The organism is Streptomyces broussonetiae (genome assembly GCF_009796285.1).
GTDB lineage: Bacteria > Actinomycetota > Actinomycetes > Streptomycetales > Streptomycetaceae > Streptomyces > Streptomyces broussonetiae.
This window is the reverse complement of record NZ_CP047020.1, coordinates 8,717,073-8,774,743: the sequence shown is the minus strand read 5'-3', so window position 1 is coordinate 8,774,743 and position 57,671 is coordinate 8,717,073. Positions and strand designations below refer to the sequence as shown.

Genomic DNA, 57,671 nt, shown 5'->3' with positions numbered 1-57,671 from the left:
AGGCGGTGGACCCCTTCGAACTGCAGGGGCACGCCGAGCGGTTCGCGGACGAGCTGATCGACGCGCTGTGCGCGGCGGGCGAGGCCGACCTGGTCGCCCAGTACGCGATGCTGCTGCCGGTCCGGGTCCTCGCCCGGCTCTACGGGTTCCCGGACGAGGACGGTCCGGGGCTGGTCACCGCCCTGAACGACATGATCGACGGCCGCGAGCGGGCCCTTGCCGGGCAGGCTCATCTGGCCGCCTCCATGGCGCAGTTGATCGCCGACCGGGCCAAGGAGCCGGCGCAGGACGTGGTCTCCCGGATGCTGGCCGACGACAGCGGCTTCAGCGCCGAGGAGATCACCCAGGACCTGATGGTGATGATGGCGGCCGGGCACCAGCCGACCGCCGACTGGATCGGCAACTCGCTGCGGTTGATGCTGACCGACGACCGGTTCGCCGCCTCGCTGTTCGGCGGGCGGCACAGCGTCGCCGAGGCGATGAACGAGGTGCTGTGGGAGGACACCCCCACGCAGAACGTGGCGGGCCGCTGGGCCGCCCGCGACACACACCTCGGCGGGCGCCGGATCCGGGCCGGTGATCTGCTGCTGCTCGGGCTCCAGGGCGCCAACTCCGACCCCCAGGTGCGTACCGACACCTCCGCGCTGACCGGCGGGAACAACGCGCACTTCTCCTTCGGCCACGGCGAACACCGCTGTCCGTTCCCCGCGCAGGAGGTCGCCGAGGTGATCGCACGCACCGGTATCGAGGTCGTGCTGGACCGGCTGCCGGACATCGATCTGGCGGTGCCCGCCGACCGTCTCGACCGCCGGCCCTCGCCCTGGCTCAGAGGACTGACCCGGCTTCCGGTCCGGTTCACGCCCGTACCGGCCCTGTGATCGCACCGCAGCGGCGCAGTACTCCGACCCCTGCCCTGGGAGGCACGTCACGATGACGACCGGTACCCAAGCCTCACGGATCGCCCTGGATCCCTTCGTCACCGATCTGGACGCCGAGAGCGCGGCGCTGCGCGCGGCCGGTCCGCTCGCCGCCGTCGAACTGCCGGGCGGCGTGGCGGTGTGGGCCGTCACCCACCACGCCGAGGCCAAGGCACTGCTCACCGACCCGCGTCTGGTGAAGGACATCCATGTGTGGGGCGCCTGGCAGCGCGGCGAGATCCCGCCGGACTGGCCGCTGATCGGGCTCGCCAACCCGGGCCGTTCCATGCTCACCGTGGACGGTGCCGACCACCGCCGGCTGCGTTCGCTGGTGGCGCAGGCGCTCACCCCGCGCCGGGTGGAGCGGATGCGCGAGCGCATCGAGAAGCTCACGCAGGATCTGCTGGACGCCCTGCCCGGGGGCGGGGAGGTCGTCGACCTCAAGGCGGCCTTCGCCTACCCGCTGCCCATGTACGTCGTCGCCGACCTCATGGGCATCGAGGAGGCGCGGCTGCCCCGGCTGAAGGTGCTGTTCGAGAAGTTCTTCTCGACGCAGACCCCGCCCGAGGAGGTCATCGCCACGCTGACCGAGCTGGCGCAGATCATGGCCGAGACGGTGGCGGCCAAGCGGGCCGAGCCGGGCGACGACCTGACCAGTGCCCTGGTCCTCGCCTCCGAGGACGGCGACCACCTCACCGACGCGGAGATCGTCTCCACCCTCCAGCTGATGGTCGCGGCGGGCCACGAGACCACGATCTCGCTGATCGTGAACGCCGTCGTCAACCTGTCCGCCCATCCGGAGCAGCGCGCCCTGGTGCTGTCCGGCGCTGCCGACTGGTCCGTGGTGATCGAGGAGACGCTGCGGTACTCCACGCCGACCTCGCATGTGCTGATCCGCTTCGCGACCGAGGACGTGCCGGTCGGCGACAAGGTGATCCGGGCCGGGGACGCACTGATCGTGTCGTACGGCGCGATCGGGCGGGACGAGCGGGCGCACGGTCCAGGCGCCGGGGAGTTCGACATCACCCGGGAGTCGAGGAACCGGCACATCTCCTTCGGTCACGGCCCGCACGTCTGCCCGGGTGCCGCCCTGTCCCGGCTGGAGGCGGGCGTGGCGCTGCCCGCGTTGTACGCCCGCTTCCCCGGCCTGGACCTGGCGGTGCCGGCGGCCGAGCTGCGCAACAAGCCGGTGGTCACCCAGAACGACCTGTTCGAGCTGCCGGTGCGGCTGGATTCCTAGCCGGGCACGGAGCGTTGCTTGACTTCGAGAGCGCTCCAACTCGTAGCGTCGCAGACGTACGGCACGCGGGTGCCCACGCCCCCTGTGCCGTACGCCATGACGATCGAGTGTGCAGGAAGGGCATGGGACATCACATGCAGAAGCGCAGTCTGCGGGACCTCCAGGTATCGGCCATCGGCCTCGGGTGCATGGGGATGTCCGCCTTCTACGGAACCGCCGACCAGGGCGAGGGCGTCGCGACCATCCGGCACGCCCTCGATCTGGGGGTCAACTTCCTCGACACCGCGCAGCTCTACGGCCCGCTCACCAATGAGTCGCTGGTCGGCGAGGCGATCCGGGGGCACCGTGACGAGTATGTGATCGCGACGAAGTTCAACTACCGGATGGACAACGCCGTACCGGGCGACATGTCCACGCTCGGCCCGCAGGACGGCTCCGCCGCGCACGTCCGTGAGTCGGTCCACGGCTCGCTCGAGCGGCTGGGCACCGACCACATCGACCTGTACTACCAGCACCGGGTCGACCCGAACGTGCCGATCGAGGAGACTGTCGGCGCGCTGGCCGAGCTGGTCGAGCAGGGCAAGGTGCGGCACATCGGGCTGAGCGAGGCGAGCGCGGAGACCATCCGGCGCGCGCACGCCGTGCACCCGATCACCGCCGTACAGAGCGAGTACTCGCTGTGGTCGCGGGACGTGGAGGCCGAGGTGCTGCCGGCCTGCCAGGAGCTGGGCATCGGCTTCGTGCCGTACTCGCCGCTCGGCCGTGGCTTCCTGGCCGGCCGCTTCACCTCGCCGGACGAGCTGGACGAGAACGACTTCCGCCGCAACAACCCGCGCTTCAGGGAGAGCAACCTGGACGCGAACCAGCGGCTGGCGGCGAAGGTCAGGGAGATCGCTGCCGAGAAGGACGTGACCCCGGCGCAGCTGGCCCTGGCCTGGGTGCTGGCGCAGGGCGAGCACCTGGTGCCGATCCCGGGCACCAAGCGGCGCACCTACCTGGAGCAGAACGCGGGTGCCGTCGATGTCGAGCTGACCAAGGACGACCTCGCTCGCATCGACGCCGAGCTGCCCAAGGCCTCGGGTGAGCGGTACGACGAGGCGGGGATGAGGGCCGTCAACCGCTGACCGCCGGTCCGGGGAACTGCTCTCCCTCGGCCGCGGTTCCGTTGCGGCCGGGCCCGCAGTTCCCCGCGCACCCTCAGGGTGCCGTGGTGCGGGCCGCCCGGGCCAGGTCCAGGTCCGTCGTCTCCGGTGCCAGGAAATGCGAGACCAGGCCGCCCAGGGCCAGCACCGCGGCGCCCACCAGCAGGACGAAGCGGGCGCCGTAGTGGTCCAGGCCCATCGGGAGCAGGAAGGTGCCGATGGCCGCGCCGACCCGGCTCATCGCACTGGCGAAGCCGACGCCGGTGGCGCGCAGGGAGGTCGGGAACACCTCCAGCGGGTAGACGGCCGTCAGTGCGCTGGAGGCGGCGTTGAGGAAGATGAAGAAGAGGAAGCCGCCGACGATGACCGGCGTGGACTTGGGCCACACCGCGACCACGGCGAGCGCGGCGGCGGTGATCCAGAACGGCGGGATCAGCAGCCGGCGCCGGCCGATGCGGTCCACGACCAGGCAGCCGGCGGTGACACCGGCGACGGCGGTGAAGGAGTAGACGAGCAGTGCGGCCACCGCGTTGTCGCCCATGTTGAGGGCGTCGAAGACCTGGGTCCAGAACGTGCCGATGGCGAAGTACGGCAGCACCAGCGCGGCCCAGAACACGCTCGCGAAGACCGTGCTGCGCAGGTGCCGACGGCTGAACAGGGCGCGCAGGCCCTGCCGTTGGGGGTCGGCGGTCTCCTCCAGTTCGGCGGTGACATCGATCTCCATGCCGTAGCGCGCGATGAGCTGTTCGGCCTCCTCGCGGCGGCCCTTGGTGAGCAGCCAGCGCGCGGACTCGGGGATACCGCCGCGCAGCGCCACGCACACCACGGCGATGACCGCGCTGCTGGCCAGCGTGTACCGCCAGCCACCGTGGACGTCCTGGAAGGCGGCGCCGACGACGGTGGCGAGGGCGTAGCCGACGTACCAGCTGATCTCCAGGCTGGCCAGCAGCCGGCCGCGGCCCTTGCTGGGGGCGTACTCGGACAGCAGCGGGGCGCCGATGGCGTACTCGCCGCCGATGGCGATGCCCATGATCAGCCGGATGACGAAGAGCTGGAGGCCGTCGGTGACGAAGAACTGGAGCACCGAGCCGACCAGGAAGATCAGCATGTCGATCAGGAACACCGGGCGTCGGCCGTAGCGGTCGGCGAGCCGGCCGAAGAGCGGGCCGCCGACGAAGATGCCGATGAGCGGGGAGGCGCCGACCAGGCCCTGCATCACGGTGGACAGGTGCAGATCGGTGGTCAGGGCGCCCATCGCCATGCCGATCCCGCCGATGATGTAGCCGTCGATGCCCTCGCCGATCTGCGTGGCGAGCTTGAGCTTGGTGTGCAGGCGGCGGCGTTCGCGCAGCAGTTCCGGTGACACCGGCGTGCCGGGAATGTCGAACTGGTGTTCAGTCATGGGCGTCGTTGCCATGGGCGGTCCTTGTCTGGGGACGTGCGGATCCTGGACCGAGTCCGGGAAGGGGACGGAGGTCCGGGAAGGGGACGGAGGGGGGTGGCGTCGAAGGGCCGGGGGACGGGATCAGACGGTGGGCCAGTCCAGCGCGATGTACTGCGTCTCCAGGAACGCCTCGATGCCCTCGCGACCGCCCTCCCGGCCCAGTCCGGACTGCTTGACCCCGCCGAAGGGCGCGGCCGGGTCGGACAGCAGGCCCCGGTTGACGCCGACCATGCCTGCCTCCAGGCGCTCGGCCAGGCGCAGGGCGCGGGCGACGTCGCGCGAGTAGACGTAGGCGGCGAGGCCGTGGACGGTGGCGTTGGCGCGGGCCACGACCTCGTCCTCGTCGGTGAAGGTGGTGAGCGGGGCGACCGGCCCGAAGACCTCCTCGTGCAGGATGCGCGCGTGTCCGGGGACGTCGGTGAGGACGGTGGCGGGGTGGTAGAAGCCGGGGCCGCTCGGGACGGTGCCCTGGGCGGCGATCCGCGCGCCGCGGTCGACAGCGTCCTGGACGAGGGAGCGGATCTTGCCGACGGCGGCACGGTTGATCATCGGGCCGAGCGTCACGCCCTCCCGCGCTCCCGGTCCGGTGCGTACGGCGGTCATGGCGGCACCGAACTTCGCGGTGAACTCGGCGGCGACGGACTCATGGACGTAGAACCGGTTGGCGGCGATGCAGACCTCGCCGCCGCCGCGCATCTTGGCGTCCATCGCCCCGCTGACGGCCGCGTCGACGTCGGCGTCCGCGCACACGACGAAGGGTGCGTTGCCGCCCAGCTCCATGGTCACGTTGACCACGTGCGCGGCGGCCTGCTCCAGCAGCACCTTCCCGGTGGCGGTGGAGCCGGTGAAGGAGAACTTGCGGACCCGTTCGTCGCCGAGCCAGGCGGAGACGACCTCGGGGGCGCGGTCCGTGGGCAGCACGTTCAGCAGACCGTCGGGCAGGCCGGCCTCGGCGAGCAGGGCGGCGACCGCGAGAGCGGTGAGCGGGGTCTCGGGCGCGGGCTTGAGCAGCACGGGGCAGCCTGCGGCGAGGGCCGGGGCGATCTTGCGGGTGGCCATGGCGGCCGGGAAGTTCCACGGGGTGACGAACGCGGTGACGCCGACCGGGTGCCGGCGGACGACGTGCCGGAAGCCGCCGGCGGGGGCGTCGGCGAAGGAGGAGCCGATGCGGACGGCTTCCTCGGCGAACCAGCGGAAGAACTCGGCCGCGTAGCCGACCTCGGCGAGGGCGTCCCGGCGGGCCTTGCCGTTCTCCAGGACGATCAGGTCGGCGAGCGTGTCGCGGTGCTCGAGCATCAGCCGGAAGGTGTCGTGCAGGATCTCCGAGCGGCGCCGGGCCGGCGTCGCCCGCCAGCCGGCCGCGGCCTCCTCGGCGGCGGCGAGCGCCGCACGGGCGTCCTCGGCTCCGGCGTCGGACACCCAGCGCACCGGCTCACCGGTGGCCGGGTCGTAGAGCGGATAGGTCCGGCCGTCGGCGGCCGGGAGCCAGCGGCCGCCGAGGAACACATCACCGTCGGCGAGCGGGGCCTTGGCGAGGGTGTCGATGCCGGCAAGGTTCATGAGCTGCTCTTTTCCTCCGTCCCGGACGGGATTCCGTCCGATGCGCGGTGAATTTACGAGCGCGTCATACGGCCGACAAGGCCACTCAGCCGGATCGCAATCGGGGTTGCTGTGAGGGCAACTCGCCGATCATGCGGGTGTGTTCCGGATCGACGGCGCGGAGCGCGGCGCCCAGCCGAGCAGCGTGGACACCCGGGCCGCGGCCCGCGCCGTGGTCCGCCCGGCCTCGTCGAGCCGGTCGCCGAGGCGGGACTTGGGCGCGGAGATGTTCAGCGCGGCGACGACCCGGCCGCGGAAGTCCCGCACCGGCGCGGACACTCCGACCAGGTCCGTCTCGAACTCCTCGCTGACACGGGCGTATCCGCGCCGCCTGGCGTCCTGGATCAGCGACCACAGCTCGGGCACCGGCATCCGGCTCGCCGTGCCGAAGCGGACGTACAGCTCGTCGGGGGTGGCGTCGGCCAGCAGCACCCGGCCGGCGGACAGCTGCCAGGCGGGCACTCCCCGGCCCTCCCAGCCGTGCACCCGGAAGGAGTGCCCGGAGACCGACAGCAGGGTGAGCACCTCGCGGTCGTGCAGGACGCACAGGTGGCTGGTCTCCTCCAGGTCCGCCGACAGGGCGTGCATGACCGGTTCGGCGACGCGCACCAGGCGGCTCTCCGAGGTGCGGGCGACCAGCGAGAACAGCCGCCAGCCCAGGCGGTACTCCAGGGTGTCCGGGTCGCGTTCGACGATCCCCTCGGCGGCCAGGGCCTTGAGGGCACGCGAGATCTGGGTCTTCTCGCGGCCGACGAGCTGCGCCAGGCGCACCACGCCGAGGCCTCCGGCGCGCTGCGCCTCGTCGGAGGCGAGGGCCTCCAGCAGGTCGATGTCCCGGCGCAGGCCGTGCCCGCGCGCGGCGGAGGAGCTGTCCGTCACGGCGCCATCCTAAGCGCGCCGAACCCAAAGAGAACCCCAGGTCAGGCACTGAGTTGTCAGGACAGCAACAGGCATTTCGATTCCTGGGACCGTCTTGCCGACAGCAGGTGACCGACCTAGATTCGCCGCATCGGGCCGGAGGAACTTGCCCTGAATGCGAGGTTCGTTCCTCACCGGCCCCACTCGCGTCCTGGTTCGCCCGTCGAACCCCGCCACCGAAGGTCCTGGAGTTCCGATGCCTTCCCCGGATTCTTTCGCCGCGACCGCGCTGATCGGCGAGTCGTTCGTCGGCGACGGCGTGAACGCCGCGCACACCAACGTCGTGATCGGCCGCAAGGGCGGCCCGGTCGAGACGGCCTGGGTGACCGCGCTGGCCACGCCGAGCGCCGGCCATGTGCCGTTCCTCACCGTCGTCCGGCCGTCGGTGCCGGTCAAGCCGGCGACCCTGTTCGTCACCAAGGCGGCCGCCGCCGGCGAGCTGCACGAGCGGGCCACCTGGGGCAGTGCCCAGGCAGGCCTGGCGCAAGGTGTGCTGGACGCGGTCACCGAAGGCCTGATCCCGGCCGAGGAGGCCGAGGAGCTGCTGGTCATCGCGGCCGTCTGGGTCAACCCCGGCGTCGACGACCTGGACGCCTCCTTCCGCAACCAGCGTGCGGCGGCCCACGGCGCCGTGCGGGCCGCGGTGACGGGCGCACCCTCGGTGGCCGACGTACTGGACGCGGCCGAGCAGGGCCCGGCCAACCCGTTCTACACGCCGACCGCGGAGGTGCTCGCCCGGTGAAGATCACCGACATCACGCTCGACCGGCTGCGCCTGGAGCTGGACCCGCCGTTCCGTGCGGCCTGGGACCCGGTGCCGCGCCGCCACTTCGACGCCACGATCGTGCGCGTGCACACCGACGAGGGGGTCACCGGCATCGGCTCCGGTGACCTCATGGACGGCTTCGAGACCTACAAGCACCTGTTCGTCGGCGAGGACCCGCTCGACATCACCCGGCATGTGCGGGCCATCGAGACGGCCAGCTTCCACGGCGCCCCCTACTGGCCGCTGGAGGCGGCCCTGTGGGACATCATCGGCAAGGTGCACGGCCGCCCGGTGTCCGAGCTGTTCGGCAACGCGGCGAAGAGGCTGCCCGCGTACGCCTCCTCGGGTGAACTCAAGTCACCCGAGGAGCGGGTCGCGACCGCCCTGAAGGTGCGCGAGGCCGGGTTCCGGGCGATGAAGATCCGCATCGACCGGGACCGGGTCGACGAGGGCGTGGCCGCGGTCCGTGCGGTGCGCGAGGAACTGGGCGACGACTTCGACATCATGGTCGATCTGAACCAGTCCTGGCGGATGGCGGGCGACACCGCGAACGCCTCCGACCTCGCCAGCACCCGCAGGACCATCGCCCGGCTCGCCGAGTTGGACGTGTTCTGGGTCGAGGAGCCGCTGCCCTACGCGGACCTGGACGGGTTCAAGCGGCTGCGCGCCGAGAACCCCGGCGTGCGCATCGCGGCCGGCGAGATGCACCATTCGGTGCCCGAGCTGCTGCGTTATCTGGAGGAGGACGCTCTCGACGTCTACCAGATGGACGTCGTCCTCGCGATCGGCATGCACCGCGCCCGTACGCTCGCCGAGCTGGCCCAGCTCAAGCACCGGCAGTTCACCCCGCACAGCTGGACGAACGGCATCGGCGTGCTCGCCAACCTCCATGTGTCGGCGGGTGTCGGCGGCGGCCCGTACTTCGAGTTCCCCTACGACCCGCCCGGCTGGACCCCCGAGCGGCGCGACTTCATGCTCGCCGAGCCCGTCGGGGTGGACGCCGACGGCTGCCTGGAGGTGCCGGACCGGCCGGGGCTGGGTGTGCAGCTGGACGAGGAAGCGATCGACCGCTGGAGGGTGAAGTGACGTACATGATCGAGGAGTTGCTGGGGCGCTCGTACGACGAGTGGCGGGCCGCGGCCGACAAGCTCGTCCCCGAGACCCGCCCCTACATCGACGGCGCCTTCGCGGACGCCGCCTGCGCCGACCGTTTCCCGAGCGTCTCGCCACGCGACGGGAAGGTACTGGCGCAGGTGCAGGCCGGCTCCGCCGAGGACGTCGACCGGGCCGTGCGCTCGGCCCGGGCCGCCTTCGAGGACGGCCGCTGGCGCGATCTCGCGCCCAAGGAGCGCAAGCGGATCCTGCTGCGCTGGGCGGAGCTGATCGAGGTGAACGCCGAGGAACTGGCGCTGCTCGACACGCTGGAGATGGGCAAGCCGATCACCGAGTCGCTGCGCGTGGACGTGGCCAAGGCCGCGGAGACGATCCGCTGGTACGCGGAGACGATCGACAAGACCTACGACGAGGTCGCCCCCACTCCCGGGGACGCGCTCGCGCTGATCACCCGGGAGCCCCTCGGCGTCGTCGGCGCCGTCGTCCCGTGGAACTACGCGCTGCTGATCGCCAGTTGGAAGCTGGGGCCGGCGCTCGCCACCGGCAACAGCGTGGTGCTCAAGCCCGCCGAGCAGACCTCGCTCGCCACGCTGCGGCTGGCCGCGCTCGCCACCGAGGCGGGGCTGCCGGACGGGGTGTTCAACGTCGTCCCCGGCCGGGGCGAGGTGGCCGGGCAGGCGCTCGGCCGGCACCCCGATGTCGACAAGATCGCCTTCACCGGCTCGGCGGAGGTGGCCCGGCTCTTCCAGGTGTACGCGGGCGAGTCCAACGGCAAGCAGATCGCCGTCGAGGCGGGCGGCAAGTCGCCGCAACTCGTGCTGGCGGACGCCGACATCGAGGCCGCCGCGTCCGCCGTGGCCTGGGGCATCTTCTACAACGCGGGCCAGACGTGCAACGCGGGCTCCCGGGTCGTCGTGCACTCCTCCGTCAAGGACGAACTCCTCGCCGCCGTACGCCGGATCACCGTCGACACCTTCCGGGTCGGCGACCCGCTCGACCCGGCCACGGTGCTGGGCCCGATCGTGGACGAGGCCCAGCTCGCCAAGATCCTCGGCTACATCGAGCGCGGCACCGCGGACGGCGCCACCGTGCTGCTCGGCGGCAACCGGGTGCTCACCGAGACCGGCGGCAGCTATGTGGAGCCGACGGTGCTGGACGGGGTGGCCAACTCCTCCGTGGTCGCGCAGGAGGAGATCTTCGGGCCCGTGCTCGCCGTCGTGTCGTACGACGACGACTCCGACGACAACGCCGAGGGCGTACGGCTCGCGAACCACAGCGACTTCGGGCTCGTCGCCTCGGTGTGGACCCGGGACGTGACCGTGGCCCACCGCACGGCACGGCGGCTGCGGGCCGGCACCGTGTGGATCAACACCTTCGACGCCAGCGACGTCATCACCCCGTTCGGCGGCTTCAAGGCGACCGGCGCGGGCCGCGACAAGTCCCTGCACGCGCTCGACGCGTACACGGCGCTCAAGACGACGTGGATCAACCTCGCCTGACCCGGCGAACACACCCTCTCCTGTCTCTTCTTCTCTTCTTCTTTTCTTCTCTTCTCAGCGAGGACAACTGATGAGGATCGGTTTCATCGGCCTGGGCAACATGGGACGCCACATGGCCCGCCACCTGATCCACGCGGGACATCTGGTCACCGTGCACGACAGCCGGCCCGAGGCCGCCGCCGAACATCTCGCGCTCGGCGCGCGCTGGGCGGACTCCCCCGCAGACTGCGCCCGGGAGGCCGAGTTCCTGATCACCATGCTGCCCAACCCGCGCGTCGTGGAGGACGTGCTGCTGCGCGGCGGGGCGGCCGACGCGCTGCCCGAGGGCGCGCTGTGGATCGACATGTCGACCTCCACTCCCGCCACCGCCGAGCGGATCGCGGCCGAGGTGCTCGACGCACGGCGGGTACGCCGGCTGGACGCGCCGGTCAGCGGGATGGCGCGGGGCGCCGAGGCGGGCACGCTGCAGATCTTCGCGGGCGGCGCCGACGACGACTTCCGGATCGCGCTGCCGGTCTTCGAGGCACTGGGCGACCCCGACCGCGTCCTGCACGTCGGCCCGCTGGGCGCCGGCTATACCGTCAAGCTCATGATCAACCTGCTGTGGTTCAGCCACCTGGTCGCCACCAGCGAGGTACTGGCGATGGGCGTCAAGGCGGGCGTGGATCTGGGTGTGCTGCGCAACTCCCTGCTGGCCTCGCCCGCCGCGTCGAACTTCCTGGAGCACGACATCATGTGCGTGCTCGCCGACGGCGACTACGACGACTCCTTCGCCATGGTGCTGGCCTGCAAGGACCTCGGTCTCGCCGTCGACCTCGGCCGCGACCTGGGCGTCTCCACGGAGCTGTCGGCACTCGTCGAGCAGATCTACCGCCGCGCCAAGGCCCAGCACGGCGACCTCGCGGGCGAGATGAGCCCGGTACGGCTCTACGAGGCGCTGGCCGGGCGGGAGTTCAGGCTGCCGTCCCCGGCCGCCGCGCTCGACGCCACCACCCTCACGGTCTGACGCCACCGAGTCTTCCCAGGAGCCGCACCCATGACCGACAGCCTCACCCCCTTGAGCCTCGACACCGTCTGCCGGGTCGAGTTCGGCCCCGGCCGGATCGAGCTGCTGCCCGAACTGATCGCGGCAGGCGGTCACCACCGGGCGTTCGTCGTCACCGACCGGGGGCTGCGCGCGGCCGGTGTCGCCGAGCGCGTCCTGAAGATCCTTGCCGCGGCGGGCGTGGAGCACACCGTGTACGACGAGGTGGCTCCCAATCCGTCCACCGGGAACGTCGACGCGGGCGCCGCCCGGGCCCGTGCCTTCGGCCCGGCGGTGGTCGTCGCGCTCGGCGGCGGCTCCGTGCTGGACGCCGCGAAGGGCATCTCCCTGCTGGTGGGCAATCCCGACGCGGTCGCCGCCGATGCCGACCACCTCTGGGAGGCGGCCGACGGGCTGCCGCTGATCGCCGTGCCCACCACCGCCGGAACCGGCGCGGAGACCAACGGCTTCGGGGTCATCGAGGACGCGGTGGCCTGCCGCAAGGTGTACATCGGCCACCCCTCCGTCAAACCCCGCATCGCCGTCCTCGACCCGGAGCTGACGCTCGGCCTGCCGCCGGCGGCGACGGCCGCGACCGGCATCGACGCACTGGTCCACGGCATCGAGTCGCTGGCCTCACGCGGCGCCAACGCGTTCTCCGTGGCGTTCGCCGCCCAGGCCGTGGCCATGATCGGGCACGCTCTGCCGCTCGCCCACCGCGACGGCACGGACCTCGACGCGCGCGCCGAGCTGATGATGGGCGCGCATCTCGCGGGCCAGGCGCTGACCCTGTCCGGGCTCGGGCTGGTGCACGGCATCGGCCATGCGCTCACCGCCCGCACCGGCACCCCGCACGGCGTCGCCCTGGCCGCCGTCCTGGAGGAGGTCATGGAGTTCAGCGCACCGCAGGCGCAGCAGGCGTACGAGCAGGTGGCCCGGGCGCTGCGGGTGGCCCCGCCGGCCGACGGCGACTGGGCCGGGGCGGCCGTGACGGCGGTACGGGAGCTGTCCGGGGCGCTGGACCTCAAGCGCCCGCTGCGCGCCCTGGGCGCGGACCGCTCCCTGCTCCCGGCCATCGCGGCGGGCGCGGTCGCCGACGCGGTGACGAAGAACGCGCCCCGGCTGCCGCGGGAGCCGGAGGTGCTGGACATCCTCACGGCGGTGTACTGACCGGTGTACCGACCGTATCGGACGTGCGGCGCGTCCGGTGCGGGAGCACGCTGTAGGAATGAGGCTCCGGCTCGGCGCCGGGAGCGCGCGGCAGCCGTGGCTGTCCTCACACGCGCTGCTGCTGCTCCCGGTCCTGCTCATCGTGGTGATCACGGTCGTGGACATGAACTCACCCACGAACGTGCACCTGGGCCCGGCGCTGGTGATCGCGCCCGCGCTCACGCCCTCCTTCGCCGGGCCCCGGACCACGGCGGCCATCGGGACGCTGGCGGTTGCCGCCCAGATCCTGATCGGCGTCACGCACGGCGGGATCGGCACCATGAACCACATCGTGCAGATCATCACGCTCGCGGTGCTGTCGGTGATGGTGGTGATCTACAGCGTCGTGCGGGAGCGCCGGCAGGCCCAGCTGGCCCAGGTGCGCACGGTCGCCGAGGCCGCCCAGCACGTGCTGATGTGGCCGCTGCCCGAGCAGATCGGCGCGCTGCGGATCGCCTCGCTGTACCTGGCCGCCGAGGACGAGGCACAGATCGGCGGTGACCTGTACGCGGTGACCCAGTACGAGGGCGGGGTCCGGGTGATGATCGGTGATGTGCGCGGCAAGGGGCTCGCCGCCATCGGCGAGGCCGCCCTGCTGCTCGGCTCGTTCCGGGAGAGCGCGCACCGGCACATCCCCCTCGCCGAGCTGGCGGGCCTGCTGGACCAGAGCATCACCCGCTATGCGGCCGATCTGGAACCGCCCGAGGAAGCGGGCGAGCGGTTCGCCACCGCGCTGCTGGTGGAGATACCGGACCGGGATCCGATCACCCGCATGACCAGCTGCGGTCACCCGCCCCCGCTGCTGCTGAGTCCCGGCCATGCCGTCACGGTCCCGAGCCTGCATCCGTCACCGCCGCTCGGTGTGCACGGTGACACCGAGCACACGCTGGACGTCTTCTCCTTCGAAGCCGGTGACACCCTGCTGCTCTACACGGACGGTGTCATGGAGGCCAGGGACACCCGCGGCCGGTTCTATCCGCTGACCGAGCGGGTCATGCCGTGGACCGAGGAGAGCCCCGAGGCGCTGATGCACCATCTGCGGCGCGATCTGCTCACCCATGTGGGCGGCCGGCTGGGCGACGACGCCGCCCTCATCGCGATCAACCGCACGCCCGTCGAACGGCGCCGGCACCACGGCCGGGCCGTCGGCACCGACGCCTTGGGGCACGGGTGACGACCACGCGCGGCGAACGGGCTGTCCCGGGCGACCCCACGGGGGCGTGCGCCCCGCTCCGAGTGGGGCGGGGCGGGGCGCACGCCCCGGCTCAGCCCACCGACTTGAGGTCGGTGATCTTCAGGGTCCTGAGGTCGGACTGGACGTCGATCCGGCTGACCTGCGGGTGCTTGCCGTCGCTCCAGGTGAGGGTGACGCGGCTGGTGGCGTGGCCCGCCCCGGAACCGGTGTAGGCCACCTGCCACTTCACGGGCACGTTCTGCGCGAACAGGATGCCGTCGGCGTGCTCCTTCTTCTCGAAGGCGGCGACCTTCTTCTGGGCGGCGGCGGAGAGGTAGAAGCGGCGCAGGGCGTCGGCCGCGGGTCCGGCGGACTTGTCGTCGGTGGCCCGGACGGTGTCGATGTAGGCGCCGTAGAAGTCGGCCACGTGCTGGGTGGCGTTGCGCGGGTCGCCCTGGGCGGTGGTCCCGGCGGCGGCACGGGTGGTGTGGGTCGCGGTGGTCCCGGCGAGGGCGGGGGTCACGGCGGCGAGGGTGAGTCCGCCGGTGAGGGCGACGGCGGCGAGCAGGGTCTTGCGGCTGTGAACGGACATACGTCTCATTCCCCCGGTTACGGTACGACCAGGCCGATCCCGGCCGTCGGCGGACGTTAAGACCGGATTTCCCTCGGACCGGTTCCGTCTCGCGAGCCCTTTTTTTGCCCGGCAGTTCCCGGCGTGCGAGGCAGCCGGCGGGTTGGGCCGCAATCCGGTCGACCTGTCGCCCCGTTTCGGTCACTGCTCCTCGACGGACCTCCCGCGGTCCGGCCTCTCGACGAGGCGGGCAAGGTTGTCGAGGGCCATCCGGGTGCCCAGTTCGTTGTCCTCGCGGGGGACGGTGTCGGGGATGCCCTCGTGCAGGATCTCCACGTCCGTGCCGCCGCCGGCCGGGGTGAGGGTCGTCGTCATGGTCATGGTGGCGCGCAGGGCGTCGTCGGCGCTCTCGAACGCGAACACCTCCACCACCAGGGCGTCGGGCACGAGCCGGGCGAAATGGCCGTGGTAGGTGTCGGTGCGCCCGCCCGACTTGCCGGGGGCGGACGCGTCGTCGTAGGTGAGGGAGACCCGGAAGGCACCGCCCTCGCGGGCGTCGAAGGCGTGGACGCGGGCGCTCATGCCGGCCGGGACCCGCCAGGCCGCGATCGCGTCCGGGTCGGTCAGGGCCCGGTACACGAGCGCCGCAGGCGCCTGCACCCGCCGGGAGACTCGGGTGGCATACATGGGCCCACGCTACCGGCCGGACAGGAGCAGCACCCACCGCATGCGGTCCGCGGGCTCAACAACCCCCGCGGGCACGGTGGTTCGCCGCCCTCGGTGGAGTCGCGGCTCCCGGTCGGGCGCACCCCCCGAGCCGGCACGCAGGGCCGACATGACAGCCACCGGATTCAGCCCGGAGCGGCTCGACACGGGCAGGCCGCTTCCCGCCCGGAGGTACGACTGGTTCCTGGACGCGGGCACGGGGATCCCCACGGAGCCGAATCCGCACCAGGTCGCCCGGGCGGCCGCCCCCAACTCCCGGGTGATGCAGGAGCAGGACCCGTACGGCATCGCCCGCACGCTGCTGGACGCCCTGCCGTCCGGCAGCGATCCGGTCGTCTCCCACGTCAGCGCCGAGTTCGACCACGAGGTCCGCGAGCCGGATCGCGGCCGTCCACCGCTGCGGCGGCACGTCCGTGCGGGCGCACTCGCACGCCGGGGTGTCGCGGTTCTTCGACGGCCTGGAGCCGTGCGGGCCGAGTGCCGTACCGGTCACCTGCCGGTCCCCGGAGCCGGACATGCGGGTCCGCGAGGATCAGCCGGTGCACATCGGTGTCGCCCGCAAGCCCTGGCCGCCTGCCGCGCCAACCCCATACCTCGGACATATGCTGCGAGATGCCGCACCGAAGGGAGTGCCCGTGGCGGACGCCCCACCCTCCTCCGAGCCGGCCCTGCGACCGCTCGGCTTGGAGCATCTCGCCGCCGTCCTCGACCTCGGCCACCGGGTCTACGACACCGACGCCATGCCCTACACCGGCTGGTCGCTGTCGGCCGTCGCGGGGGACCTGGACGCGCCGGACTCCGCCTGCCTGGTGATGCTGGACGGCGACCGGGTGGCCGGGTTCGTGCTCGGGTCGCTCTCCTTCGAACAGCGGGCCGACTGGGGCTATCCGGAGTGGATCGCCGTGGACCCGGACTTCCAGGGGCGCGGGGTCGCCTCACGGCTGGTGAAGGAGTGCTGTGCGCGGCTCGCGGCGGCGGGTGCGGTGTGCGTGGTGACGGACGTGGAGCGGCGCAACACCGCCTCGGCCGAGCTGATGCGCCGCAACGGCTTCACCGAGCAGGCCACGGTCACTCTGTTCGTACGGCCGCTCACCGAGCAGGCCCCGGCCGGCGGCGGGGCGGCTCACGATGCCGCCGCATCCCGGCGGCACTTCACCCGGGCGGCGGAACGGGTGCGTTGAGGTCCGGGCGCCGGCCACCGCGGACAGGGCGCGAACCGGCCGCGGAGCAGGCGGAGCCGACCGATCCGGTCACGTGACGCGAGGACGTGAACGTCATTGCGCAGGAGCGGGCTGCGGTCGACGGCGGTGAGGTCGAGCACGGTGCTCCGGCCGCCGAAGTGCAGACGGCAGGCGAACCGGGGCACCTGACAGAAGAAGGCGACAGCCAGCCCGGCCAGGGCGGGGTCGGGCGGTGGCGGCCAACACCTTGGCGGTCAGGCACGCCCACAGGGCCGGGCGGCCTCCGGACAATGCCCACCGGGGGTGACCAGCCCCGGTCCGGTGACGGCCACCTGGGCGCGCGGCGTGGGGCGTGCACAAAGCGGCCGGTGACGGCAAGGAGGCAGCCGGTGGGCGGCGTCAGGCGCGGGCGTGTGCCAGCAACGCCGCGGCCGCTGTGCGCAGTTGCCGGGCCGCCGTGGTGCAGGCGGCGGCCTGTCGGTACAGGGTGGGGCGGGTCCAGTCGGGTGCCGCCGGGCAGGTGCCGAGGGTGGCGGCCGTGGCGGTCAGGCGGCGGGCGTAGCCGTCCATGAGGTCGGCGTCGGCACGCAACGCCTCGGCGTGGACGAGGAGTTGACCGGCCGTGGCCGTGGTTGCTCGGAGGGACTCGGTCACCATGGCGGCTCCCACTCGGCTTGGGCTGGGACGGACGGGACGTCAGCGGGGCAGGACGGCGCCGGCACTGCGATGGAGCATGAACTGGGGGCAGGTGAGCGCGAACAGGGGCCGGGTCGCGTCGAGGCCGAGCCGGCGCAGCTGACCGGCGAGGGGCTCGGCCGCCGCGGTGTCCAGTCGCAGCCGGACCCCGGTGCCGGGGTGCAGCCGCAGCCTGCCGTGGGCGCGGACCAGGGTGCGTACGGTGCTCTCGCCCCGGCGGCCGTAGAGGATCCAGTCGGCCTCCGGACACCGCCCGCCCGGGCCCAGCCGGCCCTCGACGGTGATGCCCAGGTTCCGCGAGCGCACTCCGATCTCCCGGCCCATCAGATCAGCCTCGGCACTCATCCGCATCACCGGCTGGCCCCAGATCTCCCGGGCGACCACCCGGGCCTCCTCGCTGGTGACGGCGAGGCAGAGGACGTAACGGCCGGTACGGCGCAGGTCCACCCGGCGCAGCAGGTCCGCGACGACGTCGTACGGGCGGGGCCGCCACAGGTCGTCCACCAGGACGGACAGGCCGATCTCGGTGTACGGGCCGATCGTGGTGCAGCGGTGTTCGTACAGCGACAGCACCGCGAGCGCGCGCCGCCCCAGCCGGCTCGGGGTCAGCCAGGTGGCGTCGGGCAGCAGAGCGCGTGCCGCGTCGACGGAGACGGGATAGCACAGGTGGGCGGCGGAGGAGTCGTAGTAGCGCACCGGCACGTCGACGGGCCCGGCCGTGGTGGGGATCGTGGTGGTGGGCAGGGCGAGGAAGGGGTAGCCCTCGGGTGGATGGGCGCGGTCCTTCAGCCGGTAGGCCCGGGTGCGCACGATGGGGCCCCGGTAGGGCCTGAGCGCCTCGTCGAGGCCCTCGCGGGCCTCGGGGATCACCGTACGCAGGTGCTCGATGTAGGCGCGGAGCATGTGGCAGAGCGGGAACTCGGGGGTGGGCTCCACGTAGTCGACCTCGTACCGGTTCGGGTGCGGGGTGGATGCCGAGCCCGCTGCGCGGCCGTCGAGGACGGGGACGATGTCGTGCCGGTTGGTGATCGTGGCGACCCAGGTGCGCGGGTCGGCGGTCTTCTGGCTGCCGGTCGGGGAGCCGACGGCGACGACGTGCGTGACCTTGTACGTACGGCAGAACTCCTGGTCCTGGGCGAGGTTCAACAGCGCGATCCCGCCCTCGCCGTGCCCGATGAGCGCGAGGTGGGCGCCGCGAGGGATGCCGTAGTCCTGCAGGGCGAGCTTGATGGAGCGGGTGTAGAGCGAGTCGGTCGTGAACAGGTTGCGCCAGGCTCCGACGAAGTCCTGCGGGGAGTCACTGCGGGGGCGGCCCGGTGCCATGCCCGGCGCCTGGACGACGTAACGGACCACGCCGTCGGGTCCGCGCACGTTCTGCACGAGGATCCGTCCGTCGGTGGAGAGCACCTCGATGTTGCGCAGGTACCCGAGCAGGGAGCCTTCCGTCGCTATGATCTGCCGCTCCTGGCCGCACAGGTCGACGGCCTCGGCGACGCCCTCGCCCTTGCCCGGGCCGGCGGGGCGGACGGTGCCGTGCGGCGGGTCGGCGGACGGGCCGCGGCCGGCGGTGAGCGCCCAGCCGGTCCCGCCCTTGTCCGGATCCTCGTCCAACAGGGTGCGTATGGCGAGGAGTTCGGACATCAGTGGCGCGAGCCCGGACAGGGCTCGCTGGGCACTCCGGTCCCGGAACAGCGCGCGCAGGGCCCGTACGGCCTGCGGGTCGCGGTCGGCGGTGACGGCCTCCAGCAGCCGCCGCATGCCCGGATCGCGCCCGAACTCGGGGTGGTCGGCCAGTACGGCAGCGATCCTCAGCCGCAGCGAGGTGACCGCTACCAGCGCGGCGAGGCTTTCACGGCCCAGCACCTCACCGGCCGCGCCGAGCACCCGCCGCACGCCCTTGGGGGCCGTGCGGGCCGAGCCACCGAGTCCCTGCTTGTTCGTCAGGGCCCGCAGCAGCGCCCACTGAGCGGCGAGTCCGGTGCGGGGACGGTGGCGTACGGAGGCGATCAGGGCCGGCGCGAACAACGCGGTGCTGGTGCGCGCGGACACGGCACGGATGCCCTCTGCGATGTCGACCACGTCCCGCGCGCAGCCGCGCAGCACGTCCCTGGCCTCCTGACCGTCCGGCACGGGCCGTCCGGGTGCGTGGCCGTCCGCTCGCATCCGAGACTCCCTCGCTTCGACGTCTTACGGCAGCCGGCGTACGACGGGGGACGGGTTGCGTCCGTGCCGGCAGCACGCGGCCCTGCCTCTCATGGTCGGCCAGGGGCACCGGGCTCGCACCTTCATCGGCCCGGATACGGGGTGCCCGCTGGGGCGCTGCCGCCCGCCTGAGCCGGGGCCCGGGCGCGGCCGGCCCGCGCGCAATCGCCGTGCCCGCCCCCTCCGACCCGCCCCGCCCCGCCTCGGGGGAGGCGCGCCGTGACGACGTCACCCGAACGGCCGGTGGCCACGGTGGGGCTTGTCGCCGAGGGGTCACCGAGAGAGGGACACGGCCGCCGGCTGTGGTGACCTCGAGGACCGGGAACCGGCCCGGGCGGTGGCCCGCGCCGTGCCGGCGACCGAGCCGCGCCCGGGCAGCACCACCACGAGGCCACCGCCCGGGCGGCATCGCCGCGAGGCCGCCGCCTGCCGGTGGGGCTGCCCGGCGGCGGCGGACCGGTGACACGGGCGTCGTACCGCCGGGCCCTCACGCGCCGGGCATCAGGCCCGCCGCGACCGTGGCGCCCAGCTCCCAGCACGCCTCGGTGTCGGCCTTGCCGGGCTCGCCGGTGACGGTCACCGGCTCGGCGGCCCGGCGCCAGCCCAGGCCGGTGGTGACGGCCTCGATGGCGCGGACGGCGCCGGTGACGTCGTTGCCCCCGTGGACGTAGTAGCCGAACGGCCGGCCCCGGGTCGCATCGAGGCAGGGGTAGTAGATCTGGTCGAAGAAGTGCTTCAGCGCACCGGACATGTAGCCGAGGTTCGCCGGGGTGCCGAGCAGATAGCCGTCGGCTTCCAGGACGTCGGAGGCGGTGGCCGCGAGGGCGGCCCGCCGGACGACGCGGACACCCTCGATCTCCGGTGTCGTCGCGCCCGAGACGACGGCCTCGAACAGCGTCTGGCAGTTGGGCGAGGGGGTGTGATGGACGATCAGCAAGGTAGGCACACCCCGCACCCTGCCGTGTGGTCTCGGCCCCTCGCAAACGGCGGGCACATCGCGGGCGGCACGGCGGGCGGAGCATATGCGCTCGTCGCCGTCGGTGCTCTCGGCTACAGTTGCGCCCCTCTCCGGGAGGGGAGACAACAGTGCAGGTCAGGCTGGGAGCCATGGGCGGCGGAGTGGTCGTCGCGGTGGCGCTGGCGGCGGTGCTCGGCGGGTGCGCGGAGTCGGCGGACGGTGGCGGGAATAAGGCGGCGGGCGCGTCGGCGTCCGCGAAGGGCACGGCGGACGGAGGGTCCGGGGCGGGCAAGGGGGCCGCGGCGAGCGGCGGCACGATCGGCGCGGCCGGTTCGCTCTGCGCCCTGCCCGTGCGTTTCGCCGTCGCCGAGCGCTGGAAGGCCAAGGGGATCGCCGCCGAGGCGGAGTTGTCGAGGGCGTCGAAGGGATCCGACAGCGATCCGACCGCTGCGCTCGCCGACAGCCTGCTGCGCCAGGGGCCGGTCACCGCCGCCTGCGAGATCGACGCCAAACCGGCCGGCAACATCGGCTTCCTGCGCGTGTGGACCGGCAAGGACGCGAACACCGACGCGGGCACGGTGCTCCGGCAGTTCGTCGCCGCCGAGGACGGCACGAGCAAGGCGAAGTACCGCTCCGTCAAGACCGGCGGCGGCCTTGCCGGCGTGGAGGTGGAGTACCTCTACACCAGCAAGCTCCTGGGGGAGACCAAGACGGAGACCGCCCTCGCGGTCGGCACGCCCGACGGGCCGGTCGTCCTGCACCTCGGCGGCATGGACACCGAGGAGCACGAGGCGATGCGGCCCGCCTACGAACTGGCCAAGCAGACCATGGAGTTGACCTGAGGAAGGGCACACGCGTCCCCTGGCCGGTGCGTGGTCAGTGGCGCGAGCGCGCGGCCCGCAGGAACATGATCAGGCCGGCCACGGCGAGCAGCGTGCCCACGGCCGAGGGCCACAGGTGGGCGACGCCGGTCTGCGCCACATCCCCTTGCACCGCAAGGGGTTGGGGCGGTGCAGCGGTGGGCGGGAGGTGCCCGGCGAGGGGGGTCGAGGTCGGGGCGGACGGGGACGGGGACGGGGCGGGGGAGGTCGTCGCCCCGGTTTCCGTTGTCCCGCCGTGGGTAGCCGTCGGCGCGGGTGCCGTGCCGGTGCCGTCGCGGCCGGGGGTGCAGACACGGCCGGAGTTGATGCAGTCGACCATCTCGCGCATCAGATCCTCGTCGAAGAGGTTGATGAAGTCGCCGTGGTCGGTGACGGGTTTGTGCAGCTCGTCGGGGAAGGAGTCGATCGCGAAGAGCGGGACGGTACGGCCGCCGTCCTCGAGACTGGGTGCCCGGACGCCGTAGACGACGCGCTGCACCAGCTGCGGGATGGCACGAAAGCCCGCCGGGCAGGAGCCGTCGGGGGCCGTGAAGACCACATGGGTACGGTGGTCGGCGCTGTCGGTGTTGCGGCCGTCCCAGCAGCTCGGGAACCGGAAGGTGCGCACGACGTCGCTGCCCGGCGGGCACAGCGGGTACTTGTCCGTCAGCTGCCGGTCCTCGTAACCGGTGCAGCTCCAGGACGCGTTGGCGTTGCCGGGGCCGTTGACGAGGGCCTTGGCGTCGCCCGTGACGATGCGCAGCATCCAGGGCATGGCCGTGACCCTGCCGCGCGGGTTTCCCACGAAGGTCAGCGTGACCTGCTCGGGTGTGACGATCCGGCCGGCGTTGCCCTCCGTGCCGCCACCGGGGGATCGCGCGTCGCGTTCTTGTGTGCCGTTCTGCAGGCGCAGCACGGGCCAGTAGTACGAGGACTTGTCGCCCCGGTCCACGCAGCTCGTGTCCGCCCGCGCCAGGTCGTCGTCACTGGCGAAGGCGTTGTTGCCCTGGTTGCCGACGTAGTCGTGCATGTGGTGGGCGCCGTCGGAGACGCCGGGCGCGACGATGACGTTGTCGGAGTTGAACAGGCCGCCTGCGTTGACACCGCAGTCGGAGGTGAAGGTGCCGCGCGAGGCTCCGGCCTGCTGCGGCGGGCCGGGCAGGTTCGGCTCGACGGAGGTGATGTCCGCGTAGTCGGAGACCACGGGCCCGTTGCCGCCCTGACCGGCGCCGTTCCTGCCGCGCACGGTGCCGCCCTGCAGGTCCGTGGCGTTCGGGGTGGCGGCGGCCCGACCCGTGCCGTGGCGCCCGGCGGCCGAGGCGTAGACGTTGGCCACGACGAGGGCTGTGCCACCCAGCATCAGGACGACGGCCGCGAGGGCCGCGCGTCGTGTACCGGTCGGGCGTCGTGTACCGGTCGGGCGCCGTGCGCCGGTCGCGCGTCTGCGGCTGGTGCGTGCCAAGGTCGTCCTCTGTGTCGTGCGGGACCGGATCCGGGTCCAGGCCCGGGCATGCAGACCCCCAACCTCATACGGAGGGCGGCTGCATCGTGTTCAACAGGATCGCTGAATCAGCGCCATCTCACAGGAAAAAGCGGCTCCCGTCACTTCCCTCTCGAAGGTCACCGCGAACATCACAATTACGTATCGGACATTCCACGCTCCAACCTTCACACGAGGTACACACCTTGGCTAGGTTGACGCGAGGCCGCCCGGCTCAGCCGGACGAATCGGCCCAACTGCCCTACGGGGCAAGGAAGGAGCGTGTCTTCCATGGTGCCGGAGAGCCGCGACGAGGTTCGGCAGCGGATCGATTCCCTCTACGACCGGGCCGAGAACGAGACCGGGAACTACAACGCGACCCGGGCCATGGCGGCGGTGACGCGCTCACGGGGCGTTCCTCTGGCCAAGCGGTCGGGGCGGCAGCCGGATCCCGCGCTCGACGAGGTGACGCGGCAGTGGTTCGAGGCGGCCCGTGCCAGGCTCGGCCCGATCGTCCCCGCCGTACTGCCCGCCGACCGGCGCCCCGGCCGCCTGCCGGCCCCGGCGCGCTCCCGGGACCGGATCGCGGGCGGCGGGCCGGACACCTGGGGCACAGACCTGGCCGCCCGGCGACCTCCGGCGCTGGAACAAGCCCCCGGCCGCCGCGCGGTGGCCGAGCTGACGGCCGGCGACACCGCCTCGGACTCCTCGAGCGGACCCCGGACCGACCCGAACAGCGCCCGCACGGAACTGCCGGGGCCGCGCCGTCCCGAACTGCCCGGCGCGGCACCGCATGTGACCGACCTGGGCAACGGCCCCGGCCGGCCCGGCACCCCGAGCACAACGCACCCGAGAACGCCTGACGCACCCGCACCGGGCCTCGGCACACACCTGGCGGCGATGTCGACAGCGCCTGATGCATGGGGCACCACTACCTTGATGGCGCCCGGCGCGGCGGGAGCGGTGACCTGGATGACGCCTGGCGAGCAGGGCGCAGCGAGTGTGACGAGCGCCGGTGTACTGGACGCCACGGCCCTGACGAGCACCGGTGCGCCCGCCGCTACGGCCCAGACGTCCTCTCGCGCGCAGGCGGGCACGCCCCTGACCGCGCCCGCCGCGCAGGACGCGGCGGCCCTGATGACGCCCGGTGTGCAGGGCGCGGCAGCCCTCATGCCCCCTGCGGCACACGGGGCGGCAGCCCTGACCGCGCCCGGCACACAAGATGCGACGGCCTTGATGGCACCCGCCACGCAGTGGACGGCACCGGCGGTGGCGCCCGGTCCATCGGGGGCGACAGCCCTCATGACCCCTGGCACGCAGGAAACACTGTTCGGTTCCGGGCCCTTCGAGACGGCCGCTCTGCCGGTCGCCGCGCAACCCGCCGCCCAGGGCACGCCGCTCCGGGAACCCGGGAGCCTGCCCGGCGCCGCCGTACCCGGCCGTTCCACGCCCGCCACCTCGAAGGCGAACAACCAGCGCCGACTGGCCGCCGCGAGTGAGATCCTCTCCCGGCACATCGCCCGACTCGGCGCACCCGCAACGGCCGTACAGCCCTCGTACGTCACGTCCCCCGCGCCCGCACAGCCCGACACGGCCCAGCCCGGCCGGGCAACCGGGTCATGGCAGCAACCGCAGTGGGCGGTGGCAGACGGGGCGGCACCGCCAGAGACCATGTGGCCGGACGCCGCCGCCTCGGCCATCACCACGGGCGCCTTCCTTTCACCGGCGCTCACCGCACCCCTCACCGACACCGGTGCGTTCCCAACGCCGGCCATCCCCGCCTCACCCGCCGGCGCCGACCCGATGTCCTACCCGGCAACCCCCGCACCCGGCACCGGCTCCCACCCGCTCCCGTCCCCTGCCGTCCCCACCGCCCTCACCGACACCGGCTCGTTCCCGTACCCCGGCGGCACCTCGCCACTCATCGACACGGGCTCCTTCCCGCCGCTGAGCGCCGCTCCCGCCGTCGGCACAGGATCCCTCCCGCTCTCCGGCGTCCCCGCGCCCCTCGCCACCGCCACCGGCACCGGCACCGGCACCGGCACCGGCAGCCCCTTCGCCTCGCCCGCGGCCCCTGCCACCGACATGGGTGCCTACGCCACGCAAACTGCGCCGTCTCCCACCCCCTCCCCCGTCCCCGAGTCGTCCCGGTCCGCGCGCGCCGCCGAGGCCATCGCGTTCGCCCGGGCGCAGATCGGAAAGCCGTGCGTGTGGGGGGCGATGGGGCCGGGCTCGTACGACTGCTCCAGCCTGACGCAGGCCGCCTGGAAGGCCGCAGGGGTCACGGTCCCGCGTGCCGCGCACGAGCAGGCGCTGGCCGGTACCCCGGTCACGCTCGCCGGTATCGAGCCCGGCGACCTCGTGCTCTTCTTCGACGACGACCGGCACGTGGGACTGCACGTCGGCGGCGGAATGATGGTGCATGCTCCGGGCCCGGGGTCGACGATCCGTGAGGAGTCGATCTACGGCGCCGGGGAGTCGGCGATCCACCGCATCGTCCGGCCCGCCTGAGCCCTCTTCGCAGTCGGGCCGTCCCGCCGCGCAGCCGACCTGCCCCTCCGTACGCGAGGGGTCTCAGACTCGGCCGTGGCGCCGGTGTGCCCGTCGGCTCTCGTAGTGGTCGAGCAGGGTCTCCTCCAACGGCCGGTAGGACAGGCCCAGTTCACGGACGCTGCGGCCGTTGTCGACGCGGAAGCGGATGCCGAGATGCTTGCTGATGTAGTCCTGGGTGAGGCCGAAGGCAGGGCCGAGGACGCGGACCGGCCAGTGCGGGAGCCGGGTGCGCGGCAGTCGCAGGTCGTGGGGGTGGCGGGCGCGGATGATGCGGGACATCTCGTGGAACGACGTCATGGTCTCGGCGGCCACGATGTAGCGGCCCTCGGCGCACGGGTTCTGCGCCGCCGCGATGTGTGCGTCGGCCACGTCCCGCACGTCGGCGGTGGTGAAGCTGAAGTCCGGTGCGCCGTAGCAGAAATAGCCCTGGAACAGCTCGTCGAGCAGAAAGAGGCTGCCGGAGTCGGTGGCGGGGGTGAAGGAAGGGCCCAGGATCAGTCCGGGGTTGACGGACACCATGCGCCAGCGGTCCTGTGCGGCCTCCGCTTCCCAGGCGGCGCGTTCCGCCAGCGTCTTGGCGTAGTGGTAGGGGTTGTTGCGGACCGTGCTGGTGGTGTTGAAGTGGCGTTCCGACAGCACCTGCCCGTCCATCGCGAGCACGTCGGCGTAGTCGCCGAAGATCGCGCCGACGCTCGAGGTGAAGACCAGGGTGCGGACGTCGGCGGTCCGCCCGACGGCCGACAGGACGTTACGGGTGCCGAGCAGTGCCGGGTCCACGACGTCCCGTCGGCCGTCCCGGATCCGCTCCGGCATGAGAAAGGGCGAGGCCACGTGGAAGACGGTCTCGCAGCCTCGGAACGTCGCGTCGAACGACCCCTTCTTCAACAAGTCGGCTTCGAAGAGGGTGAGTTGCCCCGGAAAGGCTTCCTCCAGCTCCCACAGGGGGCGGACTTTGCGGGCGTCGGCTGCGCGGCGTACCGTCGCGTGCACCTGATGGCCGCGCTCCAGCAGTCGCCGTACCAGATGGCTGCCGACGAAGCCGCTGCCGCCCGTCACCGCCACGGTCGTCCCCACGCTTCCTCACCCCTGCCCCTCGCGGCCGGTCGCCGTCAACGTCAACGTCGACGTCAACGCCGAGAGGATCCCCCGGGGCCGTTCCATAAGGAACCCCTGAACAAGCCATAAGATCACCTTATGGGGTCATAGACGAGACCCGCGTACTAACTTAGGACTGCCTTAGCTTAGGCTTCTTCCCATTCGAGCCGACTGTCCACGTTCGAAGGGAACTGATCATGCCGCGCCCCCTGCGGGTAGCCATCGTCGGAGCCGGTCCCGCCGGGATCTACGCCGCCGACGCTCTGCTCAAGTCCGAGGTGGCCGCCGACCCCGGCGTGTCCATCGACCTCTTCGAGCGGATGCCCGCCCCGTTCGGCCTGATCCGCTACGGCGTCGCCCCCGACCACCCGCGTATCAAGGGCATCGTCACCGCCCTGCACCAGGTGCTCGACAAGCCGCAGATCCGCCTGTTCGGCAACGTCGACTGCCCGACCGACATCAACCTGGACGACCTGCGCGACCTCTACGACGCGGTGATCTTCTCCACCGGCGCGACGGCCGACCGCGAGCTTCCGATACCCGGCATCGACCTGGCCGGCTCCTACGGCGCCGCCGACTTCGTCTCCTGGTACGACGGCCACCCGGACGTGCCGCGCACCTGGCCGCTCGAGGCCGAGAAGGTCGCCGTGCTCGGCGTCGGCAACGTCGCCCTCGACGTGGCCCGCATCCTCGCCAAGACCGCCGACGAGCTGCTGCCGACGGAGATCCCGCCGAACGTCCACGACGGCCTGAAGGCGAACAAGGCCGTGGAGATCCACGTCTTCGGCCGCCGGGGCCCGGCCCAGGCCAAGTTCAGCCCGATGGAGCTGCGCGAGCTGGACCACTCCCCCACCATCGAGGTCATCGTCGACCCCGAGGACATCGACTACGACGAGGGCTCGATCGAGACCCGGCGCGGCAACAAGCAGGCCGACATGGTCGCCAAGACGCTGGAGAACTGGGCGATCCGCGACGCCGGCGAGCGCCCGCACAAGCTGTTCCTGCACTTCTTCGAGTCGCCCGCGGAGATCCTCGGCGAGGACGGCAAGGTCGTCGGCCTGCGCACCGAGCGCACCGCCCTCGACGGCACCGGCAACGTCAAGGGCACCGGCGAGTTCAAGGACTGGGACGTCACCGCGGTCTACCGCGCTGTCGGCTACCTCTCCGAGAAGCTGCCCAAGCTGCCCTGGGACCTCGACTCGGGCACGGTCCCGGACGAGGGCGGCCGGGTCGTCGAGGAGGGCGGCGCCCCTCTGCAGTCCACGTACGTCACCGGCTGGATCCGGCGCGGCCCCGTCGGTCTGATCGGCCACACCAAGGGCGACGCCAACGAGACCGTCGCCAACCTGCTGGACGACCACGCGAACGGCCGGCTGCACACCCCTGCCTCGCCCGAGCCGGAGGCCGTCGACGCCTTCCTCGCCGAGCGCGGGATCCGCTTCACCACCTGGGAGGGCTGGTACAAGCTGGACGCCGCCGAGCGGGCGCTGGGCGAGCCGCAGGGCCGCGAGCGCGTGAAGATCGTCGAGCGCGAGGACATGCTGCGGGAGAGCGGGGCGTAGGTCCCGGGTCCTGTGAGGCTCCGAGGGGGCCGGCGCCGCCGCGCGCCGGCCCCCTCTCCCGGTTCAGGGACTGGAGCACGCCCTTGCTCGCCGGCGAGGCCGGGTGAGGAGCCGGCTCTGCGTTCACCGGCCGCAGATGGTGCGCTGCGCCACCGCCTTGCCCTGGAGATCGCCCGGTGTGGCGGCCGCGACGCCGGCGGCGATCCGCTCGGCCTCCGTGGTCGAGCGCCGTCGCTGCGTCGTCGGTCAGCCGGTGAAATCGCCCGCGACCCCGTATCGAGCAGTTCCGGAGTTCGACCACCCGCGCGTGCCGCGAGAGCCGAGAGAACGGGGCCCGCCCCAGGCGGATGGGTGGGCGGGCCCCGTTCGCCGGATCATTCTGGGCGCCGTGCGGGGGCAGGACCAGGTGCGCGCGGCGATCACCCGACGCGTTCTCCGCGCGCCCCATGGCCACGACACACACCCCGTGCGCGGGGAGCGCACCCCTTGTCACACGCCGCCGCCCGGCCCCGGACGACGCGAATGCCGCCCGAGCGGTGATACTGGGAAGCTCACCCGCCCCCATCAGCAGATTGGCCCATGTCGAACTCCGCAACCGACCGCGCCGCCTTCCCGCAGACCCTGTGGGCGGTCCGCGGCCGCCACACCGGTCCCGCCCCCGAAGAGGTCCTCCGCCGCTCCTTGCGACGGCGCAAGGAGAGCGGGGACATCGACGACTTCGCCGAACCGTCCGTGCCCGACGGCGCGTCCGGCCTGATCTTCGAGGCGCGCTGGCGGGCCGCCGGCACGGTGACCGTGCGGGCTCGGCTCACCCTCGTACCGCCCGCGGCCCGTCCGCAGGGGCACGAGTGGCGGCTGGTCGCGGAGGCCGAGCGCCCCTGGGACGAGACCTGGCCCTCGCCCGCGACCCTGTTCTGGCCCGACGGCGGGGCGGGCGAGGGCGACGACGGCTCCTGGGACCACCACGCCACGGTCGCCGGTCTGCGGCTGCGGCAGGTCAACGCGCTGCCGGAGGACGACAAGGCGATGCGCCGCCGGCTGCGGGACGCGGCCCGGGAGGGGTGGTGCGTCAATGTCGTCGTGCACGAGGCGATGACGCCGGACGAGCAGGGGCGGCTGCCGCTGGCCGGGCTGCTGCCGCCCGGTCTGAGGCACCGCGTGGTGGAGCACCGGGCCGCCCCGCACCAGTTCCGCGCCGTCAACTACGCGCTCAAGGACCTCGGGGTCGAGGTGCCGCGCGGCGGCGCCGTCCTGCTGCCCCCGGACCCTGCGCCGCAGGGGTACGACGGCGCGGAGCACCGGGTGCGCAGTGTCTTCCTGGACGGTTCCGAACCGGACGAACTCTTCGCTGCCCTGCGGCATTTCGCCGCCCAGCCCCGCCCGCTGCCGAGGGGGGCCGCGGAGGCGCTGGCCGAGCTGCGCGAGAACTGGACGCTGATGACCCTCCAGGAGGAGCTGGAGCGCGAGCGGCAGCTGGTCGCCCGGTACGCCGAGGCACTGGAGTCGATGACGAAGTCCCGTGACCTGTACAAGGACGCGGCCGAGCAGGCGCTGGCGGCCCTGGAGGCCTACCGGGACGTCCCCGCGCCCGGCCTGCCTCAGCAGCTGCCCGCACCCCGGACGCCGGGCGCCTTCCAGCAGCTGACGCGGACCTTCGAACGGCTGAGGTTCACGGCCAGGGGCCAGCGGCAGCAGGCGCCCGCGCCGGAGAACCCGGCCGGCCGCACGCCGGACGGCACGCCGCCCACACCGGCCGAACCCGTGGCGGCCAAGCCCCCGGCGGACGGCAGCACGGCTCCCGACCACGGCACGGCTCCGGCCGACGGCGCGGACCGGACGGCGTAGCGCTCGCCCACGACAGAGCACATCGAAAACCGCGCGTAGCACCAGACGGACGCAAGCAGGAACGCGTAGCAGCAGACGGAAGCAAGCAGGAGACGGCATGGACACCGTGACGACCCTGTTGGTGACCGGCGCGGTCGTCGCGGCGGTGCTGCTCGCCGTCGCGGTCGGCCTGCTGGTACGGCTGGTGCGCACCCGGCGTACGCTGGTTCGGGCCGGGCTGCCGACCGGCCCGCGCCGGGTGTTCTGGGGCGCCGTCGCGTACCTGCTGCTCCCCACGGATCTGCTGCCCGACCCCGTCTACCTGGACGACATCGGCGTGCTGCTGCTCGCGCTGCGCAGCATGCGCGCCGCCCGGCCACTGCCGCAGGAGCCGACCGGGCTCTGAACGGCGCCCGGGTGCCGCACCATGGAGCGATGCAGCCCGAGTTCACCGGGATACCCGGTACGCCGAGCGCGCCGGACGTCGCCGTGGTCGTCGACGTCATGCGCGCCTTCACCGTGGCCGCCTGGGCCTTTTCGCGCGGCGCCGAACGGATCGTGCTCGCCGGTACGCAGCGGGAGGCCCTGGAGCTGAAGGCCCGTCACCCCGGCTGGCTCGCCTTTCAGGACGGGGCGCCGGTGCCGGGGTTCGACCTGGCCAACTCGCCCGCCCGGCTGCGTTCGCTGGACGTGAGCGGTCGTACGGTCGTACAGAAGACGACCTTCGGGACGGCCGGGGCGCTGGCCGTGGCGGACGCCGGGCTGCTGCTGTGCACGAGCTTCGTGGTGGCCGGGGCGACCGCCGAGCTGCTGCGGCGGGCCCGGCCGAGGACGGTGACCTTCGTCGTCACCGGGGACGGCGGACGGGCCGAGGAGGATCTCGCCTGCGCCCAGTACATCGCCGACCGCGTCCGTACGGCCGACGCCGATCCCGGCCCCTATCTCGACCGGGCCCGCCGCTCCGACGCCGCCGCCCGGCTCGCCGACGGCGTACGGCGCGGCTGGGCCGGTGTCCACCCCGGGGACGTGGCGATGTGCCTGGAGGCGGACACCTTCCCGTTCGCCATGGTGGCCGCCCGGACGGACGGCCACCTCGTACTGCGTCCGGTGCACACCGGTGGGGCCGAGCCGGGCGGCCGGCGTGCGGCCGGCCCGGCGCAGTGAGTCAGCCTACGGTGTCGCGGCGGGCGCGGCCGGTGACCAGGCCGGTCAGCAACACTGCCAGGGCCGCCAGCGCGGTCGCCGCCGCCGCCGTACCGGCGAGCCACCGCGGGGCCAGCGTCATGTCCCACAGCGGGGGCCGGCCCGGCAGGCCGAGCCGCCAGCCGAGCGCCGGCCCGACGGCGAGGGCCGCGCCGACACCGAGCGCGGCGAGCGCCGTACCGAGCCGGACCTGCGCCGCACGCAGGGGCAGGGCGAGCGCCAAAGCCAGCAGCACGCACAGACCCGAGGCGACGGCACCGGCCAGGGGTACGCTCCGGGACAGTCCGGCCCAGGAGCGCGGGGCGTGGGCCACGCCGCACAGGAGGACGAGCAGCGCGGCGCCCCGGGCGGTCCGGACCGCCGCCCGAGAACTCCGACGGCCCCGTCCCCGGCCGGCCGCGGAACGGCGCACGGCCGGCCGCCCAGCTGCCCCCTTGCGCCCCACCACCGCGTCCACCGTGGACCGCTCCGACACCGTCCGGTCCGATACGGTCTGATCCGACATGGTCTGGTCCGACACGGTCTGGTCCGACACAGGCCGGACCGCCCCTCTCTTGCAAGCCGCCACCGCGTCCGCCATGGGCCGGGACGCCACCGGCCGAATCGTCACCGGCCGGACCGGCACCAGCTCATCCACCACCGGCCCGACCGCCCCTCCCTCACAAGCCGCCACCGCGTCCGCCATGGGCCGGGACGCCACCGGCCGAATCGTCACCGGCCGGACCGGCACCAGCTCATCCACCACCGGCCCGACCGCCCCTCCCTCACAAGCCGCCGCCACGTCCACCGTGGACCGGGACGCCGTGGCTGTCTCCGTGGCGGACCAGTCCGTCGCGGCCCAGTCCATCTCGGTCCTGTCCGTCGTCGGCCCGACCGCCATGGACCAGTCCGCCACCGATCCGGCCGCCGCGCGCCGGTCCGTCGCGAACCGGCGCGCCGTCGACAGCTCCTCCTCCGCGGGCCTCGCGATCGCTGACAGGTCGTTCGCCGACTGTTCGTACGCCGACAGGTCGTACGCGGGCCACTCCCCCGTGGGCCACTCCTCCGTGGGCCACTCCTCCGTGGGCCGGGCCTCCGTGGGCCGGGCCTCCGTGAGACGGGCCGCCGTGGGCCCGTCCTCCGTGAGACGGGCCTCCGTGAGACGGGCCTCCGTGAGACGGGCCGCCGTGGGCCCGTCCTCCGTGAGCCGCCCCGCGGTCCGCGGGTCCTGCCGGTCGGCGGGAGGGTCCGGCACGGCGGCGGGTGCGAACGCCGCCTCGATGGGCACCAGGTGGGCGGTACCGGGCAGCGGGCCGGGCCCGCTCCCGCTGCGGTCCGCCGCCAACTGGCTGATCAGCTCGGCGAGTTCCTCGACGGGCCGATGGACGGCCGCCGCCTGTATGACGGTCTGCCCGCAGTGGGGCTCCAAGGGGGTGTCGTGCAGCAGCCGTATCAGCAGGGTGACGTCCTCGAGGGGACGGCCCTCCGCGGCGGCGCGGATCGCCTCGTCCGCGCCGCCGATCTCCCGGGGCGGCCGAGTGAGCAGGGTGATCAGGTGGGCGAGATCCTCGACGGACCGGTCGAGTCCGACCGCACGCAGCGCGTCGGCAGCGGTCCGGGCGTGCTCGGGCGAGCTTTCCAGCAGCGTGATGAGCCGGACGACGTCCTCGAGCGGCCGGTCGGCCACGGCCGAGCGGACCAGGCCGCGCAGGGGATCGGCGTACGTGGCACCGGCGTCGTCGTACGCGGCCCCGTGGGACCCCACGGCCGCGTCGCGGACCCCGGCTTCACTGCGGACCGGCTGCTGAGTGTCCGGGTCCTGCTGGAGACCTTCGGGCGGTGCCGGTGGTGCCGGTGGTGTCAGAAGGTGCGGGAACGGGTTGCTGACGCCTGTGGGGGCCGGCGCGGAGGCCAAGAGGGCGTCTTCGGGGCGGTCGGATGAAGAGCAGGTGGTCATCTCGGCTCCAGTAGACGGGTGCGGTCACCTCAGCGCCCCCCTTGTACGGCTGCAGCACGGCTGCAGCGGTACGCACTCCATTAGGAATGGCCGATCGCGGCCCCCGCCACCTGGCCTCCCCTTGGATAGGCCAGGTGAGTGGTGCGCATCTGAGGTGCGTTCCGTGCTCCTGCAGGCGCATTCTTGCTGTGTCAGCCACCCGGAAGGCGCACAGGACGAGGCAGGGCCGATGACTGGGAGCGGCGGCGAGCAGCTGGTCCGTACGCGGGCCAGACTCGCCGCGCTGCTGGCGGACGCCTCGACCGGTGCGCTCGACGCGGCGGGCGGCCGGGTGGCGGGCGTGTACCTGCGCTCGGGCACGCCGGGCCTGCTTCGCCTGGCGGTGCTCGCCGGGCTGCCCGGCCCGCTGTTCCGCCCGTGGTGGCGGCTGCACGTGGCCCGTCCCTTCCCCGTGGCCGACGCCTACCGGCTCGGTGTGAAGGTGGTACTCGCGAACGCCGCCGAGACGGTGCGCCGTTACCCGCAGTTCGCGGCGGGCCTGCCCTTCCCGTTCGGGTCGGTCCATCTGCCGGTGCCCGGCGGGAGCGAGCCGCTCGGGGTGCTCACGGTGCTGCGCCCGGCGGTGGCGGACCCCACGGAAGAACCACTGGACCAGGAGGTGCTCGGCCGGCTCACCGAGGGGCTCGGCGCCGAATTGCTCGGCCTCGCCGACGGGGATCCCCGCGTGGTGGTCTGGGACGCAGAGCCGCTGTGCGTACGGCCGCCGGGGAGCCGGTCCGCGCAGGCCGCCGTCGGCCGGTTCAGCTGGGATCCGGTGACCGGCGCGGTGCGCGCGGACGACCGGCTGCACGTACTTCTCGGCCTGCTCCCCGGCGAGTTCGCGGGCACGGACACGGCGCTCGCGGGCGCCGTGGCTCCGCTCGACGCGGACCGGATCCTGGCCGCGCTGCGCGACACCGCCGCCGGGAAACCGCCCGGTGCGCCGCTGAGCCTGCGGGCGCGGGACGGCACGGAGCGGCTGCTGGATTTGTGGTCGGCGGCGGAGGACGCGGCGGCCGGACGGGTCGGCGGGGTGGTCTTCGATCCCCGTCCGGCCTCGGCCACGGACAGCGCGGCCGACCCGCTGCCGCAGGGTGTGTTCTGTCTGGACCGGCTGGGGCTGATCGTGTACGCCAACGAGGCCGCGGCCCGGTTCGCGGGATGCGAGCGCAGCCGGCTGGTCGGGCGGGAGCTGTGGGAGGCGATGCCGTGGCTGACCGGGCCGCCGTGCGACGATCATCTGCGGGGTGCGCTGCTCGCCCCGGATCCGGTTCACTTCCATGTACAGCGCCCGGCCGGTGACGGCGAGGCGGCGGGTGGGGGCGACTGGCTCGCCGTCTCGGTGCATCCCGGCGAGGACCTGCTGACCTGCACGCTCGCCCCGGCCACCCGCATGGACACACCGGCCGGGTCGGTCCTTCCTGCGCAGCTGCCCCAGGAGCCGGCCGACCACTCGCTGGCGCCGCTGTACCGGCCGATCGCCCTGGCCATCGCACTGACGGACGCGGTGACCGCCCGCCAGGTGTCGGCGGTGGTCATGCAGGAGCTGTTGCCCGCGTTCGGCGGCCGCTGCCTGGCCATCTACCTGCTGCAGGACCGGCATCTGTATCTGGCCTGGGAGACGGGCTTCCCGCCGGGCTTCCTCGCCCCGTTCGAGGGGACCGGGCTGGATGCGCACCTGCCCGGTGTGGAGACCCTGACCACGGGGCGGCCGCTGTTCTTCGAGTCGATGCAGCAGCTGACGGCCGCCTACCCGGGCATCCCGCTGGACGCGACCGAGGGCGCGCGGGCCTTTCTGCCGCTGATCGCCTCCGGCCGCCCGGTCGGCTCGTGCATCCTCGGCTTCGACCGCTCGCGCTGCATCAGCACCGAGGAACGCACCGTGCTCACCGCGCTCGCCGGGCTGATCGCGCACGCCATGGAGCGGGCGCAGCGCTACGACAGCGAGGCGGCCCTCGCCCGGGGCCTGCAGCAGGCGCTGCTGCCGCGCCGGCTGTCGACGCATCCCCGGGTGGAGACCGCCGGCCGGTACCTGCCGGGCACACAGGGCATGGACGTGGGCGGCGACTGGTACGACGTGGTCGAGGCCGGTGACGCGATCGCCCTGGTGATCGGCGATGTGCAGGGGCACGGGGTACAGGCGGCGGCCACGATGGGGCAGCTGCGCAGTGCCGTGCGCGCGTTCGCGCTGGGCGACCGGCCGCCGGACGAGGTGATGAGCGGCACCAACCGTCTGCTGATCGATCTCGATCCCGGCCAGTTCGCCAGCTGCTGCTATCTGCGGCTGGACCCGGCCACCGGCCGGGCCCGGGTCGCCCGTGCGGGGCATCCGCCGCCGCTGCTGCGCTCCCCCGACGGCCGCACCCGGCTGCTGGACATTCCGGGCGGGGTCGTCCTCGGTGTGGATCCGCAGGCCCGGTATCCGGTGGCCGGGCTGCTGCTGGAGCCGGACGCGATCCTCGCCCTGTACACGGACGGGCTGGTGGAGCGGCCGGGGGCCGACATCGACGACGGCATCGCCGCGCTGCGCCTCGCGCTCTCCAGGGCCGGGTCCGCCGCCGGGCGGCGCGGCGGGCGCTCGCTGGCCGGGGTCGCCGACCGGCTCACCGCCACCGCCCGGCATGCCGCCGACCGCCCCGACGACGTGGCGCTGCTCCTCGCTGCCCGCCGTTCGGCTCCCCCGCCCGGGCCATGACAGCGGCGCGCCGGACCGGGCGGCGCGTGTCGGTCCGGGCGACAGTCTCGCCTCGCGGCGCAGGGCAGTGTAGACATGGGCACATGGTGCGACTGTCCGGCCGGTCCGCGACCCGGCCGCCCCGAACGTCCGGGCCCCCGCGCGCACCCAAGGGCCCGGTCTCGGACGGCCCGGGCAAGGGCGGCGGCCGGGCGGGGGCGCTGCGGTCGGCGGTGACCGGGCGCAGCGTCGCCGGGCAGGTCTTCCTCTTCCAAGTGGTGATCGTGCTGCTGCTGGTCGTCGCGGCCGTGGTGGCACAGCTGCTCCAGGTGCAGCGCGACAGTGACACCGAGGCCCGCAACCGTTCGCTCGCGGTGGCGCAGACGTTCGCCAACGCGCCGGGCACCGCGGCCGCGCTGCGCACCGCGGACCCGACGAAGGTGCTGCAGCCCAAGGCGGAGGCCGTACGCAAGTCGACCGGCGTGGACTTCGTCGTCGTGATGAACACCGACGGCATCCGCTACACACACCCCAAGCCGGGCCGGATCGGCAAGAAGTTCGTCGGCACCATCGCCCCGGCGGTGGCCGGCGGCACGGTCATCGAGCATGTCAACGGCACGATAGGGCCGCTGGTGCAGGTCGTGGTCCCGGTGAAGGACTCTGCCGGCAAGGTGGTGGGGCTGGTCTCGGCGGGGATCACCACGGAGCACGTGGGCGGGGCCGCCAACCAGCAGATGCCCCTGCTGCTGGCGGCGGCTGCGGCGGCCCTCGTGCTGGCGACCGCCGGCACCGCCCTGGTCAGCAGACGGCTGCTGCGTCAGACGCACGGTCTCGGGCCGTACGAGATGACCCGCATGTACGAGCATCACGACGCGGTGCTGCACGCGGTCCGCGAGGGCGTGCTGATCGTCGGCGACGGCGGCCGGCTGCTGCTCGCCAACGACGAGGCGCACCGGCTGCTGGACCTGCCGCAGGACGCGGAGCAGCGCAGCGTGCTGGAGCTGGACCTGGACGACGAGACGGCTGCGCTGCTGGCCTCCGGACGGGTGGCGACGGACGAGGTGCACCTGGTCAAGGACCGGCTGCTGGCGATCAACCAGCGCCCCACCGATCTGCGCGGCGGCCCGGCCGGCAGTGTCACCACGCTGCGCGACTCCACCGAGCTGCGGGCCCTGTCCGGCCGCGCGGAGGTGGCGCGCGAGCGGCTGAACATGCTGTACGACGCCGGAGTGGGCATCGGCACCAGCCTGGACGTGACCCGTACCGCGGAGGAGCTGGCAGAGCTGGCGGTGCCCCGGTTCTCGGACTTCGCGACGGTGGACCTCTTCGACGCGGTGCTGCACGGGGAGGAGCCGCGGCCGGGCACCGCGCTGCGCCGTACGGCGCTCGCCGGTGTCCGCAAGGACTCCCCGCTGTACCCGGTCGGCGAGCGCATCCGGTTCGTGACCACCTCGCCGCAGGCGCGCAGTCTGACCACCGGGCAGTCGGTGGTGGTGCCCAGCCTGCGGGACGCGCCCGGCTGGCGCGCGCAGGACCTGGAGCGCACGAACCAGGTGCTGGAGTACGGCATCCACTCGCTGATCACCGTGCCGCTCAAGGCGGGCAGCCTGGTGCTGGGGGTGGCGAACTTCTGGCGCTCGGAGAAGCCGCAGCCCTTCGACTCCGAGGAGCTGGCGCTCGCCGAGGAGCTGGTCGCGCGGGCGGCGGTCTCCATCGACAACGCCCGCCGCTACACCCGCGAGCACAGCATGGCGGTCACCCTGCAGCGCAGTCTGCTGCCGCGCACGCTGCCCGAGCAGGACGCGCTGGAGATCGCCTACCGCTATCTGCCGGCGCAGTCCGGGGTGGGCGGCGACTGGTTCGACGTGCTGCCGCTGTCCGGAGCCCGGGTGGCGCTGGTGGTGGGGGACGTGGTGGGGCACGGGCTGCACGCGGCGGCCACCATGGGCCGGCTGCGCACGGCGGTGCACAACTTCGCCTCGCTGGATCTGCCGCCCGACGAACTCCTGGGTCTGCTGGATGAGTTGGTGGGCCGGATCGACCAGGACGAGATGTCCGTCGACGGCTCGGCCGCGATCACCGGCGCGACCTGTCTGTACGCCGTCTACGACCCGGTCTCACGGCGCTGCTCCCTGGCCCGGGCCGGCCATCCGCCGCCGGCGTTGGTGGGGCCCGACGGCAGCGTGGAGTTCCCCGAGGTGCCGGCGGGTCCGCCGCTGGGGCTGGGCGGGCTGCCGTTCGAGACGGCCGAGCTGGAGCTGGCCGAGGACACCCGCCTGGTGCTGTACACCGACGGGCTGGTGGAGGACCGCGACCGGGACATCGACGAGGGTCTCGAGCTGTTGCGCGACGCCCTGCGCCGCACGCCGGGCGCCTCGCCGGAGGAGACCTGCCGTACCGTGCTGGAGCGGCTGCCGGACCGGCCGGACGACGACGTCGCGCTGATCGTCGCCCGTACCCGGGTGCTGGGTGCCGACCGGGTCGCCGAGTGGCAGGTGCCGTCCGACCCGGCTGCGGTGTCGCAGGTGCGGGCCTCGGTGACCCGGCAGCTGGCCGACTGGGGCCTTGAGGAGCTGGACTTCACGACGGAGCTGATCCTGAGCGAGCTGGTCACCAACGCCATCCGCTACGGGCGCGGCCCGATCGGCGTACGGCTGCTGCGCGACCGTACGCTGATCTGCGAGGTCTCCGACCGCAGCACGACGTCACCGCATCTGCGGTACGCGGCGAGCACCGACGAGGGCGGGCGGGGCCTGTTCCTGGTCGCGCAGCTGGCCGAGCGCTGGGGCACCCGCTACTCCCCCGACGGCAAGATCATCTGGGCGGAGCAGCCGCTGCCGTAGGCACCGCGGGCGCGTTGCGGCAGGTGCGGGCGGCCGGTGAGGAGCAGCCGCTCGCCGAGGTGGCCGTGCTGGTGCGGCGGGCCGCCGAGGCTGCGGGCTTCGACGACCTCGCCGAGGCCGCCGCCACGGTCGTCGCCGAAGGCGGTGTCGAGCAGGGGCCGGCGGACGACCGTCCGGAGGCGGAGATCGCCGCCGGGATGACGGCGGCCGGCCCCGGACCCGATCCCGGCGACGGCACGGGCCGCACGGACACCGGCACACGGTTCACCAGGTTCGCCACGGCAATCCGCGACAGCCGCCTGTACGGCAACCGTACCCGGACACGCTCCACCGGACCGGTCACCGGCTCCCGTTCACCTGAACCGAGCCGGCACACCGGACGGCCCGGCCGGTGTGCCGGTCAGCCCAGGGCGCGGTCGAGGTTGAACGCGGCGCTGATCAGGGACAGATGGGTGAACGCCTGTGGGAAGTTGCCCTGTTGCTCGCCGGTGCGGCCGATCTCCTCGGCGTACAGGCCGAGGTGGTTGGCGTAGGTGAGCATCTTCTCGAAGGCCAGCCGGGCCTCGTCGACCCGGCCGGCCCGGACCAGTGCCTCGACGTACCAGAAGGAGCAGATGGAGAAGGTGCCCTCGTCGCCGCGCAGTCCGTCGGGGCTGGCCTGCGGGTCGTAGCGGTAGACGAGGGAGTCGGAGACCAGGTCCTCGGTCAGGGCGTCGAGGGTGGCCAGCCACTTGGGGTCGGTGGGGGCGACGAACTTGCCGAGCGGCATCATCAGCAGCGAGGCGTCGAGGACGTCGCCGCCCTCGTACTGCACGAAGGCGCCGCGCCGCTGTGACCAGCCGCGGTCCATGATCCGCCGGTAGATGGCGTCGCGGGAGCGGCCCCAGCGGGACAGGTTGGCGGGCAGCCCGCGGCGGCGGGCGAGGCGCATGGCCCGTTCGATGGCGACCCAGCACATCAGCCGCGAGTATGTGAAGTTCTTGCGGCCGCCGCGGGTCTCCCACACGCCCTCGTCGGGCTGGTCCCAGTGGGCGCAGACCCAGTCGACCAGCTTGCACACGTCGTCCCACTGGTCGCTGGGGATCGGCTGGGCCCACTTGTCGTAGAGGTAGATCGAGTCGATCAGGGCGCCGTATATGTCCAGCTGGAGCTGGTCGGCGGCGGCGTTGCCGACCCGGACCGGGGCGGAGCCGAGATGGCCCTCCAGGTGTGGCAGTACGCGCTCGGGCAGGTCGGTGCGGCCGTCGATGCCGTACATGATCTGCAGCGGCGGGGAGCCCGCGCCGGTGTCGCAGGGGCTGACGTTCGTGGTCAGGAAGCGCATGAACGCCTCGGCCTCACCGCTGAAGCCGAGCCGCAGCAGCGCGTACACGGCGAAGGCGGCGTCGCGCACCCATACGTACCGGTAGTCCCAGTTGCGCTCGCCGCCGAGCTGTTCGGGCAGGCTGGTGGTGGGGGCGGCGACGATGGCGCCGGTGGGGGCGTAGGTGAGCAGCTTGAGGGTGAGGGCGGAGCGGTGCACCATCTCGCGCCAGCGGCCCCGGTAGCGGGACTGGCGCAGCCAGCGCCGCCAGTAGCAGACCGTGGCGTTGAACTCCTGCTCGGCCTCGGCATGCGGGCAGCACCGGGGGGACACCTCGTCGCTGACCTGGTCGAGAGCGAACACGGCTGTCTCGCCCTCGCCCAGCTTGAAGTCGGCGCGCGCGTCCCGGGCGTCGCACTCCAGGGCGACCGTGGAGGTCAGCGCCAGGCACTGCACGGCGGACTCGAAGACGACGAGGTCGTCGACGGTGCGCAGGGTGTGCGGGACGGCGCCGTAGCCGAAGCGTGGGGCGACCAGCACCCGGAAGGGGACGGTGCCGCGGACGCAGACCACGCGCCGGATCAGCCGGTGCCGGGCCCCGTTGCCCGCGCCGGCCGTGCCGTCGCCGGTCACCGGCATGAAGTCCTGCACCTCGCCGACGCCGTCCTCGGTGTAGAAGCGGGTGATCAGGACGTTGGTGTCGGGGAAGTAGAACTGCTTGGTACGCGCGGGCACGGTGGCGGCCAGCTCGAAGGAGCCACCGCGCTCGGCGTCGAGGATGGCCGCGAAGACGCTGGGGGCGTCGAAGGACGGGCAGCAGTACCAGTCGATCGTGCCGTTGGTGCCGACCAGGGCCACGCTGCGCAGGTCTCCGATGAGTCCGTGCTCGGCGATCGGCAGATAGCGCGGGCCGGGGCGTACGTCCTCGGCGAACGGGGTCTCGGCCATCGGCGGCCTCCCGGTGTGTGGTGCTGGATGTTTTCCAGCTTAGAAGCGAGTGCTCTCCGGTGGCGTGGGAAGGAGGTGGGGGCAATGGTGAGAGTGTGCCCCGTACGGCGGCACCGGCACGGATGCGGTCATCCGGACCGAGGAGGAGGCATCATGTCGACAACCACACCCGACGAGTCCCGGTCGTCCGACGACCACTGCACCCCGGACGCCCTGCTCCACAGCGCTCCCTCCCAGGGTGTCACCCCGGAGGATCTGGCGATGGCGGCAGGCAGGGACGTCACTCCCAAGAATCTGGACTGGGCCCGACGCAAGCTCGAGACGGACCCCAAGGCCGTCGAGAAGCTGATGCCGTAGGGCGTCCGGGGAACCGATCCCGGGGCTCGCGGGGCCGTGTGCAAGGCGCGGCTCCGCGGTCCCTTACGCACCGGGCCGGGGCCTGTCAGACTCCCGAGGGTGCCCGACTTCGACTTCGACATGCTCGTCATCGGATCCGGACCCGGCGGTCAGAAGGCCGCCATCGCCGCGGCCAAGCTCGGCCGCCGGGTCGCCGTCGTGGACCGCCCCGACATGCTCGGTGGGGTCTCCCTGCACACCGGCACCATCCCTTCCAAGACACTGCGCGAGGCCGTGCTGTATCTGACCGGTCTCACCCAGCGTGACCTGTACGGGCAGAGCTACCGGCTGAAGGAGGACATCACCGTCGCCGACCTGACCGCGCGCACCCGGCACGTGGTCGGCCGCGAGGTGGACGTCGTCCGCAACCAGCTCGCCCGCAATCATGTGACGGTGTACGCAGGGACGGCCCGCTTCGCCGATCCGCACACGGTCGCCCTGTCCGAGGCCCCGGGCCGGGAGCGGCTGATCGGGGCCGAGCACATCGTGATCGCCACCGGCACCCGGCCGGCCCGCCCGGACCGTGTCGAGTTCGACGGGCGGACGATCATGGACTCGGACAACGTCCTCTCGCTGGAGCGGGTGCCGCGGTCCATGGTGATCGTGGGGGCCGGTGTGATCGGCATGGAGTACGCGAGCATGTTCGCGGCGCTGGGCAGCAGGGTGACCGTGGTGGAGCGGCGCCCGGGCATGCTGGACCTGTGTGACGTCGAGGTCGTGGAGTCGCTCAAGTACCACCTGCGGGACCTGGCCGTCACCTTCCGGTTCGGGGAGAGCGTGGCCGCGGTGGAGCGGCATCCGCGGGGCACGCTGACCGTGCTGGAGAGCGGCAAGAAGATCCCCGCGGACGCGGTGATGTACTCGGCGGGCCGCCAGGGCCTGACGGACGCCCTGCAGCTGGACAGGGCCGGCCTCGGGGCGGACGCGCGAGGCCGCATCCGGGTGGACGAGTACTACCGCACCGAGGTGGCGCACATCTACGCCGTCGGAGACGTGATCGGCTTCCCGGCGCTCGCGGCGACGTCCATGGAACAGGGCCGGGCGGCCGCCTCCCACGCGTGCGGGGAGCCCGTGGGGCGCATGCACAACCTGCAGCCGATAGGGATCTACACGATTCCGGAGATCAGCTTCGTCGGCCGGACCGAGGACCAGCTGACAAAGGACTCGGTGCCGTTCGAGGCGGGGGTGGCCCGGTACCGGGAACTGGCCCGGGGACAGATCATCGGCGACTCCCACGGCATGCTGAAGCTACTGGTCTCCCCGGTGGACCGCACCCTGCTGGGAGTGCACTGCTTCGGTTCCGGCGCGACCGAGCTGATCCACATCGGGCAGTCCGTGATGGGGTGCGGGGGCACGGTGGACTACTTGGTCAACGCGGTGTTCAACTATCCGACGCTGGCGGAGTCGTACAAGGTCGCCGCGCTGGACGTGACGAACCGGCTCCGTCAGGTGGACCGGCTCGACTAGGGTCTGCCGGGTCAGTCCGCGGACTGTTCCGCCAGGCCCGCCGTCCACTTCTCCTCGATGCGGCCCGCCTTCCAGACCAGCAGGGCGATCGCCCAGGTGGCGAAGAAGAGGCCGACGATGACGAAGCCGACCGTGTTGAGGTCGAGGCCGGAGACCCAGTCCCAGAAGGCGCCGTGCAGGTCCAGCTTGTCGGCGAGGAGGCCGAGGAGTTCGACGGTGCCGATGATCAGGGCGACGGCGACGGACAGGCCGGTGATGGTCAGGTTGTAGTAGACCTTGCGGACCGGCTTGGAGAACGCCCATTCGTAGGCGAAGTTCATGAAGGAGCCGTCGATGGTGTCGAGCAGCGACATGCCGGCCGCGAACAGGATCGGCAGGGTCAGGATGGCGTACCAGGGCAGGCCGGAGGCGGCGCCCGAGCCGGCGAGGACCAGCAGGGCGATCTCCGTGGCGGTGTCGAAGCCGAGGCCGAACAGCAGGCCCAGCGGGTACATCTGCCACGGCTTGCTGATCGAGCCGGTGACGCGTCCGAGCAGGCGGTTCATGAAGCCGCGGTTGTTGAGCTGGTGCTCCAGGGCGGCCTCGTCGTACTGGCCGGTGCGCATCCGGCGGAACACCTTCCAGATGCCGGCCAGGATGACGAGGTTGATACCGGCGATGAGGTAGAGGAAGGCGCCGGAGACCGTCGTACCGATCAGGCCGGTGACCTGGTGCAGGTGGGAGTTGTCGTCGCGGACCGGGCCGGCCAGGGTCTTCATCCCGAGGGAGAGCAGCAGGGAGAGGCCGAAGACGATGCTGGAGTGGCCGAGGGAGAACCAGAAGCCGACCGACAAGGGGCGCTGTCCCTCGCCCATGAGCTTGCGGGTGGTGTTGTCGATCGCCGCGATGTGGTCGGCGTCGAAGGCGTGCCGCATGCCGAGCGTGTAGGCGGTCACGCCGATGCCGATGCCGAAGGACTCCTTGCCCACGCTGAAGTGCTGGGGCGCGATGATGCCGACCAGGGTCCCCCAGCCGATGATGTGCAGCGCGAGGACGAAGCCGGCCATCCCGCCGACCCTGATCCACTCCTGGCGCGTCATGGAGCCCCGGACGCGCTGCCAGGCCGACCGCTTGCGGTCGGCCTGGGCGGGGAGGGATGGAGCGGAACCAGGGGCGGCCGTCATCGGGAGGGTCTGTCCTTAGGTCGTGAGGGTACGGCTGCACCCCGCAGCCTTGTGCCATCCTCTCCTACTTGCAAGTCATGTGCAGTAAAGAGCGCGGCAGGCCTTTCCCATGGAAAAGGAAAAGAAAAGGGAAAGACCTGCCCTGGACCTGGGGAAACGCTCAGGCGGACAGCATCCCGCTGCCCAGCCAGTCCTTGCTGTCCCGCACACCGGGAAGGGCGAAGAAGTAGCCGCCGCCCGTCGGGGAGATGTAGTCGACGAGGGGTTCGTCGATCAGCCGGGTCTGTACGGCCTCGAACTGCCGCTTGACGTCCTGCTGGTAGCAGCAGAACACCAGGCCCATGTCGAGGTTGCCGACGTTGTCCACGCCCCGGTCGTAGTTGAATCCGCGGCGCAGGATGCGGGAGCTGTCGCTCTGCGCGGTGCGCGGGTTGGCGAGCCGGATGTGGGCGTCCAGCGGGATCGCGTTGCCCTTGGGGTCCTTGGCGTACTGGGGGATGTCTGTCTCCTTGGCGCCGTCGAGCGGGGCGCCGGTGTCCTTGCGGCGGCCGAACATCTTCTCCTGCTCGCTCAGCGAGACCCGGTCCCAGAACTCCACCAGCATCCGGATGACCCGGATCACCTGGTAGCTGCCGCCGGTGGTCCAGGCGGGCTCGCCCTGGCCGTCGCCGACCCAGATCAGCTTGTCCGTCTCGCGCGCGGAGTTCACGTCCGGGTTGGCGATGCCGTCCTTGAAGCCGAGCAGGTTGCGCTGGGCGCCGGTGGGGCGCGGGGCGTTCTGGAAGCCGTCGATGCGCCACTTGATCTGCATGGCGCCACGCGTGTGCCTGGCGATGTCGCGCAGCGCGTGCAGCACGGTGTCCGTGCTCTGGGCGCAGATCTGCAGCGACAGGTCGCCGTGGCATTCGGCGGCGTTCAGGTTGTCGTTGGGGAAGGTCCGCATCGGGGTGAGGCGGGCGGGCCGGGCCTTGGCGAGGCCGTAGCGGTCGTCGAAGAGGGAGGCGCCGACGCCGAGGGTGATCGTGAGGCCGTCCGAGGGGACCTCGGGGCCGAGGATGCCGTTGTCGGAGGGCGGCGCGCCGACGCCGAGGTCGGCCGGTGCGCCGCCGGAGGTGAGGAAGCGGGCCCGCTCGGTGATGGTCTTGAGCAGATCGGTCAGGCCCCGGCGGTCCTCGGCGATCACGTTCAGCGAGACGAAGGTGGCGGCGGCCGGCGCGGGGGTGACGATCCCCGCCTGGTGGGCACCGTGGAAGGGGACCTTGGCGCTGCTGTCGGCGTTCGGGGTCTGCGCCTCGGCCGTGCCGCCGCTCTCCCCGAGGGCGAAGCCGCCGCCGGCCAGGACCGCTCCGGCGGCGCCGGCGCCCAGCGCGGACCGCACGAAGGAGCGGCGGGCGGGGCCGACGGGGCAGGTCGGCGTGTCGGCGGTCGGCATCGGTGGGTTCCCTTCGGAGTGCGGGGGGTGCGCGGGCGCCATCGGGCAGGCGTCGTCGTTCATCAGGCGGACTTCCGGATCTCGAGCAGGTCCGGTACCGGCGCGAGGTCCTCCAGCAACTGGCCGGTGGCGCCGTTCAGCCGCTGCCGGTCGGTCTGCGCCAGCTTGTCGACGGCCGTCCAGTGCTCGCCGTCGTGGGCCGCGTCCAGGAGCTTCTGCACGCGCGCGATGTCCGCGTCGACCGTGGGGAGCAGCTTGGGCGCGCGCGTGGTGAGCAGCGGCTTGAGAACGGTGAGCAGCTCACGGGTGCCGGAGAGGTTGGCGTCGGCGGTGGCGAGGTTGGTGCCGCTGCCCTCGTCGGTGTCGCCGGTCAGCTCGAACTGGAGGGTGTTCTCGAGGATCTCGTGGGCACGCAGCGGCAGGTCACCCGGGTCGAAGTCCTGGCTCGGGAAGGCGTTGCGCAGTCCGGCACAGTCCGTGGCGAGCTGCTGGGCGGGGCCGGTCAGGTCCTTGGCCGACTGGCCGTGCCACAGGCCGTACTCCAGGCGGTGGAAGCCGGTGAAGTCCTTGTCCGCGACGCCGCCGGGCAGTCCGTCGGCCCGGCCGTTGATCTTCTTGTCGAAGTCCTCGAAGGTGCCGTAGGCGGCGCCGAGCGAGGAGTAGGTGCGGTGGGCGGTGAGCCAGTCGGTGCGGGCCCTGTCCAGGTGGTTGCCCTTGATGTCGTCGGCGAGGGTGCGGGTCTGGGTGACGAGGGTGGCCAGGCCCTGGCCGACGTACGCCTTGTACGCCTTCAGGGGCGCGGCGAGGTCCTGCTCGGAGACCGGAACGACCGGCATGGCGGCGCCGCCGCCGCTGACGGTGACCGACTTGGAGGTGACGGTCCTGCCGCCGGTGGGGACGCAGCGCCAGGCATAGGTGCCGCCGGCCACGGTGGCGACGAGGTCGCGGGTGGTGCCGGGGGCCAGGCCCTCGATCTCGCCGTACACCGCGTTGCTCGACGGGTCGACGAGGTAGACCTCGGAGGTCTTGCCGCCGGTGTTCTTCATCTGGAAGGTCTGCCGGCCCGGCTTGGGCGCGGTGAAGCCCTTGCCGCACTCGGTCTCGGAGACGGCGACGGTCTGGTCCCCGGCGGGCTTGGGCCGCGAGAAGGCGACGACGCAGCCGGCTATGACGGCGGGTACGGCGACCACGGCGGCCGGCACGACCCAGACCGGACGGCGCCGCGCGGGCCGCTCGGCCTTCGGCTCGTCCGCGGGGCGCTGCGCGGCCGGCTTGGGAGCCGTGGCACGCACGCCGCGCACGAACAGCGTCATCACGACGGCAAGATAGGCGACGTACCCCATGACCTGGAGCCAGGTCATGGTGGGCATCAGGTTGAACACGCCCTGGACCAGGGTGCTGTACCAGGAGCCGGGGTCGATGCTGCCGGCGAGGTCGAACGCGTAGGTGGTCTTGCCGGGCAGGACACCGCCCTCCTGCAGATCGCGCAGGCCGTAGCCGAGGACTCCGGCCGCGATGACGATCAGGACGGCGCCGGTGGCGGTGAAGAACTTCGTCAGGTTGATCTTGAGGACGCGCCGGTACAGGCCCCAGCACAGGCCGGCCGCGAGGACGAGGCCGATGCCGGCGCCGGTCAGCGGTCCGGCCGACTCGCCCGCCGCCCGCGCGGTGGTCCACAGGAAGAGGGCCGTCTCCAGGCCCTCACGGCCGACCGCGAGGAAGGAGGTGAGGATCAGCATGCCGGAGCCCATCGCGAGCGCGCCGGTCACCTTCTCCTTCAGCTCGCTCGACAGGTTGCGGGCCGAGCGGCGCATCCAGAAGACCATGGCGGTGACGAACGCCACGGCGATCACGCTGAGGACGCCGCCGAACGCCTCCTGGGCGGTCTGCGGCATGGACGCGGCGGTGAAGGTGAGCACTGCGCCGAAGCTCATGGCCACCGCGACGGCGGCCAGGACGCCGGTCCACACCTGGGGCAGCCGCGAGCGCGCCTCGGCTCTGACCAGGGTGGCCACCAGGATGGAGACGATGAGTCCGGCTTCGAGTCCCTCCCTCAAACCGATCAGGAAACTCGGAAACGCGTCGTCCCACATGACCTGCTGCCCTCCCAGACCTACTTAGTGAAGGCATGCCTAACCTTCGCGGACCATCATGACTACGGGCGCGTATTCAGTCAGTCATGAATGAGTAATGGCAAGGCAAAGGCCGGGAACGATCGGTGCCTCGGATTCGTCTACAGTCCAGTCGGACGTCTACAAATATGTAGTCGGATGCAGTCGGGATGCACTTCGTAGGAAGCCGAAAGGAAGGGCGTACGGCGATGGCCACTCCCCCACACCTGGCGTCGCAGCTCGCGGTCAATGTGCTCGATGCCCACTCGCTGCTCGCCGCCTTCGGCGTGCTCGGCGTCGGCGTGGTGCTCTTCGCCGAGACCGGCCTGCTGATCGGGTTCTTCCTGCCCGGGGACTCACTGCTGTTCACCGCCGGCCTGCTGTGCACCGCGTCCGCCGACCGCGGGCTGCATCTCTCGCTCGGCCCACTGCTCGTCGCGGCGGCCGTCGGCGCCCTGGCCGGCTCGCAGTGCGGCTTCCTGATCGGCCGGAAGGCGGGCGGGGCGCTGCTGGCCCGCACCCGGTCGGCGAAGCTGCGCGAGGGCGCGCAGCGCGCCGAGGAACTGCTCGAGCGGTACGGCCATGCGAAGGCCATCGTGCTGGCCCGCTTCGTCCCCGTGGTGCGCACGGTGCTGAACCCGATGGCGGGCGCGCTCGGTGTGCCGGCGAGGACCTTCACCGTCTGGCAGACGGTGGGCGGGCTCGTGTGGAGCCTCGGCCTCACCCTCGCCGGATACGCGCTGGGCTCCTCGATCCCGGACATCGACAAGTACCTGCTGCCGGTCATCGCGCTGATCGTCGTCGTGTCCCTGCTGCCGCTCGCCGTCGAGCTGCTGCGCTCCCGCAGGGCCGCCCGGGAGGTGCGCGGATGAACCTCGCGCTGACGGGCTCCTCGGTCGACGGCCCGCTCTACCGGGACGTGGTGGACCTCGCCCACCGCGCCCCCGGCTGGCTGGACGGCACGATCGCGCTCTGGTCGGCGTACGGGCTCGGGGTGTTCGCCCTGCTCATGCTCGCCGCCTGGTGGCGGGCCCGGCGGGACGGCGCGAGCGCGGCCGTGACGGCGCTCGCCGTCCCGGTGGTAGTGGTGCTGGCCTACGCGGTGACCAGTGTGGTGAAACCGCTGGTGGCCGAGGACCGGCCGTGCCGGCATCTGGCCTTTCGCACGCTGGAGGCGTGTCCCGCGCGGGGCGACTGGTCGTTCCCGAGCAACCACGCGGCCATCGCCTTCGCGGCGGCGACGGCCCTGTTCTTCGTCTCCCGGCGTCTCGGCGCGGTGGCGGCCCTGTGCGCGGGTGCCATGGGGGCGTCCCGGGTGTGGGTCGGGGTCCACTATCCGCACGACGTCGCCGTGGGGGCGGCGATCGGCGCGGCGGTGGCCTTCCTTGCGATGTCCGCCCTGAAACGGCTGCCCGAGGATCTGCCCGGACGGCTGTCGGGGACCCGGCTGCGCCCGGTGCTGGTGTCGGACCCGGCATGAGGCCGAGGAGCCCGGCGGAGCCGGCGGGCACGGTGGCCCTGGGCGCCTGGATGGCGTTCGCGGTGCTGAGCGCGGTGGTGATCAGCGACCAGGGCCCCCTCTTTCCGGACCTGGAACTGCTGTCCTGGTCCGTCGGGCACCGCCCGCCGGTGGCGGTGGCGGTCGCCCGCGGGCTGACCTCGACGGGTACGGGCGCCGTGCCGTACGTCCTGGCGGTGGTGGCCGGGCTGATCGCGGGGCGCAGCGCACGGCAGCGGCTGGTGGCGGCCGCTCTGGCCGTGGCCTGCCTCGGCACGGGCCAGGCGGTGCGCCTGGGCGTGATGGACCTGGTCGCCCGTGCCCGGCCGCCGCGGTACGACTGGCAGACACAGGCCTCCGGCTGGTCGTTCCCCTCGGGCCACACCACGACGAGCGCGGTCACGGCGGGGCTGCTGATCCTGGCCCTTTGTCTGCGCACTCCGCGGGGCCGGACCGCGCTGTGTCTGCTGGCCGCGCTGTGGGGCGTGGGCGTCGGCCTGACCCGGGTCTACCTCGGCGTGCACTGGTTCACCGACGTCGTCGGCGGCTGGCTCTTCGCCACTGGCTGGCTCGCCCTGTTCGTGCGCGCGGTGGCCCGGTGGCTGCCCGCGCGCTTCCTCCCGCGTGCCCCCGAGCCGGGCACACCCCATCCGAGCGGTCCGGCCGACGGGCCGGTGGAGAGAGATGCGCCCCAGGATCCTCATCGTCGAGGACGATCACGCCCTGCGTGACGTACTGCGCCGTGGTCTGCACGACGAGGACTTCGACACGGTCACGGCGCCCGACGGCGCCACCGCCCTGCGGCTGGCGACGCCGGACGTGTCCGCCGTGGTGCTGGACGTCGGCCTGCCCGACGCCGACGGCCGCGACGTCTGCCAGGCGATGCGCGCGGGCGGGTTCCACGCCCCGGTCGTCTTCCTGACCGCCCGGCACGGGCTGACCGACCGGCTGTCGGGCTTCTCGGCCGGCGGCGACGACTACCTGCCCAAGCCCTTCCACCTCGCCGAGCTGGCCGCCCGGCTGCGCGCCGCACTGCGCCGGGCCGCACCCCCGGCCACGCCGGCCTCCGCGTCAACTGCCGCGGGCGCTCTGGTGCTGGACGCCGTCCGGCACGGCGCCACCGTGGACGGCAGCCGCGTGGACCTCACCCCGACCGAGTTCCGGCTGCTGGCCGCGCTCACGGCGGCCGGCGGGGAGCTGGTGCGACGGCGCGAGCTGCTGCGCGCCGGCTGGCCGGAAGGAGCGCGCGTCAGCGAGAACACGCTGGACCAGTATCTGACCCGGCTGCGCCGCAAGCTGCGCGCGGCCGGCAGCGAGCTGACCATCGCCACCGCTCGCGGGATCGGCCACCGGCTGACATGAGGTCCTGTGCACAGCTCCGGCCGCTCCTCGCCCGGCTCGCGCCCCGCACGCTGCGCGGGCGGCTCTCCCTGGTCGCGCTGACCACGGCCGCGCTGCTGATCGTGATCCTCACCGTGGTGTTCAACACCGTGGTCCGCCACCGCCTGCAGCGGGAGGCGGACGACGAACTGCGCACCCGCGCGGCGGCCGTGGCCACGACCGTCGACACGCGGCACGGCCGGGTGCGGGTGCTGGAGACCTCCGGCGACCGGCTGCTGGACACCAACGCCTGGATCTACGCCGGCGGCCGGCTGCTGGAGCAGCCCCCGTCCGGGGCCGGTGGACTCACCCGCGCCGCCGGCACCCTGGCCGCCCGGGGAGGGCGCGCCTGCCGCACGGTGGGCGGTCCCGACACGGTGCGGCTGTGCGCGGAGCCGGTGCCCGGTGGCGCGGCACGGACCACCGTGGTCACGGCGCTGGACCTCGCGCCGTACCGCAGCTCGGCCCGGACCCTGCTGCTGGGCTCGTTCGCGCTGGACGCGGTGATGCTCGCCTGCACCTACGCACTGACCCGGCTGGCGGTGGGGCGGGCGCTGCGGCCGGTGCGCACCATGACGGACCAGGCGACGCAGTGGAGTGCCGTGGGGTCCGGGGAGCGTTTCGCGGGCCGGGGCGGGCCGGCCGAACTTGCCGCGCTCGGCGCCTCGTTGGACTCCCTGCTGGACCGCATCCGCGCGGTGCTGCGGCACGAGCGGCAGCTGACCGGCGAACTGTCCCACGAACTGCGCACCCCGCTCAGCCGGATCGTCGCCGAACTGGACTGGTGGCGCGCCCGCCCCCGGTCCGGTGCCGAGACGACCGCGTCCCTGGACGTCGTCGCCGAGGCCGCGCAGTCGATGCGCACCATCTGCGACACACTGCTGGCCGAGGCCCGCGAGGGCGTGTCCACGGCTCCCGGCACCGCCGACGTGGCGGCCGTACTGCACGGGCTGGCCGCGCACGCGGACGGTTCCGGCGTGGTGCGGGTCGTCGTCCCGGGCGGGCCGGGGCCGCTGACGGCCGGGGTCCCTGCGGCGCTTCTCGAGCGCATGGTCGCTCCGTTGCTGGCCAACGCGGTGCGCTACGCCCGTACGACGGTCACGCTCGGCGCGGGCCGTGAGGACGGCGGCATACGCGTCGAGGTCACGGACGACGGCCCGGGTGTGCCCTCGGCCTTCACGGCGCTGCTCTTCCAGCCCGGCAGACGGGCCGACCCCGGCGACGGGCACGGTGGGGCGGGCCTCGGGCTGCCGCTCGCACGGCGCCTGGCCCGCTCCGCCGGCGGCGAGGTGTCCCACGACCTCGAGCACGGGCCCGGGGCACGGTTCGTGGTGACCCTGCCCGCGGGCTGAGCGCGCCCGGGCACTCTGCCGTGCGGTCCGCTCCTCGGTGACGTCCTCACGGGTCGTGATCGGGCAGGAGCAGCGCCCGAGCGCATCCGGGGCGTTCGGCCGGCCGCGGTCAGGGCGCGGCGTGCGGTCCGTCCGGGCGGTCGCCGCGGCGCAGGATCATCTCGTGGCTCAGTTCCTCGGTCTCCGTCCGCGCCAGCCGCTCGAAGCCGTCCTCGGTGATCGAGGCCACCACGGGGAAGATACGGCGGTTCAGGTCGGGGCCGCCGGTGGCGGAGTCGTCGTCCGCCGCGTCGTACAGCGCCTGGAGCGCGGCGAGGACGGCCTCGCGGCGGGTCAGGCCGGGCCGGTACAGCTTCTTCAGAGCGCCCCGGGCGTACGGCGAGCCGGAGCCCTCGGCGTAGAAGTCGGCCTTCTCGTACAGGCCGCCGACTGGGTCGAAGCCGAAGATGCGGCCGCGTCCGCCGTCGGGGGCGGTGACGTCGTACCCGGCGAGCAGCGGGACGACGGCGAGGCCCTGCATGGCCTGGGCGAGGTTCTGCCGGATCATCGTCGCGAGCCGGGTCGCCTTGCCCGCGAGGGTCATCGGGATGCCCTCGATCTTCTCGAAGTGCGTCAGCTCGACCTGGTACAGACGGACCATGTCGACGGCGAGGCCGACGGTGCCGGCGAAGGCGACGGCCGTGAAGTCGTCGGCGGGGTGCACCTTTTCGAGGTCGCGCTGGGCGATCAGGTTGCCCATGGTGGCCCGGCGGTCGCCGGCGATCAGCACACCGTCGCCGTAGGTCAGGGCGAGCACCGTGGTGCCGTGCGGGTAGCTGTCGGGGGCCGTCCGTACGCCCTCGGGCAGCCGGGGCCGGGTGGGCAGGAGCCCGGGGCGGTGGGTGGCCAGGAACTCGGTGAAGGACGACGTACCGGGTGTGAAGAACGCCTCGTCCGGCAGCCCCGCCGGGTCGTTCCCCGCCATGGCTCTCCCCCTCCTGTGCGGCATGTCGACACCCGACTCCTACCTGAAGCGGGCCCGCGGGAAACTCCGCGGCCCTCACAGGGCCTTGCGTCGCACCAGCAACCCCAGCACCAGCAGGCCCGGGAGCAGGGGCAGCCACACCGTCAGCAGCCGGTAGCCGAGCACGGCGGAGGCGGCGGCCACGCCGGGGGCGCCGGAGACGGTGAGGGCGAGGGCGAGGGCCGCGTCCAGGGAGCCGAGGCCGCCCGGGGTGGGCAGCAGGGCGGCGGCACTGCTGGCGGCGAGGTACAGCAGGGCCACCTGGAGCGGGGGCAGGGGCAGTCCGACGGCCTGACCGACGGCGATGAGGACCAGGCAGTGCAGCGCGGCGAAGGCGAGGGAGCCGCCCCACAGGGCCGCCGCGCGGCTGGGGCAGGCGTGCAGCGCGCGGATGTCGGCGAGTACGACGGCGAGGGCTCGGCGGCAGCGTGGCCACCAGGGGGTCGCGAGCAGCGCCGAAAGGAGGACGGCACAGCCCGCTGCGACGGCGAGTACGGTCGGCGACAGGCGCGGCGGGTGCAGCAGGCCCGGGCAGACCGGGGCGAGCAGCGCGATCAGCGCGAGGCGGACGACGGCACCGGCGGTGGCCTTGACGGCGACGGCGCTGGCGCTGCGGCCCGCGGGCAGTCCGCAGCGCATGAGGAACCGCAGGTTGACCGCGCCGGCGCCGAGCCCGGCGGGCAGCAGGTGGCCCGCGGCGGAGGCGGCGAACTGGGCGGCGAACAGCCGGGGCCGGGGCAGCCGTCGCAGGACCGCGCCCTGCTGGGCCAGCGCCGAGGCCGCCCAGGTGCCCAGGGCCGCTGTCGCGCCGACCAGCATCCAGCCCTGGTCGGCCCCGGCCAGCCGCCCGGCCCCGCTCTCGAGTACGGGCCAGTGCCGGCGGACCAGGTAGAGCCCGCCGAGCAGGACGGCGAGCAGGACGGACACGTGCCAGTGGGCGCGGCGCCGGACAGGGGGCGCGGCGAGGTCCGGCGGGGACGTCATCGGCCGCACCCGGGTACGCCGGTTGCGCGGAGCGAGGCGGCCGGAGCCCGCCGGCCGGGCGTGCCAGGCCCGGCCGGGGTCGGCCGGGCCGGTGCGAGGGCGGTGACCCGGGGGCGGCGGCCGGCGACGGGCAGGCCGTGGGAACGCTCGCTCGGTGGTCCGGCGAGTGTGACGTGCGCGCTGCGGGCCCTCATCACCCCTCCTGCCCCCGCGGCGTGCGGGACCCCGGTCACCCTACAGTTTGTAGGGTAAGGCCGGAGTCAGGAGAACACCGCCGAGGCACGGCAAAGGCGCCGCCGGGCCCGGGGGAAAACACCGCCAAAATACCCCGTATCCCAGCCTCTTGCCCGGTGGACGGGGCCATCCGGCCTACGCACTACGCGCTGTAAGGTTGGGGCATGGCTGGCACAGAGTCCCGCGGCAGGGCGGAGCGGCGCAGCGCCGGGGCGCTGGAGAGCGAGGTGCTGGCCGCACTGTGGGCCACCGAGCGGCCGTTGACCCCGGCGGAGATCCAGGCCGAGGTCGACGGGGCACTGGCCTACAACACGGTGCACACCATCCTCAAACGCCTGTACGACAAGGGGCTGGTGCTGCGCGACGCGAACGGGCGGCGGGGTGCGTACCGGCCGGCGAAGAACGCGGCGGAACTGACCGCCCAGGCGATGCACGAGGCCCTGTCCCGGGGCCCGGACCCGATCGCCGCGCTCCAGCAGTTCGTCACGGGGCTGAGCCCTGAGGAGGAGCGGGCGCTGCGCACCCTGCTCGCCGAGGGCGGCGCATGAGGTCCGAGGTGCACGCCGCGCCGGTGCCGTAGCTGCGGCGGGACGTCTTCGGCCCGGTGCTCCGTCGACGCAGGCCCGGCGCCCGGGGCCGGCTCAGCCGTGGCGGGGCTGGTCGTCGCCCGCCCGCATCTCGAGGACGTTGGGCGGCCTCCGCAGACAGGTGCCCGGCCCCTGGCCACCGCCACGGGCCGGGCTCGGGCCCGATGTGTGCCGTGCAGCCTCAGCCCGCGCCCGGCACCCGGTGCGGTGGCTGCTCGGGGGCCGGGCGGCGCACCGGCGGCGGTACGGCGCGGACGGCCGGGTCGGCGGTGCTCACCGTCAGCGGCTCGCCGTGGTGGTGCAGGGTCAGCGGCGGGCCGTCCAGGAGCGTGTACGTCGCCTTGTCCGGGCCGACGACCACGCGCAGCCCACGGCCACGGAACTGGACGTTGAAGGCGAGCCGGCTCAGCCGCCCGGGCAGCCGGGGTGCGAACCGCAGGCTCGCGCCGTCGCGGCGCAGCCCGCCGAAGCCCGCCACCAGCGCCATCCAGGTACCGGCCAGCGAGGCGATGTGCAGCCCGTCGCGGGTGTTGTGCTCCAGGTCCTGCAGATCCATCAGGGCCGCCTCGGCCGTGTAGGCGTAGGCGAGGTCCAGATGGCCCGTCTGCGCGGCCATGACCGCCTGGCAGCAGGCCGACAGCGAGGAGTCCCGGACGGTCAGCGGCTCGTAGTAGGCGAAGTTCCGGGCGATCTGCTCCTCGGCCGCCTTCGCGTCGCCCTGGTCGAAGTAGTCGGCGCAGGTGTACATGGCCAGCACCAGGTCGGCCTGCTTGACGACCTGCTTGCGGTAGAGGTCGAAGTAGGGGAAGTGCAGCAGCAGCGGGTACTGCTCGGCGCGGGTGCCGGCGAAGTCCCAGCGCTGGTAGCGGGTGAATCCGGCGTGCTGTTCGTGGACGGCGAGTTCGGAGTTGTAGGGGACGTACATCGCCTCGGCGGCGTCCCGCCAGGCGGCACTCTCCTCCTCGTCCACGCCCAGCCGGGCCGCCTCGCCCGGGTGGCGTTCGACGGCGTCCGCCGCCGCGAGCAGGTTCTTGCGTGCCATCAGATTGGTGTAGGTGTTGTCGTCGGCGACCGCGCTGTACTCGTCGGGGCCGGTGACGCCGTCGATGTGGAAGACGCCGCGGGTGTCGTGGTGGCCCAGCGAGCGCCACAGCCTGGCCGTCTCCACCAGCAGTTCCGTGCCCGCCTCGCGCTCGAACTCGCTGTCGCCGGTGGCCTCGACGTACCGGACGACCGCGTCGGCTATGCCGGCGTTCACGTGGAAGGCCGCGGTACCGGCCGGCCAGTACGCCGAGCCCTCCGGTCCTGCGATGGTGCGCCACGGGAACGCGGCGCCGCCGAGCCCCAGCTGGGCCGCGCGCTCGCGGGCCTCGTCCAGGGTGCTGTACCGCCAGCGCAGCGCCTCGGCGACGGCCGCGGGCGCGGTGTGGGTGAGCACGGGCAGCACGAACATCTCGGTGTCCCAGAAGGCGTGCCCGTCGTACCCGGAGCCGGTCAGGCCCTTCGCCGGAATGGCGCGCTGCTCGGCGCGGGTGCCGGCCTGCAGGACGTGGAACAGGGCGAAGCGGACGGCCTGCTGGATCTCCTCGTCGCCCTCCACCTCGACGTCGGCGCGGGCCCAGAAGTCGTCCAGGCAGTCCCGCTGGTCCTCGAGCAGCCCCTGCCAGCCGTCGTGCGCGGCGGCGGCGAGCGCGGCGTCGACCTGGTCGGCCATCGCCGGCAGCGAGCGGGTGCCGGACCAGCCGTGCGCGACCAGCTTCTCCACCCGCAGCGTCTGCCCGGGCTCCAGTACGGAGGTGACGGTCAGGCGGGCCACGTCGGTGCCGCTCTCGCTGCGGGTCGTCGTACGCTGCGGGCCGCTGACGACGTGGTCGGCGGCGACCGCGACCCGCAGGCCGCTGCGCCGGGTGCGGTGCACCAGCCGCAGCCGGCTGCCCGAGGCCAGGTGGTCCTCCTGCTCCAGCGGCGACTGCAGGGCCATGGCCGCCCGCGGGTCGCCGTCGGACTCGGGCAGTGTCTCGTTGGCGACCAGCTCGGACTGGATGACCACCCGGCTGCGGCTCCCGACGGCCTGCACCTCGTAGGCGACCGCGGCGACCGCGCGCTGGGTCAGCGACACCAGCCGGGTGGAGCGCACCCGGACCGTGGAGCCGGCCGGCGAGGTCCACTCGCAGGTCCGCTCCAGCACCCCGCGGCGCAGGTCCAGGACCCGCTCGTGGGAGACGAGCCGGCCGTAGCGCAGGTCGAACGGCTCGTCGTCCACCAGCAGCCTCAGGATCTTGCCGTTGGTGACGTTGATGACCGTCTGGCCGGACTCCGGATAGCCGTACCCGGCCTCGGCGTACGGCAGTGGGTGCACCTCGTGCACGCCGTTGAGGTAGCTGCCGGGCAGACCGTGCGGTTCGCCCTCGTCGAGGTTGCCGCGCCAGCCGACATGGCCGTTGGACAGCGCGAACACCGACTCGCTCTGGGCGAGGACGCCGAGGTCGAGGGCGGTCTCCCGGACCGTCCACGGTTCGACGGCGTAGGACCGGTTGGTGATCACTGCCTGCCTCCCAGCTCGGCGAGGTCCTTGACGACAAGGGTCGCGCCGTGTGCGTACAGCGCGTCGGCCTGGCCGACGCGGTCGACGCCGACGACGTAGCCGAAGCCGCCCGTGCGGCCCGCGTCCATGCCGGCCAGCGCGTCCTCGAAGACGGCCGCGCGGGACGGCTCGACGCCGAGGTCGTGGGCGGCGGCGAGGAAGGTGTCCGGGTGCGGCTTGCCCGGCAGATGCCGCTCGGCGGCCACGACACCGTCGATCCGTACGTCGAAGAAGTGCTCGGCGCCGACCGCCCGCAGTACGTCGCGGCAGTTGGCGCTGGAGGAGACGATCGCCGTGCGCAGCCCCTCGGCGCGCACCGCCTCCAGATAGCGCAGGGTGCCCTCGTAGGCCTCCACTCCGCCGGCGCGGATCTTCTCCAGCAGCAGGACGTTCTTGCGGTTGCCGAGGCCGTGGACGGTACGGGCCTGCGGTGGGTCGTCCGGGGTGCCCTCGGGCAGGTGGATGCCGCGCGAGTCCAGAAAGGCGCGCACCCCGTCGGCGCGAGGGCGGCCGTCGACGTATTCGTCGTACTCGGCGACGGCGTCGAACGGCCGTCCCCGCTCGCCGTCGAAGTCGCTGAGGAACCGGTCGAACATCTCCTTCCAGGCGGCCGCGTGCACGACGGCCGTCTTGGTCACGACCCCGTCGAGATCGAACAGACAGGCTTGGATTGCATCGGGCAGACCGAGCTGAGTCATACCCGCACTCTTCCCCACGATCGGCGTTCAAGTGGGTGGCGCACGCCACACTGGAGCGTACTTCTCGGCAGAGTCTGCGGTGGG

General features: G+C 73.0%; 44 protein-coding genes and 2 pseudogenes (1 of these 46 only partly in view). 27 read left to right on the top strand and 19 right to left on the bottom strand.

Features of this window, described 5'->3' with window-relative positions; genetic code table 11:
• From GQF42_RS39945 to GQF42_RS39935, 3 genes are all read left to right on the top strand, one after another.
• Positions 1-878: the 3' portion of a cytochrome P450 gene (locus GQF42_RS39945; RefSeq protein ID WP_158928201.1), read on the top strand. It extends 334 nt beyond the left edge of the window; the window shows 878 of its 1,212 coding nt (coding positions 335-1,212); its start codon lies beyond the left edge, outside the window; its stop codon occupies positions 876-878.
• 52 nt (positions 879-930) lie between these two features.
• A complete protein-coding gene (locus GQF42_RS39940) occupies positions 931-2,157 on the top strand; it encodes a cytochrome P450 family protein (protein ID WP_158928199.1) in 1,227 nt (408 codons plus the stop codon).
• A gap of 134 nt (positions 2,158-2,291) precedes the next feature.
• On the top strand, positions 2,292-3,281 hold the full coding sequence (locus tag GQF42_RS39935; RefSeq protein ID WP_158928197.1) for an aldo/keto reductase: 990 nt from the start codon (positions 2,292-2,294) through the stop codon (positions 3,279-3,281).
• A gap of 73 nt (positions 3,282-3,354) precedes the next feature.
• Here the strand turns inward: GQF42_RS39935 and GQF42_RS39930 are convergent, their stop codons facing one another.
• The 3 genes from GQF42_RS39930 to GQF42_RS39920 all read right to left on the bottom strand — a co-directional run bounded on the left by GQF42_RS39930 (position 3,355) and on the right by GQF42_RS39920 (position 7,221).
• A complete protein-coding gene (locus GQF42_RS39930) occupies positions 3,355-4,716 on the bottom strand; it encodes an MFS transporter (protein WP_158928195.1) in 1,362 nt (453 codons plus the stop codon).
• Between the two features lie 108 nt (positions 4,717-4,824).
• Positions 4,825-6,303, bottom strand: a complete 1,479-nt coding sequence (locus tag GQF42_RS39925; protein ID WP_158928193.1) for an NAD-dependent succinate-semialdehyde dehydrogenase — start codon at positions 6,301-6,303, stop codon at positions 4,825-4,827.
• Between the two features lie 129 nt (positions 6,304-6,432).
• Positions 6,433-7,221, bottom strand: coding sequence for an IclR family transcriptional regulator (locus GQF42_RS39920; RefSeq protein WP_158928191.1), 789 nt, complete (start codon positions 7,219-7,221; stop codon positions 6,433-6,435).
• A gap of 235 nt (positions 7,222-7,456) precedes the next feature.
• Here GQF42_RS39920 and fae point away from each other — a divergent pair, with 235 nt between their 5' ends.
• The 6 genes from fae to GQF42_RS39890 all read left to right on the top strand — a co-directional run bounded on the left by fae (position 7,457) and on the right by GQF42_RS39890 (position 14,044).
• Positions 7,457-8,002 carry a formaldehyde-activating enzyme gene (fae, locus tag GQF42_RS39915; protein ID WP_158928189.1) on the top strand — a complete coding sequence of 182 codons (546 nt, stop codon included), beginning with the start codon at positions 7,457-7,459 and terminating at the stop codon, positions 8,000-8,002.
• Positions 7,999-9,111: a mandelate racemase/muconate lactonizing enzyme family protein gene (locus GQF42_RS39910; RefSeq protein WP_158928187.1), complete on the top strand. Its 1,113-nt coding sequence runs from the start codon at positions 7,999-8,001 to the stop codon at positions 9,109-9,111. Before fae ends, GQF42_RS39910 begins: the two co-directional genes overlap by 4 nt.
• A 5-nt stretch (positions 9,112-9,116) precedes the next feature.
• Positions 9,117-10,637, top strand: coding sequence for an aldehyde dehydrogenase (locus GQF42_RS39905; protein WP_233273842.1), 1,521 nt, complete (start codon positions 9,117-9,119; stop codon positions 10,635-10,637).
• A gap of 70 nt (positions 10,638-10,707) precedes the next feature.
• Entirely contained in the window at positions 10,708-11,643 is a 936-nt protein-coding gene (locus tag GQF42_RS39900; protein WP_158928185.1) for an NAD(P)-dependent oxidoreductase, read from the top strand.
• Between the two features lie 30 nt (positions 11,644-11,673).
• Complete coding sequence (locus GQF42_RS39895) at positions 11,674-12,831, top strand: iron-containing alcohol dehydrogenase (protein WP_158928183.1); 1,158 nt, start codon at positions 11,674-11,676, stop codon at positions 12,829-12,831.
• Between the two features lie 58 nt (positions 12,832-12,889).
• Positions 12,890-14,044: a PP2C family protein-serine/threonine phosphatase gene (locus tag GQF42_RS39890; protein ID WP_158928181.1), complete on the top strand. Its 1,155-nt coding sequence runs from the start codon at positions 12,890-12,892 to the stop codon at positions 14,042-14,044.
• A gap of 91 nt (positions 14,045-14,135) precedes the next feature.
• On the opposite strand, the gene GQF42_RS39885 is transcribed toward GQF42_RS39890, so the two are convergent.
• Both GQF42_RS39885 and GQF42_RS39880 read right to left on the bottom strand, forming a co-directional pair.
• On the bottom strand, positions 14,136-14,636 hold the full coding sequence (locus GQF42_RS39885; protein ID WP_158928179.1) for a hypothetical protein: 501 nt from the start codon (positions 14,634-14,636) through the stop codon (positions 14,136-14,138).
• Between the two features lie 180 nt (positions 14,637-14,816).
• Entirely contained in the window at positions 14,817-15,302 is a 486-nt protein-coding gene (locus GQF42_RS39880; protein WP_158928177.1) for an SRPBCC domain-containing protein, read from the bottom strand.
• On the opposite strand from GQF42_RS39880, the pseudogene GQF42_RS47375 reads away from it, so the two are divergent.
• Both GQF42_RS47375 and GQF42_RS39870 read left to right on the top strand, forming a co-directional pair.
• A pseudogene (locus GQF42_RS47375) lies at positions 15,196-15,567 on the top strand (hypothetical protein); the annotation flags it as partial. The gene GQF42_RS39880 and the pseudogene GQF42_RS47375 overlap by 107 nt on opposite strands.
• Positions 15,568-15,976: 409 nt before the next feature.
• Positions 15,977-16,522 (top strand): GNAT family N-acetyltransferase, encoded by a 546-nt coding sequence (locus tag GQF42_RS39870; RefSeq protein WP_233273641.1) that lies wholly within the window; start codon positions 15,977-15,979, stop codon positions 16,520-16,522.
• Between the two features lie 399 nt (positions 16,523-16,921).
• Here GQF42_RS39870 and GQF42_RS39865 read toward each other — a convergent pair whose 3' ends face one another.
• The 3 genes from GQF42_RS39865 to GQF42_RS39855 all read right to left on the bottom strand — a co-directional run bounded on the left by GQF42_RS39865 (position 16,922) and on the right by GQF42_RS39855 (position 20,366).
• Complete coding sequence (locus tag GQF42_RS39865) at positions 16,922-17,179, bottom strand: hypothetical protein (protein ID WP_158928173.1); 258 nt, start codon at positions 17,177-17,179, stop codon at positions 16,922-16,924.
• 39 nt (positions 17,180-17,218) lie between these two features.
• Positions 17,219-19,381, bottom strand: coding sequence for an acetoacetate decarboxylase family protein (locus GQF42_RS39860; RefSeq protein ID WP_158928171.1), 2,163 nt, complete (start codon positions 19,379-19,381; stop codon positions 17,219-17,221).
• Positions 19,382-19,907: 526 nt separating this feature from the next.
• A complete protein-coding gene (locus tag GQF42_RS39855; RefSeq protein ID WP_158928169.1) occupies positions 19,908-20,366 on the bottom strand; it encodes a flavodoxin family protein in 459 nt (152 codons plus the stop codon).
• A 140-nt stretch (positions 20,367-20,506) separates the two neighbouring features.
• Between GQF42_RS39855 and GQF42_RS39850 the strand changes: the two genes are divergently transcribed.
• Entirely contained in the window at positions 20,507-21,220 is a 714-nt protein-coding gene (locus GQF42_RS39850) for a lipoprotein (protein WP_158928167.1), read from the top strand.
• Positions 21,221-21,254: 34 nt separating this feature from the next.
• On the opposite strand, the gene GQF42_RS39845 is transcribed toward GQF42_RS39850, so the two are convergent.
• Positions 21,255-22,700: a DUF1996 domain-containing protein gene (locus GQF42_RS39845; protein WP_233273640.1), complete on the bottom strand. Its 1,446-nt coding sequence runs from the start codon at positions 22,698-22,700 to the stop codon at positions 21,255-21,257.
• Between the two features lie 2,160 nt (positions 22,701-24,860).
• On the opposite strand from GQF42_RS39845, the pseudogene GQF42_RS39840 reads away from it, so the two are divergent.
• Positions 24,861-25,229, top strand: a pseudogene (locus tag GQF42_RS39840) (C40 family peptidase); the annotation flags it as partial.
• 63 nt (positions 25,230-25,292) lie between these two features.
• Here the strand turns inward: GQF42_RS39840 and GQF42_RS39835 are convergent.
• A complete protein-coding gene (locus GQF42_RS39835; RefSeq protein WP_158928165.1) occupies positions 25,293-26,345 on the bottom strand; it encodes an NAD-dependent epimerase/dehydratase family protein in 1,053 nt (350 codons plus the stop codon).
• Between the two features lie 218 nt (positions 26,346-26,563).
• Here GQF42_RS39835 and GQF42_RS39830 point away from each other — a divergent pair, with 218 nt between their 5' ends.
• The 4 genes from GQF42_RS39830 to GQF42_RS39815 all read left to right on the top strand — a co-directional run bounded on the left by GQF42_RS39830 (position 26,564) and on the right by GQF42_RS39815 (position 30,916).
• Entirely contained in the window at positions 26,564-27,928 is a 1,365-nt protein-coding gene (locus tag GQF42_RS39830) for an FAD-dependent oxidoreductase (protein ID WP_158928163.1), read from the top strand.
• A gap of 579 nt (positions 27,929-28,507) precedes the next feature.
• Positions 28,508-29,773: a hypothetical protein gene (locus GQF42_RS39825; protein ID WP_233273639.1), complete on the top strand. Its 1,266-nt coding sequence runs from the start codon at positions 28,508-28,510 to the stop codon at positions 29,771-29,773.
• A gap of 97 nt (positions 29,774-29,870) precedes the next feature.
• Complete coding sequence (locus GQF42_RS39820) at positions 29,871-30,158, top strand: DUF1232 domain-containing protein (RefSeq protein ID WP_158928161.1); 288 nt, start codon at positions 29,871-29,873, stop codon at positions 30,156-30,158.
• 29 nt (positions 30,159-30,187) lie between these two features.
• Positions 30,188-30,916: a 2-phosphosulfolactate phosphatase gene (locus GQF42_RS39815; protein WP_158928159.1), complete on the top strand. Its 729-nt coding sequence runs from the start codon at positions 30,188-30,190 to the stop codon at positions 30,914-30,916.
• 1 nt (position 30,917) lies between these two features.
• Here GQF42_RS39815 and GQF42_RS45185 read toward each other — a convergent pair whose 3' ends face one another.
• The gene (locus tag GQF42_RS45185) at positions 30,918-32,891 is read right to left on the bottom strand and encodes a hypothetical protein (protein ID WP_199272959.1); all 1,974 of its coding nucleotides are present in this window, start codon (positions 32,889-32,891) and stop codon (positions 30,918-30,920) included.
• Positions 32,892-33,120: 229 nt separating this feature from the next.
• Between GQF42_RS45185 and GQF42_RS39805 the strand changes: the two genes are divergently transcribed.
• Positions 33,121-35,625, top strand: coding sequence for a SpoIIE family protein phosphatase (locus tag GQF42_RS39805; RefSeq protein WP_158928157.1), 2,505 nt, complete (start codon positions 33,121-33,123; stop codon positions 35,623-35,625).
• Between the two features lie 83 nt (positions 35,626-35,708).
• Complete coding sequence (locus GQF42_RS39800; protein WP_158928155.1) at positions 35,709-38,447, top strand: SpoIIE family protein phosphatase/ATP-binding protein; 2,739 nt, start codon at positions 35,709-35,711, stop codon at positions 38,445-38,447.
• Positions 38,448-38,847: 400 nt separating this feature from the next.
• Here GQF42_RS39800 and GQF42_RS39795 read toward each other — a convergent pair whose 3' ends face one another.
• Positions 38,848-40,698, bottom strand: a complete 1,851-nt coding sequence (locus GQF42_RS39795; RefSeq protein WP_158928153.1) for a glycoside hydrolase family 15 protein — start codon at positions 40,696-40,698, stop codon at positions 38,848-38,850.
• Between the two features lie 153 nt (positions 40,699-40,851).
• Between GQF42_RS39795 and GQF42_RS39790 the strand changes: the two genes are divergently transcribed.
• Positions 40,852-41,055, top strand: coding sequence for a hypothetical protein (locus GQF42_RS39790; RefSeq protein WP_158928151.1), 204 nt, complete (start codon positions 40,852-40,854; stop codon positions 41,053-41,055).
• Positions 41,056-41,175: 120 nt separating this feature from the next.
• A complete protein-coding gene (gene sthA / locus GQF42_RS39785; protein ID WP_375993651.1) occupies positions 41,176-42,561 on the top strand; it encodes a Si-specific NAD(P)(+) transhydrogenase in 1,386 nt (461 codons plus the stop codon).
• A gap of 11 nt (positions 42,562-42,572) precedes the next feature.
• Here the strand turns inward: sthA and nicT are convergent, their stop codons facing one another.
• The 3 genes from nicT to efeU all read right to left on the bottom strand — a co-directional run bounded on the left by nicT (position 42,573) and on the right by efeU (position 47,249).
• On the bottom strand, positions 42,573-43,724 hold the full coding sequence (gene nicT, locus GQF42_RS39780; protein WP_199272958.1) for a Nickel transporter NicT: 1,152 nt from the start codon (positions 43,722-43,724) through the stop codon (positions 42,573-42,575).
• Between the two features lie 160 nt (positions 43,725-43,884).
• Positions 43,885-45,156 carry an iron uptake transporter deferrochelatase/peroxidase subunit gene (gene efeB, locus GQF42_RS39775; RefSeq protein WP_158928147.1) on the bottom strand — a complete coding sequence of 424 codons (1,272 nt, stop codon included), beginning with the start codon at positions 45,154-45,156 and terminating at the stop codon, positions 43,885-43,887.
• A gap of 62 nt (positions 45,157-45,218) precedes the next feature.
• Positions 45,219-47,249 (bottom strand): iron uptake transporter permease EfeU, encoded by a 2,031-nt coding sequence (efeU, locus tag GQF42_RS39770; protein WP_158928145.1) that lies wholly within the window; start codon positions 47,247-47,249, stop codon positions 45,219-45,221.
• Between the two features lie 227 nt (positions 47,250-47,476).
• Between efeU and GQF42_RS39765 the strand changes: the two genes are divergently transcribed.
• Genes GQF42_RS39765 through GQF42_RS39745 form a run of 5 tightly spaced genes read left to right on the top strand, consistent with a single transcriptional unit; the run spans position 47,477 to position 51,497 of the window.
• Positions 47,477-48,139 (top strand): DedA family protein, encoded by a 663-nt coding sequence (locus tag GQF42_RS39765; RefSeq protein ID WP_158928143.1) that lies wholly within the window; start codon positions 47,477-47,479, stop codon positions 48,137-48,139.
• A complete protein-coding gene (locus GQF42_RS39760; protein ID WP_158928141.1) occupies positions 48,136-48,747 on the top strand; it encodes a phosphatase PAP2 family protein in 612 nt (203 codons plus the stop codon). The genes GQF42_RS39765 and GQF42_RS39760 overlap by 4 nt, the downstream gene beginning before the upstream one ends.
• On the top strand, positions 48,744-49,496 hold the full coding sequence (locus GQF42_RS39755; RefSeq protein ID WP_158928139.1) for a phosphatase PAP2 family protein: 753 nt from the start codon (positions 48,744-48,746) through the stop codon (positions 49,494-49,496). The genes GQF42_RS39760 and GQF42_RS39755 overlap by 4 nt, the downstream gene beginning before the upstream one ends.
• A complete protein-coding gene (locus tag GQF42_RS39750; protein ID WP_158928137.1) occupies positions 49,450-50,127 on the top strand; it encodes a response regulator transcription factor in 678 nt (225 codons plus the stop codon). Before GQF42_RS39755 ends, GQF42_RS39750 begins: the two co-directional genes overlap by 47 nt.
• On the top strand, positions 50,124-51,497 hold the full coding sequence (locus GQF42_RS39745) for a sensor histidine kinase (RefSeq protein WP_158928134.1): 1,374 nt from the start codon (positions 50,124-50,126) through the stop codon (positions 51,495-51,497). The genes GQF42_RS39750 and GQF42_RS39745 overlap by 4 nt, the downstream gene beginning before the upstream one ends.
• Positions 51,498-51,606: 109 nt before the next feature.
• Here the strand turns inward: GQF42_RS39745 and prcB are convergent, their stop codons facing one another.
• Together prcB and GQF42_RS39735 are read right to left on the bottom strand one after the other, a co-directional pair.
• Positions 51,607-52,461 carry a proteasome subunit beta gene (prcB, locus tag GQF42_RS39740; protein ID WP_158928132.1) on the bottom strand — a complete coding sequence of 285 codons (855 nt, stop codon included), beginning with the start codon at positions 52,459-52,461 and terminating at the stop codon, positions 51,607-51,609.
• A 75-nt stretch (positions 52,462-52,536) separates the two neighbouring features.
• On the bottom strand, positions 52,537-53,484 hold the full coding sequence (locus GQF42_RS39735) for a lysylphosphatidylglycerol synthase transmembrane domain-containing protein (protein WP_158928130.1): 948 nt from the start codon (positions 53,482-53,484) through the stop codon (positions 52,537-52,539).
• Positions 53,485-53,882: 398 nt separating this feature from the next.
• Here GQF42_RS39735 and GQF42_RS39730 point away from each other — a divergent pair, with 398 nt between their 5' ends.
• The gene (locus tag GQF42_RS39730) at positions 53,883-54,266 is read left to right on the top strand and encodes a BlaI/MecI/CopY family transcriptional regulator (protein ID WP_158928128.1); all 384 of its coding nucleotides are present in this window, start codon (positions 53,883-53,885) and stop codon (positions 54,264-54,266) included.
• 220 nt (positions 54,267-54,486) lie between these two features.
• Here GQF42_RS39730 and GQF42_RS39725 read toward each other — a convergent pair whose 3' ends face one another.
• Both GQF42_RS39725 and GQF42_RS39720 read right to left on the bottom strand, forming a co-directional pair.
• On the bottom strand, positions 54,487-56,850 hold the full coding sequence (locus tag GQF42_RS39725) for a glycoside hydrolase family 65 protein (protein WP_158928126.1): 2,364 nt from the start codon (positions 56,848-56,850) through the stop codon (positions 54,487-54,489).
• Complete coding sequence (locus tag GQF42_RS39720; protein ID WP_158928124.1) at positions 56,847-57,587, bottom strand: HAD family hydrolase; 741 nt, start codon at positions 57,585-57,587, stop codon at positions 56,847-56,849. Before GQF42_RS39720 ends, GQF42_RS39725 begins: the two co-directional genes overlap by 4 nt.
• Between the last annotated feature and the right edge of the window lie 84 nt (positions 57,588-57,671).

Coding starts and splice junctions, on each gene's coding strand:
- GQF42_RS39940 (WP_158928199.1), top strand. CDS start 931: ATGACGACCGGTACCCAAGCCTCACGGATCGCCCTGGATCCCTTCGTC.
- GQF42_RS39935 (WP_158928197.1), top strand. CDS start 2,292: ATGCAGAAGCGCAGTCTGCGGGACCTCCAGGTATCGGCCATCGGCCTC.
- GQF42_RS39930 (WP_158928195.1), bottom strand. CDS start 4,716: ATGGCAACGACGCCCATGACTGAACACCAGTTCGACATTCCCGGCACG.
- GQF42_RS39925 (WP_158928193.1), bottom strand. CDS start 6,303: ATGAACCTTGCCGGCATCGACACCCTCGCCAAGGCCCCGCTCGCCGAC.
- fae (WP_158928189.1), top strand. CDS start 7,457: ATGCCTTCCCCGGATTCTTTCGCCGCGACCGCGCTGATCGGCGAGTCG.
- GQF42_RS39905 (WP_233273842.1), top strand. CDS start 9,117: ATGATCGAGGAGTTGCTGGGGCGCTCGTACGACGAGTGGCGGGCCGCG.
- GQF42_RS39900 (WP_158928185.1), top strand. CDS start 10,708: ATGAGGATCGGTTTCATCGGCCTGGGCAACATGGGACGCCACATGGCC.
- GQF42_RS39895 (WP_158928183.1), top strand. CDS start 11,674: ATGACCGACAGCCTCACCCCCTTGAGCCTCGACACCGTCTGCCGGGTC.
- GQF42_RS39890 (WP_158928181.1), top strand. CDS start 12,890: ATGAGGCTCCGGCTCGGCGCCGGGAGCGCGCGGCAGCCGTGGCTGTCC.
- GQF42_RS39885 (WP_158928179.1), bottom strand. CDS start 14,636: ATGTCCGTTCACAGCCGCAAGACCCTGCTCGCCGCCGTCGCCCTCACC.
- GQF42_RS39880 (WP_158928177.1), bottom strand. CDS start 15,302: ATGTATGCCACCCGAGTCTCCCGGCGGGTGCAGGCGCCTGCGGCGCTC.
- GQF42_RS39865 (WP_158928173.1), bottom strand. CDS start 17,179: ATGGTGACCGAGTCCCTCCGAGCAACCACGGCCACGGCCGGTCAACTC.
- GQF42_RS39860 (WP_158928171.1), bottom strand. CDS start 19,381: ATGCGAGCGGACGGCCACGCACCCGGACGGCCCGTGCCGGACGGTCAG.
- GQF42_RS39830 (WP_158928163.1), top strand. CDS start 26,564: ATGCCGCGCCCCCTGCGGGTAGCCATCGTCGGAGCCGGTCCCGCCGGG.
- GQF42_RS39825 (WP_233273639.1), top strand. CDS start 28,508: ATGTCGAACTCCGCAACCGACCGCGCCGCCTTCCCGCAGACCCTGTGG.
- GQF42_RS39820 (WP_158928161.1), top strand. CDS start 29,871: ATGGACACCGTGACGACCCTGTTGGTGACCGGCGCGGTCGTCGCGGCG.
- GQF42_RS39815 (WP_158928159.1), top strand. CDS start 30,188: ATGCAGCCCGAGTTCACCGGGATACCCGGTACGCCGAGCGCGCCGGAC.
- GQF42_RS45185 (WP_199272959.1), bottom strand. CDS start 32,891: ATGACCACCTGCTCTTCATCCGACCGCCCCGAAGACGCCCTCTTGGCC.
- GQF42_RS39805 (WP_158928157.1), top strand. CDS start 33,121: ATGACTGGGAGCGGCGGCGAGCAGCTGGTCCGTACGCGGGCCAGACTC.
- GQF42_RS39800 (WP_158928155.1), top strand. CDS start 35,709: ATGGTGCGACTGTCCGGCCGGTCCGCGACCCGGCCGCCCCGAACGTCC.
- GQF42_RS39795 (WP_158928153.1), bottom strand. CDS start 40,698: ATGGCCGAGACCCCGTTCGCCGAGGACGTACGCCCCGGCCCGCGCTAT.
- GQF42_RS39790 (WP_158928151.1), top strand. CDS start 40,852: ATGTCGACAACCACACCCGACGAGTCCCGGTCGTCCGACGACCACTGC.
- sthA (WP_375993651.1), top strand. CDS start 41,176: ATGCTCGTCATCGGATCCGGACCCGGCGGTCAGAAGGCCGCCATCGCC.
- nicT (WP_199272958.1), bottom strand. CDS start 43,724: ATGACGGCCGCCCCTGGTTCCGCTCCATCCCTCCCCGCCCAGGCCGAC.
- efeB (WP_158928147.1), bottom strand. CDS start 45,156: ATGCCGACCGCCGACACGCCGACCTGCCCCGTCGGCCCCGCCCGCCGC.
- efeU (WP_158928145.1), bottom strand. CDS start 47,249: ATGTGGGACGACGCGTTTCCGAGTTTCCTGATCGGTTTGAGGGAGGGA.
- GQF42_RS39765 (WP_158928143.1), top strand. CDS start 47,477: ATGGCCACTCCCCCACACCTGGCGTCGCAGCTCGCGGTCAATGTGCTC.
- GQF42_RS39760 (WP_158928141.1), top strand. CDS start 48,136: ATGAACCTCGCGCTGACGGGCTCCTCGGTCGACGGCCCGCTCTACCGG.
- GQF42_RS39755 (WP_158928139.1), top strand. CDS start 48,744: ATGAGGCCGAGGAGCCCGGCGGAGCCGGCGGGCACGGTGGCCCTGGGC.
- GQF42_RS39750 (WP_158928137.1), top strand. CDS start 49,450: ATGCGCCCCAGGATCCTCATCGTCGAGGACGATCACGCCCTGCGTGAC.
- GQF42_RS39745 (WP_158928134.1), top strand. CDS start 50,124: ATGAGGTCCTGTGCACAGCTCCGGCCGCTCCTCGCCCGGCTCGCGCCC.
- prcB (WP_158928132.1), bottom strand. CDS start 52,461: ATGGCGGGGAACGACCCGGCGGGGCTGCCGGACGAGGCGTTCTTCACA.
- GQF42_RS39735 (WP_158928130.1), bottom strand. CDS start 53,484: ATGACGTCCCCGCCGGACCTCGCCGCGCCCCCTGTCCGGCGCCGCGCC.
- GQF42_RS39730 (WP_158928128.1), top strand. CDS start 53,883: ATGGCTGGCACAGAGTCCCGCGGCAGGGCGGAGCGGCGCAGCGCCGGG.
- GQF42_RS39720 (WP_158928124.1), bottom strand. CDS start 57,587: ATGACTCAGCTCGGTCTGCCCGATGCAATCCAAGCCTGTCTGTTCGAT.